The organism is Erwinia aeris, assembly GCF_041224955.1.
In the GTDB taxonomy this organism is placed as follows: Bacteria; Pseudomonadota; Gammaproteobacteria; order Enterobacterales; family Enterobacteriaceae; genus Erwinia; species Erwinia aeris.
In genome coordinates this window covers 1-57244 of record NZ_JBGFFX010000018.1, presented here as the reverse complement: position 1 = coordinate 57244, position 57244 = coordinate 1, and the positions used below count along the sequence as shown (strand labels likewise).

51 protein-coding genes and 7 tRNA genes (1 of these 58 cut by a window edge) are annotated in these 57244 nt (G+C 57.5%); 16 read left to right on the top strand and 42 right to left on the bottom strand.

What is annotated here, in order from left to right; translation table 11 throughout:
• Together recQ and pldA are read right to left on the bottom strand one after the other, a co-directional pair.
• Positions 1-1126, bottom strand: partial view of an ATP-dependent DNA helicase RecQ gene (gene recQ / locus AB6T85_RS22100; RefSeq protein WP_301731025.1) — the 5' portion only. The gene continues 701 nt to the left of window position 1, outside the view; 1126 of the gene's 1827 nt are visible here — the first part of the coding sequence; it begins with the start codon at positions 1124-1126; its stop codon lies beyond the left edge, outside the window.
• Between the two features lie 50 nt (positions 1127-1176).
• The gene (gene pldA / locus AB6T85_RS22095) at positions 1177-2055 is read right to left on the bottom strand and encodes a phospholipase A (RefSeq protein ID WP_253457259.1); all 879 of its coding nucleotides are present in this window, start codon (positions 2053-2055) and stop codon (positions 1177-1179) included.
• A gap of 161 nt (positions 2056-2216) precedes the next feature.
• Here pldA and AB6T85_RS22090 point away from each other — a divergent pair, with 161 nt between their 5' ends.
• From AB6T85_RS22090 to mdtI, 4 genes are all read left to right on the top strand, one after another.
• Positions 2217-2690, top strand: a complete 474-nt coding sequence (locus AB6T85_RS22090; protein ID WP_125290702.1) for a thioesterase family protein — start codon at positions 2217-2219, stop codon at positions 2688-2690.
• Positions 2691-2718: 28 nt separating this feature from the next.
• A complete protein-coding gene (gene rarD, locus AB6T85_RS22085; protein ID WP_253457257.1) occupies positions 2719-3618 on the top strand; it encodes an EamA family transporter RarD in 900 nt (299 codons plus the stop codon).
• 374 nt (positions 3619-3992) lie between these two features.
• Positions 3993-4343, top strand: a complete 351-nt coding sequence (gene mdtJ / locus AB6T85_RS22080) for a multidrug/spermidine efflux SMR transporter subunit MdtJ (RefSeq protein ID WP_253457255.1) — start codon at positions 3993-3995, stop codon at positions 4341-4343.
• Entirely contained in the window at positions 4330-4659 is a 330-nt protein-coding gene (gene mdtI, locus AB6T85_RS22075) for a multidrug/spermidine efflux SMR transporter subunit MdtI (RefSeq protein WP_301731022.1), read from the top strand. Before mdtJ ends, mdtI begins: the two co-directional genes overlap by 14 nt.
• A gap of 37 nt (positions 4660-4696) precedes the next feature.
• Here mdtI and corA read toward each other — a convergent pair whose 3' ends face one another.
• The 9 genes from corA to AB6T85_RS22030 all read right to left on the bottom strand — a co-directional run bounded on the left by corA (position 4697) and on the right by AB6T85_RS22030 (position 12092).
• Positions 4697-5650, bottom strand: a complete 954-nt coding sequence (gene corA / locus AB6T85_RS22070) for a magnesium/cobalt transporter CorA (protein WP_253457251.1) — start codon at positions 5648-5650, stop codon at positions 4697-4699.
• 119 nt (positions 5651-5769) lie between these two features.
• Positions 5770-5826 carry a YsgD/CorL family protein gene (gene ysgD / locus AB6T85_RS22065; RefSeq protein WP_367317867.1) on the bottom strand — a complete coding sequence of 19 codons (57 nt, stop codon included), beginning with the start codon at positions 5824-5826 and terminating at the stop codon, positions 5770-5772.
• A 194-nt stretch (positions 5827-6020) separates the two neighbouring features.
• Positions 6021-8183: a DNA helicase II gene (gene uvrD, locus AB6T85_RS22060; protein ID WP_369896718.1), complete on the bottom strand. Its 2163-nt coding sequence runs from the start codon at positions 8181-8183 to the stop codon at positions 6021-6023.
• A 54-nt stretch (positions 8184-8237) separates the two neighbouring features.
• Positions 8238-8954, bottom strand: coding sequence for a 5-amino-6-(5-phospho-D-ribitylamino)uracil phosphatase YigB (yigB, locus tag AB6T85_RS22055; protein WP_301731021.1), 717 nt, complete (start codon positions 8952-8954; stop codon positions 8238-8240).
• On the bottom strand, positions 8954-9859 hold the full coding sequence (gene xerC / locus AB6T85_RS22050; protein ID WP_253457242.1) for a tyrosine recombinase XerC: 906 nt from the start codon (positions 9857-9859) through the stop codon (positions 8954-8956). Before xerC ends, yigB begins: the two co-directional genes overlap by 1 nt.
• Positions 9856-10557, bottom strand: coding sequence for a DUF484 domain-containing protein (locus AB6T85_RS22045; protein WP_253457239.1), 702 nt, complete (start codon positions 10555-10557; stop codon positions 9856-9858). Before AB6T85_RS22045 ends, xerC begins: the two co-directional genes overlap by 4 nt.
• Positions 10554-11378: a diaminopimelate epimerase gene (gene dapF / locus AB6T85_RS22040; RefSeq protein WP_253457236.1), complete on the bottom strand. Its 825-nt coding sequence runs from the start codon at positions 11376-11378 to the stop codon at positions 10554-10556. Before dapF ends, AB6T85_RS22045 begins: the two co-directional genes overlap by 4 nt.
• A gap of 27 nt (positions 11379-11405) precedes the next feature.
• Positions 11406-11615, bottom strand: a complete 210-nt coding sequence (gene lptM / locus AB6T85_RS22035) for an LPS translocon maturation chaperone LptM (RefSeq protein WP_253461191.1) — start codon at positions 11613-11615, stop codon at positions 11406-11408.
• Positions 11616-11771: 156 nt separating this feature from the next.
• Entirely contained in the window at positions 11772-12092 is a 321-nt protein-coding gene (locus AB6T85_RS22030; RefSeq protein WP_369896716.1) for a cupin domain-containing protein, read from the bottom strand.
• A gap of 264 nt (positions 12093-12356) precedes the next feature.
• Here AB6T85_RS22030 and AB6T85_RS22025 point away from each other — a divergent pair, with 264 nt between their 5' ends.
• Positions 12357-13169 (top strand): helix-turn-helix domain-containing protein, encoded by an 813-nt coding sequence (locus tag AB6T85_RS22025; RefSeq protein ID WP_253457230.1) that lies wholly within the window; start codon positions 12357-12359, stop codon positions 13167-13169.
• Between the two features lie 11 nt (positions 13170-13180).
• On the opposite strand, the gene AB6T85_RS22020 is transcribed toward AB6T85_RS22025, so the two are convergent.
• From AB6T85_RS22020 to AB6T85_RS22010, 3 genes are all read right to left on the bottom strand, one after another.
• Positions 13181-14479, bottom strand: coding sequence for a BNR repeat-containing protein (locus AB6T85_RS22020; RefSeq protein ID WP_369896714.1), 1299 nt, complete (start codon positions 14477-14479; stop codon positions 13181-13183).
• Between the two features lie 3 nt (positions 14480-14482).
• Positions 14483-15745, bottom strand: coding sequence for an MFS transporter (locus AB6T85_RS22015; protein WP_253457226.1), 1263 nt, complete (start codon positions 15743-15745; stop codon positions 14483-14485).
• 168 nt (positions 15746-15913) lie between these two features.
• Positions 15914-18463 (bottom strand): class I adenylate cyclase, encoded by a 2550-nt coding sequence (locus AB6T85_RS22010; protein WP_253457223.1) that lies wholly within the window; start codon positions 18461-18463, stop codon positions 15914-15916.
• Positions 18464-18750: 287 nt separating this feature from the next.
• On the opposite strand from AB6T85_RS22010, the gene hemC reads away from it, so the two are divergent.
• From hemC to hemY, 4 genes are read left to right on the top strand one after another with little or no spacing between them, the layout of a single operon-like run.
• The gene (gene hemC, locus AB6T85_RS22005; RefSeq protein WP_125290718.1) at positions 18751-19692 is read left to right on the top strand and encodes a hydroxymethylbilane synthase; all 942 of its coding nucleotides are present in this window, start codon (positions 18751-18753) and stop codon (positions 19690-19692) included.
• Positions 19689-20429, top strand: a complete 741-nt coding sequence (hemD, locus tag AB6T85_RS22000; protein ID WP_253457220.1) for a uroporphyrinogen-III synthase — start codon at positions 19689-19691, stop codon at positions 20427-20429. Before hemC ends, hemD begins: the two co-directional genes overlap by 4 nt.
• 23 nt (positions 20430-20452) lie before the next feature.
• Complete coding sequence (gene hemX / locus AB6T85_RS21995; RefSeq protein WP_369896711.1) at positions 20453-21580, top strand: uroporphyrinogen-III C-methyltransferase; 1128 nt, start codon at positions 20453-20455, stop codon at positions 21578-21580.
• A 2-nt stretch (positions 21581-21582) separates the two neighbouring features.
• Positions 21583-22773, top strand: a complete 1191-nt coding sequence (gene hemY, locus AB6T85_RS21990) for a protoheme IX biogenesis protein HemY (RefSeq protein WP_253457214.1) — start codon at positions 21583-21585, stop codon at positions 22771-22773.
• 919 nt (positions 22774-23692) lie between these two features.
• Here hemY and AB6T85_RS21985 read toward each other — a convergent pair.
• The 17 genes from AB6T85_RS21985 to trxA form a co-directional block, all read right to left on the bottom strand.
• Positions 23693-23769: transfer RNA gene (locus AB6T85_RS21985), tRNA-Pro, on the bottom strand.
• A gap of 68 nt (positions 23770-23837) precedes the next feature.
• A tRNA-Pro gene (locus AB6T85_RS21980) sits at positions 23838-23914 on the bottom strand.
• A 26-nt stretch (positions 23915-23940) separates the two neighbouring features.
• A tRNA-Leu gene (locus AB6T85_RS21975) sits at positions 23941-24027 on the bottom strand.
• 10 nt (positions 24028-24037) lie between these two features.
• Positions 24038-24113: transfer RNA gene (locus AB6T85_RS21970), tRNA-His, on the bottom strand.
• A 74-nt stretch (positions 24114-24187) separates the two neighbouring features.
• A tRNA-Arg gene (locus AB6T85_RS21965) sits at positions 24188-24264 on the bottom strand.
• Between the two features lie 168 nt (positions 24265-24432).
• Positions 24433-25173: a lipopolysaccharide N-acetylmannosaminouronosyltransferase gene (gene wecG, locus AB6T85_RS21960; RefSeq protein ID WP_369896710.1), complete on the bottom strand. Its 741-nt coding sequence runs from the start codon at positions 25171-25173 to the stop codon at positions 24433-24435.
• 15 nt (positions 25174-25188) lie between these two features.
• The gene (wzyE, locus tag AB6T85_RS21955; protein WP_253457209.1) at positions 25189-26547 is read right to left on the bottom strand and encodes an ECA oligosaccharide polymerase; all 1359 of its coding nucleotides are present in this window, start codon (positions 26545-26547) and stop codon (positions 25189-25191) included.
• Positions 26544-27608, bottom strand: a complete 1065-nt coding sequence (locus AB6T85_RS21950) for a TDP-N-acetylfucosamine:lipid II N-acetylfucosaminyltransferase (RefSeq protein ID WP_369896708.1) — start codon at positions 27606-27608, stop codon at positions 26544-26546. Before AB6T85_RS21950 ends, wzyE begins: the two co-directional genes overlap by 4 nt.
• Positions 27605-28855, bottom strand: coding sequence for a lipid III flippase WzxE (gene wzxE / locus AB6T85_RS21945; protein ID WP_369896706.1), 1251 nt, complete (start codon positions 28853-28855; stop codon positions 27605-27607). The genes AB6T85_RS21950 and wzxE overlap by 4 nt, the downstream gene beginning before the upstream one ends.
• Before the next feature lies 1 nt (position 28856).
• Complete coding sequence (rffA, locus tag AB6T85_RS21940; RefSeq protein WP_301731013.1) at positions 28857-29984, bottom strand: dTDP-4-amino-4,6-dideoxygalactose transaminase; 1128 nt, start codon at positions 29982-29984, stop codon at positions 28857-28859.
• Positions 29985-29988: 4 nt separating this feature from the next.
• Complete coding sequence (gene rffC, locus AB6T85_RS21935; protein ID WP_253457197.1) at positions 29989-30693, bottom strand: dTDP-4-amino-4,6-dideoxy-D-galactose acyltransferase; 705 nt, start codon at positions 30691-30693, stop codon at positions 29989-29991.
• Positions 30690-31952, bottom strand: a complete 1263-nt coding sequence (gene wecC / locus AB6T85_RS21930) for a UDP-N-acetyl-D-mannosamine dehydrogenase (protein ID WP_253461189.1) — start codon at positions 31950-31952, stop codon at positions 30690-30692. The genes rffC and wecC overlap by 4 nt, the downstream gene beginning before the upstream one ends.
• Positions 31949-33079 carry a non-hydrolyzing UDP-N-acetylglucosamine 2-epimerase gene (gene wecB, locus AB6T85_RS21925; RefSeq protein WP_253457195.1) on the bottom strand — a complete coding sequence of 377 codons (1131 nt, stop codon included), beginning with the start codon at positions 33077-33079 and terminating at the stop codon, positions 31949-31951. Before wecB ends, wecC begins: the two co-directional genes overlap by 4 nt.
• A gap of 45 nt (positions 33080-33124) precedes the next feature.
• Positions 33125-34153, bottom strand: coding sequence for an ECA polysaccharide chain length modulation protein (wzzE, locus tag AB6T85_RS21920; protein ID WP_253457192.1), 1029 nt, complete (start codon positions 34151-34153; stop codon positions 33125-33127).
• A gap of 41 nt (positions 34154-34194) precedes the next feature.
• A complete protein-coding gene (gene wecA, locus AB6T85_RS21915) occupies positions 34195-35274 on the bottom strand; it encodes a UDP-N-acetylglucosamine--undecaprenyl-phosphate N-acetylglucosaminephosphotransferase (protein ID WP_253457189.1) in 1080 nt (359 codons plus the stop codon).
• Between the two features lie 312 nt (positions 35275-35586).
• Positions 35587-36846: a transcription termination factor Rho gene (rho, locus tag AB6T85_RS21910; protein ID WP_125290732.1), complete on the bottom strand. Its 1260-nt coding sequence runs from the start codon at positions 36844-36846 to the stop codon at positions 35587-35589.
• 410 nt (positions 36847-37256) lie between these two features.
• The gene (gene trxA, locus AB6T85_RS21905) at positions 37257-37589 is read right to left on the bottom strand and encodes a thioredoxin TrxA (protein WP_125290733.1); all 333 of its coding nucleotides are present in this window, start codon (positions 37587-37589) and stop codon (positions 37257-37259) included.
• Between the two features lie 117 nt (positions 37590-37706).
• Here trxA and rhlB point away from each other — a divergent pair, with 117 nt between their 5' ends.
• Both rhlB and gppA read left to right on the top strand, forming a co-directional pair.
• A complete protein-coding gene (gene rhlB, locus AB6T85_RS21900; RefSeq protein WP_253457186.1) occupies positions 37707-38996 on the top strand; it encodes an ATP-dependent RNA helicase RhlB in 1290 nt (429 codons plus the stop codon).
• A gap of 4 nt (positions 38997-39000) precedes the next feature.
• Positions 39001-40485: a guanosine-5'-triphosphate,3'-diphosphate diphosphatase gene (gene gppA / locus AB6T85_RS21895; protein WP_253457183.1), complete on the top strand. Its 1485-nt coding sequence runs from the start codon at positions 39001-39003 to the stop codon at positions 40483-40485.
• Between the two features lie 46 nt (positions 40486-40531).
• On the opposite strand, the gene rep is transcribed toward gppA, so the two are convergent.
• Positions 40532-42556 (bottom strand): DNA helicase Rep, encoded by a 2025-nt coding sequence (gene rep, locus AB6T85_RS21890; protein ID WP_253457181.1) that lies wholly within the window; start codon positions 42554-42556, stop codon positions 40532-40534.
• A gap of 87 nt (positions 42557-42643) precedes the next feature.
• Between rep and ppiC the strand changes: the two genes are divergently transcribed.
• Together ppiC and AB6T85_RS21880 are read left to right on the top strand one after the other, a co-directional pair.
• Positions 42644-42925 (top strand): peptidylprolyl isomerase PpiC, encoded by a 282-nt coding sequence (ppiC, locus tag AB6T85_RS21885; protein WP_125290737.1) that lies wholly within the window; start codon positions 42644-42646, stop codon positions 42923-42925.
• A gap of 212 nt (positions 42926-43137) precedes the next feature.
• The gene (locus tag AB6T85_RS21880; protein WP_369896700.1) at positions 43138-44298 is read left to right on the top strand and encodes a M20 aminoacylase family protein; all 1161 of its coding nucleotides are present in this window, start codon (positions 43138-43140) and stop codon (positions 44296-44298) included.
• A 91-nt stretch (positions 44299-44389) separates the two neighbouring features.
• On the opposite strand, the gene ilvC is transcribed toward AB6T85_RS21880, so the two are convergent.
• Positions 44390-45868, bottom strand: a complete 1479-nt coding sequence (gene ilvC, locus AB6T85_RS21875) for a ketol-acid reductoisomerase (protein ID WP_253457175.1) — start codon at positions 45866-45868, stop codon at positions 44390-44392.
• A gap of 155 nt (positions 45869-46023) precedes the next feature.
• Here ilvC and ilvY point away from each other — a divergent pair, with 155 nt between their 5' ends.
• Positions 46024-46905 carry an HTH-type transcriptional activator IlvY gene (gene ilvY, locus AB6T85_RS21870; protein WP_369896698.1) on the top strand — a complete coding sequence of 294 codons (882 nt, stop codon included), beginning with the start codon at positions 46024-46026 and terminating at the stop codon, positions 46903-46905.
• On the opposite strand, the gene ilvA is transcribed toward ilvY, so the two are convergent.
• The 6 genes from ilvA to AB6T85_RS21840 form a co-directional block, all read right to left on the bottom strand.
• Positions 46902-48446 carry a threonine ammonia-lyase, biosynthetic gene (ilvA, locus tag AB6T85_RS21865; RefSeq protein WP_253457172.1) on the bottom strand — a complete coding sequence of 515 codons (1545 nt, stop codon included), beginning with the start codon at positions 48444-48446 and terminating at the stop codon, positions 46902-46904. The genes ilvY and ilvA overlap by 4 nt on opposite strands.
• Before the next feature lie 3 nt (positions 48447-48449).
• Complete coding sequence (gene ilvD, locus AB6T85_RS21860) at positions 48450-50300, bottom strand: dihydroxy-acid dehydratase (RefSeq protein WP_253457170.1); 1851 nt, start codon at positions 50298-50300, stop codon at positions 48450-48452.
• A gap of 54 nt (positions 50301-50354) precedes the next feature.
• Positions 50355-51287 carry a branched-chain amino acid transaminase gene (locus AB6T85_RS21855; protein ID WP_253457167.1) on the bottom strand — a complete coding sequence of 311 codons (933 nt, stop codon included), beginning with the start codon at positions 51285-51287 and terminating at the stop codon, positions 50355-50357.
• A 19-nt stretch (positions 51288-51306) separates the two neighbouring features.
• Positions 51307-51564 carry an acetolactate synthase 2 small subunit gene (gene ilvM / locus AB6T85_RS21850; protein WP_125290744.1) on the bottom strand — a complete coding sequence of 86 codons (258 nt, stop codon included), beginning with the start codon at positions 51562-51564 and terminating at the stop codon, positions 51307-51309.
• Entirely contained in the window at positions 51561-53207 is a 1647-nt protein-coding gene (ilvG, locus tag AB6T85_RS21845) for an acetolactate synthase 2 catalytic subunit (RefSeq protein WP_369896695.1), read from the bottom strand. The genes ilvM and ilvG overlap by 4 nt, the downstream gene beginning before the upstream one ends.
• 149 nt (positions 53208-53356) lie before the next feature.
• Positions 53357-53455: an IlvGEDA operon leader peptide gene (locus AB6T85_RS21840; protein ID WP_125290746.1), complete on the bottom strand. Its 99-nt coding sequence runs from the start codon at positions 53453-53455 to the stop codon at positions 53357-53359.
• Between the two features lie 325 nt (positions 53456-53780).
• On the opposite strand from AB6T85_RS21840, the gene AB6T85_RS21835 reads away from it, so the two are divergent.
• Positions 53781-55298, top strand: a complete 1518-nt coding sequence (locus AB6T85_RS21835) for a YifB family Mg chelatase-like AAA ATPase (protein ID WP_369896693.1) — start codon at positions 53781-53783, stop codon at positions 55296-55298.
• Positions 55299-55359: 61 nt separating this feature from the next.
• Here AB6T85_RS21835 and AB6T85_RS21830 read toward each other — a convergent pair whose 3' ends face one another.
• Positions 55360-55698 carry a MaoP family protein gene (locus AB6T85_RS21830; protein WP_125290748.1) on the bottom strand — a complete coding sequence of 113 codons (339 nt, stop codon included), beginning with the start codon at positions 55696-55698 and terminating at the stop codon, positions 55360-55362.
• A gap of 121 nt (positions 55699-55819) precedes the next feature.
• Between AB6T85_RS21830 and hdfR the strand changes: the two genes are divergently transcribed.
• Positions 55820-56644, top strand: coding sequence for an HTH-type transcriptional regulator HdfR (hdfR, locus tag AB6T85_RS21825; protein ID WP_369896691.1), 825 nt, complete (start codon positions 55820-55822; stop codon positions 56642-56644).
• Between the two features lie 348 nt (positions 56645-56992).
• Here the strand turns inward: hdfR and AB6T85_RS21820 are convergent.
• Positions 56993-57068: transfer RNA gene (locus AB6T85_RS21820), tRNA-Trp, on the bottom strand.
• A 7-nt stretch (positions 57069-57075) separates the two neighbouring features.
• Positions 57076-57152: transfer RNA gene (locus tag AB6T85_RS21815), tRNA-Asp, on the bottom strand.
• Positions 57153-57244: the final 92 nt, after the last annotated feature.

Here is a 57244-nt window from a genome sequence, read left to right as displayed (position 1 = left end):
CCGCAAAAGCGCCCATCGCGTTCAGCTTGTGGCGTTCAATATCCTGCAACGGCCCCGGCGCTTTCTCTTCCAGGCAGCGGCGCAGCCAGGCCATATCGGCCGGATCGTACAGCATCAGCGCCTCCGCCGGCAGGCCGTCGCGCCCGGCGCGGCCCGTTTCCTGATAGTAGGATTCGATATTGCGTGGGATATCAAAGTGCACCACAAAGCGCACGTTGGGCTTGTTGATGCCCATGCCGAAGGCGACCGTGGCGACGACGATCTGGAGATCGTCACGCTGGAAGGCTTCCTGCACGCGGGCGCGATGCACGTTATCCATTCCGGCATGATAGGCGCCGACGCTCAGGCCACGGCTTTGCAAACGCGCGGCGGTGTCTTCCACCTTCGCGCGGCTGTTGCAGTAGATGATGCCGCATTTGCCGCGCTGATCCTGCACGTAGCGGATCAGCTGATCCGTCGGCTTGAATTTTTCCACCAGCGTATAGCGGATATTGGGACGGTCGAAGCTGCTGACCTGGATCAGCGGATCGTCAAGCTGGAGCAGGCGCGCGATATCGTTACGGGTGGTTTCGTCGGCGGTGGCGGTCAGCGCCATCACCGGCACGTCCGGCAGCCGCTGACGCAGCTGGCCCAGCGCGCCGTATTCCGGACGGAAATCGTGGCCCCATTGCGAAATACAGTGGGCCTCGTCTACGGCCAGCATCGCCGGATTCCAGTGCGCCAGATTATCCAGGAAGTTATCCATCATCAGGCGTTCAGGCGCGATATAAAGCAGCTTGATCCGGCCCGTGCGGCAGCCAGCGAAGACCTCATGCTGCTCTTCCCGCGTCTGCGTTGAGTTCAGACAGGCGGCGGCCACGCCGTTAGCCAGCAGCTGGTCGACCTGATCCTTCATCAACGAGATCAGCGGCGACACCACCAGCGTCAGCCCTTCGCGCACCAGCGCTGGGATCTGATAGCAAAGCGATTTGCCGCCGCCGGTCGGCATGACCACCAGACAGTCGCGCCCTTTCAGCGACGCCTGAATAATAGTTTGCTGCCCCGGACGAAATTGCTGATAGCCGAAGGTTTCCTGCAAAACCTGTTGCGTCAGCATCTCCTGATTGATCACTGCAGCCGTAGACACGTGTACTCCAACTTGATGGCGGGCGACGCGTGATGGCCGCCCGGAAAGCATTAAAACAGGTCGTTCAGAATGACGCCGACGCCGACCCTGGTCTGACGATGGTTATAGTCAATCAATGATTCACCATAGCCGCTAAAGACTTGCGTATAGAAACGGACATGTTCGGTAATCGGGTAGCTCCAGCCTGCCTGCGCGCCGCCGAAACCGCTGTTCCAGTTGTAGTTGCCCTGGAGGCTGAAGACGCTTTCGCCCAGCTGATAGCCGACCGTCATGCGATAATACCCCATGTACTTAGTGATATCAGGGTTATCGTCATCATTTTCACCTTCCGGAAGGCGATACCAGGGTTTGGCTTCCACCATCCAGTTGCCGTTCTGCGCCATCAGGCGAGCGTAAACGCGGTTCCAGCTGCGGGAGGTCGGCTCCGATCGGCCATTGGACTGGTGATTCAGGCCCAGCTCCACGTCGCGCAACGTCCAGCCGGCGAAGCTGTAGTCGGTGGCCCAGCCCAGGAAAATCTGCGGCTGATAGTCCGTTTCACGGAACGGCGACGAGGCGCCACGGTTAGAGAGCTGCCACCAGGAGGACTGAGTATAAGAGGCGGCAAGCACCGAGTTGTCACCTAAAATGCCCCGCCAGAGAGGAAAGGCCAGGCTCAGCTGGAATTTTACCTCATCGTGCTTCGCCTTATTCGACCAGTTATAGGAATCAATCGCCTCTTTGTTGATGTTGCTGGTATCGGTGTACAGCAGATAGTTGCTTTCATAAGGAAAAAGCACAAAAGGGTTGTCATGCTTTTCCAGAAGATTAGCAATAATACTGCCACGCACCGCGGGCTGGTCATGCACCTCTGTGACCTGAGCCTCTTGCGCCAGGGTCAGACAGGGAAAAAGGAGCGCTGCAGCCAGCGGGCCTTTCAGCATCGACATAAGATTCTCCAGAACTGATAAGGGTGATGGATAAAAAGCACGCCATTCTACACAGAATTGCTGGTCGGCATTAGTGCTGTTTTTGTAAAGTAAACGACCCGTTAACAACGGATAAAAATAGTCAATCTGATAAGCGACTTACGTTGTAAAGGAATTTTGCTATGACTTCATCTGCGCCGCTCGATCGGCAGGCCGCTCGCCGCCTGATTGGCGACATCTTTGTTTATGATATGCCGTTTAACCGCACGCTTGGCCTCACGCTGGATCGGCTGGAGCCGGATTATGCGGAGCTGAGCTTCGCAAACCAGCCGCAGCTGGTGGGCAACATCGCACAAAAGATTCTGCACGGCGGCGTGATTGCGGCCGTACTGGACGTGGCGGCCGGTCTGGTCTGCGTCAGCAGCTCGCTGACCCGCCAGGAAACCATTACGGAAGAAGAGCTGCGGCAGCGCCTGTCGCGCATGGGCACTATCGATCTGCGGGTCGACTACCTGCGGCCCGGCCGGGGCGAACGCTTTATCGCGACCAGTAGCCTGCTGCGCGGCGGCAATAAGGTCGCGGTGGCACGGGTTGAGCTGCATAATGACGCTGGTCTTTATATTGCCAGCACTACGGCAACCTATCTTGTAGGTTGATTTCCCAACATTAACGGAGTGATGTTACATGGATGCGCAGCAAACTCGTCAGGGCATTTTTTATGCCCTCGGCGCTTATTTTATCTGGGGCATAGCACCTGCCTATTTCAAGCTTCTTCAGCAGGTCGCACCGGGCGAAATCATCACCCATCGGGTGATCTGGTCGTTCTTTTTTATGCTGCTGTTGCTGAGCGTCAGCCGCAGCTGGGGCAACGTAAAAGCGATTTTTAAAACGCCGAAGAAGGTGCTGCTGCTGGCGGTTTCCGCCACGCTGGTGTGCAGCAACTGGCTGATCTTTATCTGGGCGGTGAATAACCAGCATATTCTCGAAGCCAGCCTGGGCTATTTTATCAACCCGCTGTTAAACGTGCTGGTAGGGATGCTGTTTCTGGGCGAACGCTTCCGGCGTCTGCAATGGCTGGCGGTGGCGCTGGCCGTCTGCGGCGTGATTATCCAACTCTGGAAATTTGGGTCGGTGCCGGTCATTGCGCTGGGTCTGGCGGTGACCTTTTCGCTGTACGGCCTGATGCGCAAAAAAATCGCCGTCGACGCGCAGACCGGTATGATGATTGAAACCAGCTGGCTGTTGCCCTTCGCCGCTATTTATCTTTTCGGCATTGCGGACAGCAGCACCAGCCATCTGACGCAGAATCCCTCGTCGTTAAACCTGCTGCTGATCGCTGCTGGCGTGATAACCACCGTGCCGCTGATGCTGTTTACCGCCGCCTGCACGCGCCTGCGCCTCTCTACCGTTGGGTTTTTCCAGTATCTTGGCCCAACGCTGATGTTCCTGCTGGCGGTGATCTTTTACGGTGAGAAAATGACGCCGGATAAAGTGGTGACGTTCAGCTTTATCTGGGCGGCGCTGGCCTTATTTATTTTCGATGCGCTTATAACGTTGAAACGCAGGCGGCCCGCCGAGGTCTGACCGTTAATTGCTTTCCCCGGTTACGGCCTGGCCGGGGAAAGTAACACTTAAGTAAAAACTTTATAACCTGACGTACCCATCGTAAATCAGTGCAAATCTTTTGGCACAGTACGTCAGGATAATGCCAGAATAGACGCGTGTTTAACTACTGAGGACAATATTCACTCCACCAGGATGAGAAGCAATAGCGTGGATGAGTTGTAAATCTATGGACAGTTTGTTCATTTCCCTGATACTTCCTGCATTTTCCCCCCTCCGGCTTGCCTGCCGTCCCGTCGCTGACCAGCACTGGCGTTTCGCGCTGTAGCGCACTCTCTACGGATTTTCTGCCGCGCATCGATTGCGCTAATTATTTCTGTTTCCGGAGAGAGAAAATGTTTTATTGGTTATTATTGGCGCTTGCCATCGTTTTTGAAATTGTTGGCACGCTGGCCATGAAATGGGCCAGCCTTAACGGCCACGCTGCCGGTTATTTTTTTATGCTGGCAATGATCGCCCTTTCTTATATTACTTTGTGTTTCGCCGTTAAAAAAATTGCGCTGGGCGTGGCCTATGCTATTTGGGAAGGCGTCGGCGTGCTGTGTATTACGCTGTTCAGCGTCATGCTGTTTGACGAGGCGCTGCCCCTGATGAAAGTGGCCGGACTGGCGACGCTGGTGACCGGTATTGCCCTGGTGAAGTCGGGGACGATAAGCCGCAAGGAGGCCAGCCATGCTGCCGCTTAACGGGACGCATATTGCCTGGCTGGCGCTCGCCGTGGTGCTGGAAATTTTAGCCAATATTTTTCTTAAATATTCGAACGGCTTTCGCCGCCCGCTGTATGGCCTGTCGTCGATTGTTGCCGTGCTGGCGGCCTTTAGCGCGCTGGCGCAGGCAGTTAAAGGTATCGATCTGTCGGTAGCCTATGCGCTGTGGGGAGGCTTCGGCATCGTCGCTACGGCGACGGCGGGCTGGATACTGTTCGGTCAGCGTCTGAACCGTCGCGGCTGGTTCGGTCTGCTCGTACTGCTGGTCGGCATGGTGTTGATCAAGCTTGCCTGAGAGTGGAGAGCGTCCTCGAACGCTCTCTTATCGTCTGCTACAGCCAGTTTTTACGCTTGAAATAGGCGTAAGGCGCCAGGCCCGCCAGGATCATCAGGCAGATAGCGCCCGGATAGCCGAAGCTCCACTTCAGCTCCGGCATAAACTCAAAGTTCATGCCGTAGCTGGAAGCCACCAGCGTTGGCGGCAGAAACACGACCGATACCACCGAAAAGATTTTGATAATGCGGTTCTGCTCGATATTGATAAAGCCCATCGCCGCCTGCATCAGGAAGTTGACCTTCTGGAACAGCGATTCGTTATGCGGCAGCAGCGATTCGATATCGCGCAGGATCTCGCGCGCCTGCTCCAGCTGATTGCCCGGCAGACGCGCCTTGCGCACCAGGAAGTTTAACGCGCGCTGGGTATCCATCAGGCACAGGCGCACCTTCCAGCCAATATCTTCCAGCTCGGCCAGCGTGGAGAGCGCGGCATCGAACTCATCGCCCTGCTGGCCTTCCATAATCACGCGGCTGAGCTTTTCCAGATCGCTGTAAATGTTTTCGATTTCGTCCGCCAGCTGTTCGATTTTGGTTTCAAACAGATCCAGCAGCAGCTCATACGCGTTGCCGTCGGTCAGAACCTGGTTACGCGCGCGCATACGGTAAAGACGGAACGCGGGCAGTTCGCGCTCGCGCAGCGTATAGAGGCGACCGTCGCGGATGGTAAAGGCTACGGTGGAGTTGCCCGCGTGATCTTCCGCATCTTCGTAGAAGAAAAAGGAGTGGATATGCAGACCGTCTTCATCTTCAAAAAAGCGTGCGGAGGCCTCGATATCTTCCAGCTCGGGACGGGTCGCCAGGCTTTGGCCCAGCTCGTTCTGCACGCGATCGCGCTCATTTTCTTCTGGTTCGATCAGATCGACCCAGACCGAACTGGACAGTTCGTCCGTGGTTTCTTCCAGCTCCAGGCGGGCAAGGCGGCTTTGATCAAGTTTAAATGCGCTCAGCATAGCTGTACTCCCAATTCGTCATAGCGTGGGACGCGCCTGAACACGGGGAATCTGACTCAGAGCGAAGCGGGATGCGGGTCGCCAACAACCACGAAGGCTATCGGCAGAGGAGGATAGCCTTAGGAGTTGTACCTGTTTTCCAGGTCAATGAGCCAGTATCTACTGGGTGTGTCCAAGGCGAATGTCCTCTGAGGGTGATAGTGCGCGCATGTTACGCTGTGCTGAAAATGGCGTCAACAGCCAGCCGGGAGAAACGAAGCGGCAGGCACGGGCATCCACGCCGACTGCCGGAGAAAGCGCGCGGGCGGCGTTGAAGCAGCGAAGGGGAAAACCGTAAAGGCGGCGCGGGGTTAGGCGCGCCGCCGCGGGATCAGACCGTTTCTAGCTTCGCGTAGGCGGCCACCAGCCATTTGATGCCCTGGCCCTGGAAAGCAACCTGTAACCGGCTGTGATCGCCGCTGCCTTCCAGATTGACGATGGTGCCCTCGCCGAATTTAGCGTGGCGCACGCGCTGGCCGAGCGCAAAACCGCTGTCGTTTTGCGTAACTGGCGTGCCCATTCGCTGATGGTTGACCGGACGGCTGACGCTGGCGCGCAGGCGCACTTCCTCTACGCACTCTTCCGGCAGCTCGCCGACAAAACGCGATGGCCGGTGATACACCTCTTTGCCATACAGCCGACGCGTTTCCGCATAGGTCAGCGTCAGCTTCTGCATGGCGCGCGTGACGCCCACATAGGCCAGGCGACGCTCTTCCTCCAGCCTGCCGCCCTCTTCCAGCGACATCTGGCTCGGAAACATGCCTTCTTCCATCCCCACGATAAAGACCTGGCGGAACTCCAGGCCTTTGGCCGCGTGCATGGTCATCAGCTGCACCGCATCCTGCCATTTATCCGCCTGACCTTCGCCCGCTTCCAGCGCCGCGTGGGAAAGAAAAGCCTGTAGCGGCATCAGGTCTTCGTCTTCATCCTGATAGCTGTACTGCCGCGTGGCGTTGACCAGTTCCTCAAGGTTTTCGATACGCGCCTGGCCCTTTTCGCCTTTTTCCTGCTCGTACATCAGCCACAGGCCGGAATCTTTGATCACCCGGTCGGTCTGCACGTGCAGCGGCATTTCGCTGGTTTCCTGCGCCAGCGAGTCCACCAGTTCGGTAAAGCGTTGCAGCGCCGAGGCGGCACGACCGGCCAGCGCTTTCTCCTGAAGCAGAACGCGGGCGGTCTGCCACAGCGTCAGCTGGCGCTCACGCGCCGTTTGCCGCACCACGTCCAGCGTGCGGTCGCCAATGCCGCGAGTCGGCGTATTGACCACGCGCTCGAAAGCGGCGTCGTCGTTACGGTTGGCGATCAGCCGCAGATAGGCCAGCGAGTCTTTGATTTCCTGACGCTCGAAGAAGCGCATTCCGCCGTAGATGCGGTAAGGCATACTGGTTTGCAGCAGCGCTTCTTCCAGCACGCGCGACTGGGCGTTGCTGCGATAGAGAATGGCGCAGTCGTTCAGCGCGCCGCCGTTTTCCATCCACACCTTGATGCGGTTCACCACGAAGCGGGCTTCGTCCAGCTCGTTGAACGCGCAGTAGATAGAGATCGGCTCGCCGTCGCTGCCGTCCGTCCACAGCTCTTTCCCCAGACGACCGTTATTGTTGGCGATCAGGGCGTTGGCCGCCTTCAGAATATTGTTGGTGGAGCGGTAGTTCTGCTCCAGGCGGATGGTCTGCGCGCCGTGAAAATCGTTAAGGAAGCGCTGGATGTTCTCAACCTGCGCGCCGCGCCAGCCGTAGATCGACTGATCGTCGTCGCCTACGATGATCACTTTTCCGCTTTCGCCCGCCAGCATCCGGATCCAGGCGTACTGGATATTGTTGGTATCCTGAAATTCGTCCACCAGGATATTGGTGAAGCGCTCGCGGTAGTGGTTAAGGATATGCGGTTTATTCAGCCACAGCTCGTGCGCGCGCAGCAGCAGCTCGGCGAAATCCACCAGCCCGGCGCGATCGCAGGCTTCCTGGTAGGCCTGATAGATGCGCAGCCACGTCTGCTCAACGGGATTGCCGTAGCTCTCAATGTGCTTTGGCCGCAGCCCTTCATCTTTTTTGCCGTTGATGTACCACATGGCCTGGCGGGCGGGCCACTGCTTCTCATCCAGATTCATCGCTTTGATCAGGCGTTTTAATAAGCGCATCTGATCTTCGCTGTCGAGGATTTGAAAATCCTGCGGCAGGTTGGCGTCCAGGTGGTGCGCGCGCAGCAGGCGGTGCGCCAGGCCGTGGAAGGTGCCGATCCACATGCCGCCCTGGCTGGTGCCGATCAGCTGCTCAATGCGGTGGCGCATCTCGGCGGCGGCCTTATTGGTAAAGGTCACGGCCATGATGGAGTAAGGCGAACAGTTTTCAACCCCCAGCAGCCAGGCGATGCGGTGAACCAGCACGCGAGTCTTGCCGCTGCCCGCCCCCGCAAGCACCAGCAAATTGCTGCGCGGCGCGGCTACGGCCTCGCGTTGTTTGTCATTCAAGCCGTCGAGAAGGTCAGAAACGTCCATAAGCACCGTCAGGTTAGGGGAAGCTGTTGCTCCACTGGATATTTAACCAGCGTATTATAACAACGCGGTCAGGGATGCCAACTGCGAAATTTCCAGCGTGGGCAGCAGGCGGCTGTCGCTGGCCTGCATCAGGTTGTGATGATGCAGGTTGATCCAGCACGCCTGCATCCCGCAGCGCACCGCGCCAGCCACGTCCGTCGTGAGATCGTCGCCCACGTGCAGAATGCTGTGTAAAGGCAGGTTAAGCTTTTCTGCCGCCAGGTGATACATATCGTGATAAGGCTTGGCGCGGCCGTGCGGCCCGGCTCGCAGAATAAATTTAAAGTATTTATCCAGCCCGAACAGGTGCGGCTCGGCGTTGCCGTTGGTGATCGCCACCAGCGGGATTTTCGCCGCCAGTGCGGCCAGCGTGCTGTGCGTTTCGGCCGGCACCTCGATCTGGCTGCGCCAGTGGGCGAAATGCGCCATCACCGCGCGCGAGCCTTTTTCCGCTTCCGACGCGCTAAGGCCGCTATTCAGCATTGCCAGCTCCACCGCGCGGCGACGCCATTCGCTGACGTCGTGATAAATGTCCGGCTCCTGCTCAAGCAGGCTGTCACGCAGCTGCTGATACTGTAAGGGACTGAACTCGTTCAGCGCCGGATGATAGGCCTGCAAAAACGCGTGGGTTTCTTTAGCGGTGCGGCTGATTACCGGCCGATTGTCGTACAGCGTATCGTCCAGATCGAAGGTCATGGCCGCGATCGGCCGCAGCGAACGGTAAAAATGCATCAGGTTTTTCCTCGTTTGGCACGGGGATGCGCGGCATCGTAAACCGAGGCCAGATGTTGAAAATCAAGGTGGGTATAGATTTGGGTCGTGGTGAGATTGGCGTGGCCCAGCAGCTCCTGTACCGCGCGCAAATCGCCGCTCGACTCCAGCATATGCGTCGCAAAGGAGTGACGCAGCTTGTGCGGATGAATATGGCTGGACAGCCCCTGCTTCACGCCCCACTCCGCAAAACGCTTTTGCACATTGCGGGTGGAAATGCGCTTGCCCTGTTTTGACAGAAACAGCGCGTTATCGGATGGCGCGAACAGCTCGCGCAGCGCCAGCCAGCGCTCCGTCCATTCCACCGCCATGCGGCCAATCGGCAGACGGCGCTCTTTGCTGCCCTTGCCGGAAACCCATACTTCGCCGGAAGCCAGATCGAGATGGGAAATATCGATGCCGACCAGTTCAGAAAGGCGCAGCCCGGCGCCGTACATGACTTCCAGCATGGCGCGATCGCGCACCGCCAGCGGATCGTTCAGATCGATATCCAGCAGGCGGTTAACCTCGTCCACATCGATATTTTTCGGCAGATGCCGGGAAGCGCGCGGCGTGGCGACGCCCTTGGCCGGATTGGCTTTCAGCTTGCCCTGGCTGATTTGCCAGTCCAGAAAGCTGCGCAGCGCGGAAAGGCGTAGCGCCAGGCTGGCGGGCTTAAGGCCGCCACGGCGGCTGCGTGCGGCCAGCGCGCGTACCTGGGCGGCGTCCAGCTTCTCCCAGGCGGCAAGCTTCATCTCATCCAGCAGGATAATACAGGCGCTCAGCTGCCGCTCGTAGCTAATCTGCGTGAGCGGGCTGAGCTGGCGCTCGACTTTCAGGTAGCGCAGGAAGCCCTCTACGGCTGGCTGTAGAGGAGACGCGTTCATGCCCTTTCCACCCAGCGCTGCAGCAGTTCCGGCAGCATATGCGAGAGGTGCTGCAACAGCACCGTGCCCATGCCGGACTGATAGTGCTGGCTGTCGCGGCTGCTGAAGATCAGCACGCCCAGCTCGCCGCGCTCGCCCAGCAGCGACATCGCCACCGAGCCGACCGCTTTGGCCTGCGGCAGCAACAGCAGCAGTTCCGGGCCGTTAAGGCTGCCCAGATAGTGCTGCTGCTTGCCCAGACGCTGAATACGTACCGGCTCGAACGCCTGCCGCGACAGCGCCAGCTGCGTGAAGTCGGACGGCGCGCCAATCCGCCACTTTTCGCTGAACAGCCGCACGTTGGCGCCCGCCAGCCCCAGCTCGCGCGCCCAGCGATGCAGGCGGTTGAGCATCTCGTGCAGGCTGTCGGCCGCCGCCAGCCGCGTCTGCAAGGTCAGCAGCTGTTCGAACAGCCGATGATTGGCGCTGGCCTGCTCCATCAGCAGCGTTATTTCCTCTTCCAGCTGCGCAATCTGGTGACGCTGGCGGCTGAGCTGCCACTCCACCAGCGAAACCGTGCCGCGTACCGGATGCGGCACAATCATTTGCTCGACCTGGCGAGCGTTGCGGATAAAGAAATCCGGGTTTTGCAGCAGGTAATCGCTCACCGCGCGATCGTCCAACAGGATATCGCTGGCGGCCTCGCTGACATGTTTCATAGATGAATAAATCCGTCGTAAACGTGAGTGGCCGGGCCGGTCATATAGAGCGGATGTCCCGGCCCTTTCCAGGCGATATGCAGGCTGCCGCCGGGCAGATCGACGCGAACCTTTTCCGCCAGCAGGGTTTGCTGAATGCCGACCGCTACCGCCGCACAGGCGCCGCTGCCGCACGCCTGCGTTTCGCCCGCGCCGCGCTCGTAGACGCGCAGGCGGATATGCTCGCGGCTGACCACTTCCATAAAGCCGACGTTAACGCGTTCGGGAAAACGCTCGTGGCTTTCCAGCACCGGCCCTAAGCTTTCCACTCGCGCCGTTTTCACGCTGTCGACCTGTAATACGCAGTGCGGATTGCCCATCGATACCACGCCGCACATCACCGTTTGCTCCGCCGCGCGCATCAGATAGAGGCTTTCCGCCTTGTTCGCGCGAAAAGGCACCTGCTGCGGCTCAAAATTGGGCTCGCCCATGTTGACGCACACCAGCTCATCCGGCGTGACGCTCAGCACCATGCGCCCGGTCTGCGTACTGACGCGGATCTCGCTTTTATTGGTCAGCCCTTTCAGACGCACAAAGCGGGCGAAGCAGCGCGCGCCGTTGCCGCACTGTGCCACTTCACTGCCGTCGGCGTTGAAAATGCGGTAGTGAAAATCCAGGTCGGGATCGTAAGGCGGTTCCACGATCAGCAGCTGATCGAAGCCGATCCCCAGATGCCGATCCGCCAGTCGCCGGATCAGTTCAGGAGAAAAATAGACGTTTTGCGTCACGGCATCGACCACCATAAAGTCATTGCCCAGACCGTGCATTTTGGAGAACTGCATGTTTGGCTCCAGCGAGTGCGTCATGAGTTACTGAGCCGATTGCTGTTCCGCATCGGTAGTCGTTGACTGCTGCTGCGCGCCGGACGCCGTACCGCTGGCGGTTTTTGGCGGTGTCGTCGCGCCGGCGTTTTTTGGCGGCTGCTCCTGCTTTGGAAAATAGAGAGGGCCTTTCAGTCCGCATCCCGCCAGGCTGACCACGGCCAGCGCCAGCGCCATCCGGCAAATCATCTTCTTCATGCTTGTTCTGCTCATCATTGCTGCCTGTTGGTAGACTATCATCGCAGGTGAAGTGCTAAAAGCAACAGGAAAAAGGCGAAGGTTGCAGAAAGGAAAGCGGTAAAAGGCACGGCATCCTGTTTGCCGTGCCGGGCAAAAAGCAGCGGCGGCGATGGGCTACAAAAAGTCTTCGCGCTGTGGCGTAAAGAGATCGATCAGCACGCCGCTTTCCAGGCAGACGCATCCATGCGGTATATTCGGCTGCTTATATAAGCTGTCGCCCGCTCTCACCTCGCGCTGTTCCTTACCGATAGTGAACAGAAAGACGCCGGAACGCACCCAGGTTAGCTGTTCATGAGGATGGCTGTGCATCGGGCCAATCGCGCCCTGCTCAAAACTGACCTGCACGCACATCAGCTTGCCGCCGTGCGCCAGCACGCGACGGGCGACGCCTTCACCCGCTCTTTCCTGCCGTGAATCTTTATAAAAGAAAAACATGCGTGTTCTCCTTACAATAAATTTGGCCGCTATTCTGCTCCGGCAGCGGCAATTTTCCAGGCAACGCAAAACCAACTGTGACGGCTATCATGCCGATTTGTACAAAAGCGCAAACGGATGAGTTGGGATGGCGTAATAGTTATTCCCGCCGCGAGGCGGGTTAATTTTTTACCATTTTGTGATGGGCGGCAATTACAGGGCGGGCAGCCTGGCTGAAGATGACTATTTATTTGCAAACGACGCCCGCGATAAGGATATAAAGCCATGACGATTACGCTTCCACGCGAGACGCATTTCCGCCATCCCGATGAAAAAGTTATTTTTCATTTCTGGCGGCCGGAAAAGAGCCTGTGTCAGGAGCACCGGCATGAGTATTGCGAACTGTTTCTGGTGGAAAAAGGCAGCGGCATCCACGTTATTAATGAAAAACCCTACTTATTAACCGCAGGCACATTGTGTTATCTCAACCGTCACGATTATCACCTTTTCGAAGAGATGAAAAATATCAGGCAGGTGAATTTACTTTATCTGGCGCCCGATCGTTTTAACGTGCTAAAAAATATTGAGCACTTATTGATTCAGCCGGGTGAAAGCCGCGTCTGGCAGATAAATATACGGGTAATAAAGCAGATCATGGCCAGATTAATGGCGCATTCGGCCACAAAGTACGAAAACAAGCTGCTTGGCGAAAGCCATAAGGAAGCTATTTTTCTGGAAACGCTGCATACGCTGAACCAGTGGCGCTATAAAACCCAGGATTTCGCCTCCAGCGACGATCGCATCAGCCAGATTATTATCTGGCTGAATAGTCATCTGGCCGAGCCGCTGGATATGGAGCGCCTCTGCCAGACGTTTGCGATTTCCCGCCGCACGCTGCAACGGGGGTTTGTCGACTATACGGGCGTCTCGCCGCAGCAATATCTGACCACCACCAGGCTGCTCCAGGCAAGATATCACCTGCAATACAGTGATATGACCATCTCCGAAGCGGGAAAGCGGGTCGGCTTTAACGAGGTCAGCTATTTTTCCCGTCTGTTTCGCAAGCAGTTTGGCCTGTCGCCCGGCCAGTGCCGTTAAGCCCAAAGCAGTTAGCCCTGCGCTTCGACCAGTTCCAGCCTGCCCGGCGCCACCGTCGCCGGATAAGGTTCGTCGCGGCAGATCGGCAGCGCCTCCCAGCGCAGCCAGTAGCGATGCTGCGGGCTATAGTCGCTGTTTTGCGCCGCCAGCAGCTGCACCTCGGCCTGCGGATGCAGCTGCTGGCGCGGCCGCAACAGCGTTTCCGGCAGCGTTACGCGGGCGGGGAGCGTTGCCGTCACGGTTAAGGATGCTTCATCAATCAGCCAGTGCCCTGCGCCGCTCCATAGCGAACGCCACGCCACTTCCAGCTGGCCTTCGGCGGTCACGCGCGGCGGCTGCAAAACCAGATCCGGCGGAATAGAACCAGGCCCGTTGAAATCCCAGCGGAAATGCCACTGGCTGAGCTGGCTTCTCTGCCAGTTTCCCGTGCCGTCCGGCCTGGCGAGATAAGCCTGAGAACAGCCGTTCTGGCCGTAGCGGTGATAAATCAGCAGCGGCCTTCCCTGACTGTCAAAACCGATTTCCTGCACCATATTAATCAGCCCTTCGCCAACCCCGGCGCTATCAACAATTTCGCCTCGTTCCCGCGAGATGGGCAGCGTCAGGTGCTGTCCGGCAGAGGTTTCCCAGCGTTGCAGGTCGCGGCTTCGCGCATAGGATAAATTGTTGTTGGTTTCACAGTACGGGGTTTCGCGCCACATCCAGACCAGATGCCACCAGCCATCCGGCCCGGCTACCGGCGGCCGCGCGTAGCCGTTGCGTAAGCCTTCGCCGTCCAGCAGCGGCGTGTCCAACAGGCGCGACCACTGCCGCCGCGCCGTATTATATACGTTATAGATATCGTCGCCGTTGCCGCTACAGCCGTCGCGATAGCGGAACAGTAAACGTCCCTGCGCGTCTTTAAAAAACAGCGGATAAGTCGTGCGCGCTTCACGTGCGCCGGTCATCGCTCTGACCACGCGCAGCGAATAAATATCCAGCGGGCGTTCGGAGCGAAAATAGATCAGCGGATCGACATGCATATTGCCGGAAAGGTGCAGGTAGCCTTCGCTGTCTATGGCCATCGTCAGGTAGTTATGTGAATCGTAATCGGTGACGTTGGCGTCACGGTTGCGCGACGCCAGCCAGAAGCCTTCCGGCTGAAAAGTTTCCCATATCGCTACGCCTGCACGACGGCATCCCACGGTGATGCGATGCGCGGCGTCGTACCAGGCGGCAAACAGCGTCCCCTCATGATGCAGCAGGCAATAGAGCACGTTAAAATCTGCGCAGGCCTCACCCACGGCAGAGACATGAACCTCTGTACTCATCTTTCATTCTCCTTGATTATTTTTACGGCGCAGGAAATAAACGGCCAGCACGATGGCACCGGCGGGATGAAGCATCGCGCCGATATAGATCGGTACGGCATAGCCAAAGGCATCAATAATGGTGCCGACAAAGCCGTTGAAGAGAATGGCGCTGATGCCGCCGAGCGCGCTCATGATACCGATAGCGGTGGCGATGGCCGCGCGCGGCACCAGCCCGCCCATCATGATGGTCACCATGCTCAGCCAGGCGGTGCACATAAAATTAATCACGGTCATAATGCCTACCGCCAGCCAGATGTTTTGTACCGTGGGCAGTAAAAAAATCAGCGGCGCCAGACAGGTTACCGTCCAGATCAGATTCAGCCGCGCCCGGGTTGGCTCGACGCCGCGCGCCACCAGCCGATCGGAGATCCGGCACACCAGCAGCACGCCAAACACCGCCGCCAGCGGCGGAAACCACATCAGCTCGCCGACGCGTGCCAGGCTCAGCCCCAGCTTTTCCTGCATAAAGCCGATCTGCCAGTATTGATAAAAGAACCAGAAAGGATCGGTCAGCAGCCGCGCGATAATCAGCGTCCAGACGGGCGCGGAAGCCAGCACCAATTTATAGCGTTGCAGCGTGGAGACGCGGTCGTCCTCTTTTTCCGGCAGCGGCTCCGCCGACGTCGGCTGGCGACGGCTGGCCAGAAACCACAGCAGGCCGACCACGATGCCCGCCGCGGCCGGAATAAAGAACGCCCAGCGCCAGCCGCCCGCCAGCGTGACCCAGGCAATAAAAGGCGGCGCAACGATCAGGCCCAGCGACTGAATAATATTGGTCAGCTGAAAAGCGAAAGCGCGCTGCTCCGCTCTAAACCAGGTAAATATCGCCAGCGTCAAGGCGGGCACGACGCCGGACTCCGCTATGCCAAGAATAAAGCGGCCAATCAGCATCCCGGTCAGCGAATGCGCCAGGCCGGTGATCAGCGTGGCTATCGACATTAGCAGCATTAAAAAGGTCAGCACGCAGCGGCTGCCGAATTTATCCACCAGCGCGCCCGAGAAAAAATACATTACGATATAGGGCAGCATAAAAGCGGTAATCAGCAGCGAATACTCTTTATTGCCCACGCCCATTTCATGCATCAGCGTGGTTTTAAGAATGGAAACGATTTGCCGATCAAAAGAGAAGAAAAACAGAATGCAGCCGAGCAAGAGCAGAAGCAGAGAAATAAAAAGGCCGAACTTATTTCCTTCCCTGGTGAGTAATGCCTGTCCTTTTTCCATATATCCCTCGCGGTAATGCCTTTAAATGAGAATACGGCGCGAGTATAAAATGGATGATATCGGGCAAGAGCGCGGGATGATTTACTCTGTGAATAGCATCATGGCGATTTGTACTTCAGCGCCAGAACGGCGGAAGAAATGGCATTTGCCCGCAGATGGCGGGCAGTATCAATGCATCTGATAACGCGGCGTGTAGTCGCTGGGATCGTTGTCTGAATCGGTCGCGCACAGCTGCGTCAGCGTCTGGCTGCGGAAAGGGATAACCTGAAAACGATCGTCCACCTGCACAATCTGATAGAACTGCGGCAGGTTAAAGTTGATAAAGCTGGAGCCGTAGGTAAAGCGATCGTGCGAGGAGGAGTAGAAGCGGCTGACGTCGCGCACCAGCTCCTCTTTGCTGCCCTCGCAGTGATGATAGATCTCCACCCGATTGGTCTCATCCAGGATGTAGATATTAAAGCCGCGATCGTCTTTCGTATCCTCAAAGAAAAACTGGATGATGCCTTCGCTGGCGTAGCCGTTGACTACCGACGGCAGCCGCGTCTGATCGGTTTCCACCTTGATCGACAGGCCGTGCAGCTTGTTGTTGGAGATGGCGCCATAAAACTCCACGGCGTTTTCCAGCTTTTGCACCGAGACGCTCAGCCGCTCAAAGAACAGTCCCCAGGTTTGTCCGGCCACGCGCACGGCTTTAAACCGACCGGGTTCCTGGCGCGTGCTGGAGAGGCGCAGCTCGATACACTCCGACACCAGCTGCTGCACGCGAGTGCGGATCAGGCCGCGTAGATGCTGGCTGTAACAAAAGACCTCGACGTTATCCGGCGGCGCCGCATCCTGATGCATTTTACCCAGGATGGTTTTCAGCGCCTCGATCATCGCCTGCTCGCCGTTGAAATGCAGCGTACGGACTTCATTCCACGAGTTGCGGTAAAGCAGATCGATGCTGCCGATCAGGCATTGTTGCTGCTGCCCAAAGCTGAACACGTCCAGCTTGCGGAAGTCAAAATGCACCACCTGATTGCGGAAGGCCGCCGTAGGATCGTGTTCCAGGTTAACGATGATTGCCAGATGGCGGATCTCGCACGGGCTGTAAAGCGCCTTTGCCGTCGGCGCGGGCAGCCGCAGCGGGAAATGGTGCGACACGTCCGTCACCAGCTCCTGTAACCTGGCCAGATCGCAAATCTCATTGCCTTTAATATGCAGTCGCGTTTTGCTGGTCAGCAGGCCGTTGAACCACGCCCACGCCACCAGCTTGTTCAGGTAGCGGTTATATTCCAGCGGCTGATGGCTGATGATGGACTGCATATCCGGCGACTGATTATAAAGATACCAGCCGGCGCGGTTGGCGCGGCCGTGCGGCACGTGAATAAAGGTCAGATGCGGCTCGGAAAGATCGGGCGAAATCTGTGGATTGACCAGCGTCACCTTGCCCGGCAGCGCCTCGAAAGCGGCGTAGAGTTTGCGCGTCAGCACGCCGATATCCTGCGGACTGGCGCTGACGCTCAGATTATTGCGGCGGGCAAAGCGGATCAGGTTGCGGTAGCTCTGCATCATCGCGTCCAGCAGCTCGTTGTGCGCTTCACGCACGCGGCCGATTTTCCACTCGGCGCGGCTGTCCAGCATTGTGAGCCGCTCTTTGTCCCAGCCCCATTCACTGACCAGCTGGCTGAGAATTTCGCGCCGCCAGCCCGGATCGCTGTCGACGGAAAGTTTTTCGCGCACCTTCAGATAGAAGCAGCGGCGTACCAAATCCAGACGCGCATGATCGTCAATGCTGGTGAGATAGTGCGTGACGCGTTCCAGCATCATGCAGTAGGGATCCAGACCATAAGAGACGATTTCGCCATCGTGCAGGCGCTGTTTGATATCCATCGCCAGCAGCCGGGTGCCCGGATACTCCCAGGAGTAGGCTTCCAGCAGCAGCGTCTTCAGCACCGCCTTATAGGGCGAGTCGATGCTTTTATAGAGCTGCCACAGGCTCGCGCCGAAATACTCCTCGGCGGAAAGCGTGCTCAGACCGCCCAAATCAAGCCACTCGTTCGGGGTCAGCACGCCTTTTTGATACAGCGACATCACGTAGTCGTCGTAATGCTCTTCTTCTTCGCCCGGCACCATATTCCACAGAATGCGTTTGCCGGCCATGCGTACCGCAGTGCGATAGAATTCGTCCAGCAGCAGGATATGCTGCGTGGAACCGCAGTCTTCGCCGCCCAGGCTGCCGCTTTCGTTATGACGGAAGCGGTTTTCATCGATCAGAAAGAAGCTGGCATCGACGCCCATACCGGCGCACCATTTTTGCAGCAGCGTACATTTCTTTTGCAGCGCCAGCCGCTCTTCGTTATCCAGCCAGGATTGATGGCAGACCCAGATATCCAGGTCGGAAGTGGCGTTCTGGCCGACGGAAGAAGTGCTGCCCATGGAGTAAACGCCGGTGATCGGCATCTCGCCCTGCGGCGTCAGCGCGGCGAGGGATCCAGATTTGCCTTCTAAATCATAAAGATAATTTTTTTGGCTTTCATCAGGCGTGTAGAAGCTGATGCCATGTGGAACGTTACCTGCAAGGTAACCCGGCATCAACGGATGATGATAATGTAATAAGGTCGGCAGCAGACTGTAAACCTGTTGAAAAGCAGGTCCCATGGCCGCCAGCGCGCGATCGACGCGTAGCTGGTTGATGGCATCCAGTCTCTGTTTCAGTGTCTCAATGTAGAGGTACAAGACGTCTCGCCTGATTATCCCAGTGCCTGCAAAAAACCCCGTTCCCGACATCCGCCGCTTGCTTTAAAAATAGTCGTGCGAATAATTGCTGGAAACGTGATCAATCTAACACCTGGTCGGTTGACCGTAAAGAAAGTTGCGCTACCAAACAGTTTAGCACGTTTTACCATCACCCCGACCGAAAAAGCCCGCATACCGCCCGCGCCTGCCGTTTCAGGCGGCGGAAACTGTCAGCCTTCCCGTATCAATGATAGGATAATCAGTGAACGATAAAAACGGTAACCAGCATGTCAGACAAAATTTTAAGAATAGCTACCCGCCAGAGTCCACTTGCGCTGTGGCAGGCGCACTATGTTCAGCAGCGCCTGATGGCCTGTCATCCGGGGCTGAGCGTTGAGCTGGTGCCCATGGTCACCAAAGGCGACATCATTTTAGATACGCCGCTGGCCAAGGTCGGCGGCAAGGGCCTGTTCGTGAAAGAGCTGGAACAGGCGCTGCTGGACGGCCGTGCGGATATTGCCGTTCACTCCATGAAGGATGTGCCGGTCGAGTTTCCCCAGGGCCTGGGGCTGGTCACGATTTGCGAGCGCGAAGATCCGCTGGACGCCTTTGTTTCTCATCGCTTTGATTCCGTGGACGCGCTGCCTCAGGGCGCGGTGGTCGGCACCAGCAGCCTGCGCCGCCAGTGTCAGCTGAGCGCGCGCCGTCCGGATCTGGTTATCCGCTCGCTGCGCGGTAACGTCGGCACCCGCTTAAGCAAGCTGGATGCGGGCGAATACGACGCCATTATCCTTGCTGTCGCCGGACTGAAGCGTCTGGGCATGGGCGATCGCATTCGCCATGCCATGCCTGCGGAAGAGTCGCTGCCTGCGGTCGGCCAGGGCGCGGTCGGGATCGAATGCCGTCTTGACGACGCGCAGACCATCACGCTGCTCGCCGCGCTGAATGATGAAGACACCGCGGTGCGCGTCAAGGCCGAGCGGGCGATGAATACCCGGCTGGAAGGCGGCTGTCAGGTGCCGATCGGCAGCTTTGCCGAGCTGGAAGGCGACGAGCTGTGGCTGCGCGGCCTGGTCGGCTCGCCGGACGGGCGCGCTATGATCCGTGGCGAGCGCCGTGGCCCGCGCGAAGACGCCGAAAAGATGGGCATCTCGCTGGCGGAAGAGCTGCTGAATAATGGCGCGCGCGAAATTCTGGCGGAAGTGTATAAAGGAAATCCGCCCAGATGAGCATCCTGGTAACCCGTCCGACACCGGCGGCCGAAGAGTTGGTCAGCCGTTTACGTACCGCTGGCCGGGTTGCCTGGGCGATGCCGCTGATTGAATTTACGCCGGGCACCGGTCTGGACGATCTCCCGAACCAGCTGACGTCGTTGCAAAGCGGCGATCTGGTTTTTCTTCTGTCGCAGCATGCGATCCATTACGCTCATCCCGCCTTAGTGCGAGCCGGCGTGTCGTGGCCCGCTTCACTGCACTACTATGCTATAGGCCGCACTACCGCGCTCGCCTTGCATACCGTCAGCGGACACGATGTCGTCTGGCCGCACGAGCGGGAAACCAGTGAGATCTTAATCCAGCTTCCTGCCTTACAGCAGGTAGCCGGCAAACGCGCGCTGATCCTGCGCGGCAACGGCGGGCGGGAATTACTGGCGGAAACCTTGCAACAGCGCGGCGCTGATGTACAGTTTGTTGAATGCTATCAACGCTGTGCGAAAATTTATCAGGGCGCCATTGAAGGCCGCCGCTGGCGTGACCGGCAGGTGGATACGCTGGTGGTTACCAGCGGCGAAATGCTACAGCAGCTTTATTCGCTGTTCCCGGAGATCGATCGCGAGGAATGGCTTCTGCACTGTCGGCTGATTGTCGTCAGTGAACGCCTGGCTACCCGTGCCGCAGAACTGGGCTGGCGCGATATCAGGGTGGCCGAGGGTGCCGATAACGACGCCTTACTGCGCGCGTTACAATAAACTTAAATATGGGATGTGCCACAATGACGGAACAAAAAGAGTCCTCTGCCATGGTTGAAGCAACCACCCCGGAGGAAGCGACCTTAACGCCAAAGCAACAGCCCGACCGTAAGCCGCGCAATGCCGCTACGGCGCTGGCCGTGCTGGCGATTGCGATTGCGCTGGCTACGGGCGCAGGCCTCTATTTCCACGCCCGCACTCAGGCTCAGCAGCAGGCCGCGACCAACAAGGCGCTGGCTGACCAGCTTGCCAGTTTGCAGCAGGACGCCGCTGGCGAAAAACAGAATCTGGTGCGTCAGCTGGCCACGCAGAGCAGCGCGCTGGATACCGCACGCGCTCAGCAGGCGGCCACGAGCAAGCAGCTGGAAGAGCTGAAAGAGAAAGTGGCGACTATCTCCGGCAATGACGCGCACACCTGGCTGCTGGCGCAGGCGGATTACCTGGTCAAGCTGGCCGGGCGCAAACTGTGGAGCGATCAGGATGTGACCACGGCCGCCGCGCTGCTGAAAAGCGCCGATGCCAGCCTGGCCGATATGAACGATCCCAGCCTGATCGACGCGCGTCGCGCGTTAACCCAGGATATCAGTTCGCTCTCCGCCGTCAGTCAGGTCGACTACGACGGCATTATCCTCAAGCTGAACCAGCTCTCCAACGGCGTGGATAATCTGCGCCTGGCCGATAACGACAGCGACGACGCGCCGATGGACGCCGACAGCGGCGAGCTTTCCTCTTCGCTGCGCGAGTGGCGACAGAACCTGGTGAAAAGCTGGCATAACTTTATGGATGATTTCATCACCATCCGCCGCCGCGACACCACCGCTGAGCCGCTGCTGGCCCCTAATCAGGATATTTACCTGCGGGAAAACATCCGTTCGCGCCTGCTGATTGCCGCTCAGGCCGTACCGCGTCATCAGGATCAGGTTTATAAGCAGTCTATTGATACGGTCTCTGCCTGGGTACGCGCCTGGTTCGACACTAACGATGCGGCCACCAAAGCCTTCCTGAGCCAGCTGGACGAGCTGAGCCAGCAGAGCGTGTCGATGGACGTGCCGGATACGCTGCAAAGCCAGCCGATGCTGGATAAGCTGATGCAAACGCGCGTGCGCAACCTGCTGGCCCAGCCGGGTGTCCAACAGCAGCAGGGAGAATGAGCATGCTTAAAGTACTGATTATTTTTGTCTTGCTGATGGTCGGCGTCGTGCTTGGCCCGATGCTGGCGGGCCATCAGGGTTACGTGCTGATCCAGACCGACAACTGGAATATTGAAACCAGCGTCACAGGGCTGGCGATCGTGCTGATCCTTTCGCTGCTGGTGATCCTGTTCGTCGAGTGGATCCTGCGCCGTTTATTCCGCACCGGCGCCAAAACCCGCGGCTGGTTTAAGGGACGCAAGCGCAGCCGGGCGCGTAAGCAGACTAACGCCGCGCTGATCAAACTGGCGGAAGGCGATCATCGTCAGGTTGAAAAGCTGCTGTCGCGCAATGCGGATCACGCTGAACAGCCGATGGTTAACTATTTGCTGGCGGCGGAAGCCGCTCAGCAGCGTAACGATGAGGCGCGCGCTAATCAGCATCTGGAACGCGCTACCGAGCTGGCCGGCAACGATCAGCTGCCGGTGGAAATTACGCGCGTGCGTTTACAGCTGGCGCGTAATGAAGATCATGCCGCGCGTAACGGCGTTGATCGCCTGCTGGAGGTCGCGCCTCGCCATCCGGAAGTGCTGCGTCTGGCCGAGCAGGCCTACGTTCGCACCGGCGCATGGAGCGCCTTGCTGGATATCCTGCCCGCTATGGAAAAAGCGCACGTTGCCGATGAAACGCACCGTCTGGCGCTACAGCAGCAGGCCTGGCTGGGCCTGATGAATCAGGCGATGGCCGATCAGGGCAGCGAAGGCCTGAAGCGCTGGTGGCATGACCAGAGTCGTAAAACGCGTCAGGAAACGGCATTGCAGGTGGCGATGGCGGATCATCTGATCGTTTGTGACGATCATGACAGCGCGCAGACCATCGTGCTGGACGGCCTGAAGCGCGGTTACGATGAGCGACTGGTGCTGCTGATGCCGCGCCTGAAAACCGGCAATCCTGAACAGCTTGAAAAAGCGCTCCGCCAGCAGATCAAGCAGCACGGCGCTACGCCGCTGCTGCACAGTACGCTGGGTCAGCTGTTGATGAAGCACGGCGAGTGGGAGCAGGCGAGCGAAGCTTTCCGTGAGGCGCTGAAGCAGCGTCCTGACGCGTTTGACTACGCCTGGCTGGCCGACACGCTGGATCGTCAGCACAAGCCGGAAGAAGCCGCGCAAATGCGTCGCGACGGTTTGCTGCTAACGCTGAAAAACAATCCCTGATCCAGGCTGGATTAACGAGCCGGGCGCCCTGCCCGGCTTTTTTTTACCTGTAGCCCGATAAAAAAACACCCGCCGATTTGGCGGGTGTAAATAAACAGGCCGAAAGACCGGCTGGTACCTGACTCAACGTTTTGCCCTGAACCTCCGTTAAGGCCTGACGGCGATAGCGGCAGATGGACAACAGGTACCCTAATGGCTCTGCATCATTCCCGGGTTTATGAAGCTTACGCGAACATAAGAGATGGAATGAGCATTCTACAGGGGGATTGTAGCATATACCGTGCCAGGTCTTCAGCTACGCCTGTGAACAATGCTTATTTCTATTAAATTCAGCCTGTTATCCTGAAAATATTCTTATATTACTTTTCAGGGGCCGTCGCTAAAAAACAACAGAGGCCGTTTACAGCGTCGTCAGTCAGCGACAGCTTATGTACAGGCGGGTAAACCTTTTAAATAACAATGAGATGAATGTCGTCTTTCAGAGACAAAGCAGAGAAGCCCTCGCCGGAAGCGCTGTTTACTGTAAAACGCACGAAAGCCGGGACGTTATGAAGGCGGGAAGCAACGTTGTCTCGCTGCGCTCGGCGCAAACCTCCTTCGGAGGTTCCAGACCGCTGACAAAGTTGTAGAGAGTTCGTGTGAACAGGATTTTTTTGCAGCGAAACGGCAGCTTCGCAGCAGCAGAGGCTGAGCGGATAAACGGACCGTTTTCGCGCATGGACGCGCGAAACGAGCCTCCATGGACGGATCCACGGCGTGTCCGTGTTCCGATCTGCCTCTGCTGCTTTTCGCCAGCCCGAACGCGACTTGATGACAGAGGATGGGTTTGTCAGCAACCTCAAACCTCCTTCGGAGGTTCTCATCCTCTGGAAACTACAGAGACAAAAAGGCCAGCTCGAGAGCTGGCCTTTTCTTAAAGTGGTCGGCGAGAGAGGATTCGAACCTCCGACCCACTGGTCCCAAACCAGTTGCGCTACCAAGCTGCGCTACTCGCCGAATACTGCTTTTACTGCGGCTTAAATCGCTTTAAGCGAAAACCCTGCCTCGGCAAGGTTTCAGGAATATGGTCGGCGAGAGAGGATTCGAACCTCCGACCCACTGGTCCCAAACCAGTTGCGCTACCAAGCTGCGCTACTCGCCGAAAACTGCGTACTGCTAAAGATTTTGTGGTGCGAAGAGAGGGACTTGAACCCTCACGTCCGTAAGAACACTAACACCTGAAGCTAGCGCGTCTACCAATTCCGCCACCTTCGCATACAAAATCTGGGGTGGCTAATGGGACTCGAACCCACGACAACTGGAATCACAATCCAGGGCTCTACCAACTGAGCTATAGCCACCACACCTGTTACTCGTACTGCTTTACTACCTAACGCGGTAATACTACCACCGCAGCTCTTGCGCACAAACTTAATGGCGCGCCCGACAGGATTCGAACCTGAGACCTCTGCCTCCGGAGGGCAGCGCTCTATCCAGCTGAGCTACGGGCGCGTAGCGCCGTTGCGGATGGGCATACTACGGATTCGAGCCGATCCTGTCCAGTGCTTTTTGCACAAAAAATTCCGTTTGCTTACGCTTTGTGCGTTCTGTCTAAACTACAGGCGTTTTAGCGCGTTAATGCTTGTCTTTTAACCGATGAGGCCGTTTAAAAGCCGTTAATTAGAGATCGCCGCGCAGGTGATAACGCAGGTATTTTAGCAGGCTGAGTTGCCTTCCAATCCGCGAAGGCTGCACGATCAGCCGATAAAGCCACTCAAAGCCCGTTCTCTGCCATATTTTCGGCGCGCGCTTCAGGTTGCCCGTGAAAACATCGTAGGTGCCGCCTACGCCCATATAGAGCGCATCAGGGTAGAGAGCCTTGCAGTCGCGCATCAGGATCTCCTGACGCGGCGATCCCATCGCCACGGTGACAATCTTTGCGCCGCTGGCGGCGATGCGGGCAAACAGCGCTTCCCGATCGGCAGGCGCGAAATAGCCGTCCTGCGAGCCAACGATATTGACGTTCCACTGGCGCTTCAGCTTCTCTTCGGTCTGGGACAAAATGCCCGGCTTGCCGCCGACCAGGAAAACCGGCGTGCCTTCGCGGCCGGCACGCTCCATCAGTCCTTCCCACAGATCGGCTCCGGCAATACGCGCAACCTTAGCCTGCGGATACTTTTTGCGGATGGAGCGGACGATACTGATGCCGTCGGCGTACTTATATTCCGCCTCGTCGATCAGACGATGAATTTCCGGGCGGCTTTCCGCCGTCAGCACCTTTTCCGCATTGATAGCCACCAGCGTGCCGCTTTTCAGGCGTTCCCCCAGCCAGAGATAATCAAGGAATTCGGCCATATCGCGAAAGCCCAACAGCGTAATGCCGCGGATCGGGTAGTGCGGCGGCGTAAAAGCGGAGTCCATGACAGGTCCTTAAAGTTACTGGCTAACAGGTTTTGTTTTTGCGCCCGGATGGCGCACCGGCCGCGCACGGATTACGCCCGCGCTGTCGAACAACCAGTAGAGCAGCTTGGCTGCCACCACCGCCGCCGCAAAAATCAGGCAGAAGAACACCACGCGGGAGGCGAAGGCGTCCAGCCCTTCTCTGGCGAGCACGATCATATTAAAAACCGCGCCGAAGCAGAAGCTTTGCAGAATGGCGGCCTTGTAGCGATTATCCTCATGACGTCCTTTGGCATACAGCCAGTCGAACCATTTGATAATCATGCCTACCGCCACCGCGCCCAGCGGAATAAACCAGACGCCGCCCATTACCACCAGCGAGCCTAACAGCGTCGGCGAGATCGCCAGCCCGGAATGGTTGTTCAGCACTTCCCAGGTAAAGTAGTTGGCGCTGTTCAGTACCACCGAAGGCCTGTCCGGCCACAGCCAGCCCGGAATAAAGACGTAGAAATCCCGGACGATGGGCGCCAGCCCCTGGAATTCGATTTTGTCGTAATTTTGCAGCAGAAGACCCAAATTTTCCCAGGGCGAAAAGGTATCGCGCGTCAGGTAAAGGAAGGTGTAAAACGCCTCGCTGCCGCTGACGTCGAGGTTATAACGGCGCAGCGCCAGCCAGAACATGCCAACGATGCCCGCAACGCCAGCGGCGGCCAGCATCCACAGCGTGATCCAGCCCTGGATGATGCCGATAAAAAGAAACAGCGCAAAGGCGATGATGATGTTGGCGCGCGTGCCGCCGACAATCGCATAGGTCAGCAGCCCAAAAGCGACGGTAGCCACCAGGAACAGCAGCCAGCTTTTCAGGCCGGGACGCAGGAAGTAGACCACCAGCATCGCCGGGATAAAGAAGTAGAAGAAGCGCTTCAGCGCCACGCCCGACACTTCTGCCGAGAAAATCTGGCTGTAGCTGTGCAGCTTAAACAGCAGAAAACCGTTATGCAGAAAGAACACCAGCACCGTGCCCAGCGCAATCAGCGCCAGGATGCTCCACGTCAGGTGCGCCTCAACGCGGTTGATGGTGAACACCTGGCGAGCGGGCCTTTCCGTCGCCTGCCTGAGCCGGGTTTTATAGCTGACATAATAGATAGCGTAGAAGCAGGTTGCGGCAAGCATCGCCTGCAGCAAATACTCCGCAGGCACCACCTGCACATTGAAGCCAAACACCAGCACGCAGGTCAGCGGGAAGCCAAAGTAAAAGGTCAGCAGAAAAAGCAGCGAGAAGAAGACGTTGAAGTTAAACCGCACGCGCCGAAACTCTCGCCAGGTCAGCGTCAAAATCAGCCCCAGCGACAGCAGCCAGACCGACAGCAGGCCTGCAAACTGTGAAAACATCATGCCGTTGCTCCTTCCGCCAGCGCCAGCGCCTGCTGCCAGCCCGCCACAAAGGCCGGGTCGAAAAAGGCGATGGCGGCTTTATCCATGCCGGCCATCTGCCGCTTTGTTTCGGCGATCAGCTCCGGTGTTAGTTTATCACCGGCAAAAAGCACCGGCACCTGCTGCCCGGTCAGATCCTGCCAGAAAGGATTTTTACGGTTGATAACAAACGGAATGTTGGCCTGGATCAGCAGACACAGCGTGCCAATGCCCTGCTGGCGCTCGAAGATAAAGTAGCCCAAATCGCAACGGGCAAGTAGCGCCAGGTAAGCCGTAAAATCAAGCTTTTCGGTCAGCACGTTCAGCCTGGCGCCAAACAGCGCCGCGCCGGCTTCCCGCACGCGCTGGATATAAGCGTCGTTATTTGCCGGGTAGCCCATGGGCACAATGACGTTCACCCGCTCGCCGAACTGCTGATGGATTTCCTGCAACGCCTGAAGGTGACGGTTGCTGGCATCGCCGGAGTTGCCGACCAGAATGGTCAGCTCGCTGTTTTCTGGCGCGTCAGGCAGCGCGATCTGCGCCATGCGCGTCGGGAAATAGAGCAGCGAAGCGGGCACGGCAGGCTGACGCTGCTGGAAAAAGGCGATATCGCCGCGCGTGGCGAAGACATGACCGATGCGCTTTTGCGCCAGGCGACGCATGGCGTAAAACAGGCGGAACTTCAGGCCGCCAGCCTGCTCGTAGAGATCGGCGCCCCAGATATGCCAGTACGCCTGGTCAGGCCGGATTTTGCGTAGCAGCAGCGCCAGCCACAGCGTCGGATTGAACTGGCCATGAAAGAAAAAGCGCGTCTGTCGATCGGCCTGTGCGCGGGCAGTTACTGCCTCAGCAATGCTTTTTTTATCCTTAAACCAGCGAATAGCCAGTGAGGAAAACGCCGTCGCAGGTTCGCCCACGACCCAAAACTGGCGCTGTTCATTGCACGGCGCGGCCTGGGTCATGACGTCATTAAAAAACCGCAGAACGGTCTGGTTGTGGTGCTCAATCGGCGAGCCAAGAACGTGGATCAGTATTGTCATACTTGTCTTTGATAAAGAAAAAATACGCCAGCGCAAAGCGCAAAATAGACGATGTAGGTTGCCATATAGGCCTGCGCCGCGCCGACAGCGCCGTGCAGTGGGATCAGCCACCAGGCAAACAGCGTCAGCAGCAGAAACTGGCTGACTTCCGTCAGCAGGTAAAAACGCAGCGAGGCTTTGGCAATCACCAGATAGCCGAACACATAAGCGCCTACCTTAAAAACGTCGCCGGTCAGCTGCCAGATAAAGAGGTCGCGCATCCCGGTGAACCTGCTGGAAAACAGCAGCCAGATCGCCACGTCGCGCAGCAGCCAGACGGTAAGGCTGACCGCCATCACCGCAGGCAGCACAAAGCTCAGCGACCGCCGGATCTCGCGCGAGATCGCTTTTTTATCGGTCAGCTTTGCCAGCGTCGGCAGCAGATAGACGCTGAAAGAGGCGGTGATAAATTGCAGATAAGCGTCCGAGATGCTGGTTACGCCCTGCCACAGACCGACCTGCTCCCAGCCGTCGTGCGCCGCCAGCAGATTACGCATCATCACCCAGGCGACCGGCAGCGTTACGGCGGTCATCAGCGCCATCAGCGTGAATTTACCCAGATTACGCGCGATGTCGCCGTGCCACTGCGGCTTAAGGAAATGCAGCGGCAGATGGTCGCGCTTTGCCAGCAGCAGCGCCGCCGGCACCACTACCAGCGCCGGAACCAGCGCCATGCCGATCAGCGCGCCGCTGTAGCCGCCCAGCCAGTAGCAGACAAACCACGCCGCCACGCCGATCAGGCTGCCTGCGATCAGCGACAGCGCGTTGCCCATCGCATCGCGAAAGCCTTTGATCACCGCCAGCGCCAGGTTGGCCCAGGCGATGCCGACCTGCACAAAAGCCAGCATCCGCACCACGTTCGCATAGCCGCCGTGACCAAACAGGCCGACGCTGACCGGTTCGGCAAACAGCAGGAAAACCATCGCCAGCAGCGTAGAGAAGCCCAGCACCATTGCCGACGCCGTGCCGGTTACGGCGCGCAGCCGGGCAGGCTGCTGCTGATATTCCGCCACGTATTTGGTGACGCCGTTGAAGATGCCTGCGCCAGCCAGCACGCCCAGCACGGTGATTAGCTGGCGAAAGTTGCCCGCCTGCCCCACGCCCGCCGGGCCAAAGGACACGGCCAGCATCTTGACCACCAGCAGACCGGCAGCGATTTTTACCAGCGTGGACGCTGCCGTCCACACCGAAGCTTTAGCCAGCGACATATCAGAACCAGCTCAGCAGCGAGTTGATAACCGTTTTCTGGTTATTGTCGGAAAGGTTGTAAAACAGCGGCAGCCGCAGCAGGCGTTCGCTTTCCGCCGTGGTGTAGCGGTCCGTCCCGTGAAAACGGCCAAAACGCTGCCCGGCCGGTGACGAATGCAGCGGGATATAGTGGAATACGGCCAGGATTTCCGCTTCTTTTAACCAGTTAATCAGCGCGTTGCGGTCGTCGTTATCGCGCAGCTTGATATAGAACATATGCGCGTTGTGCTGGCAATCTGCCGCAAGGGTCGGCAGCGTAATTCGTCCGCTGGCGGCGACGGGCAGCAGCGCGTCGTAGTAGTTCTGCCACAGGCGCAGGCGCTGCTCGTTGATGCGTTTGGCCTCTTCCAGCTGCGCCCAGAGATAAGCGGCCTGCAAATCGGCCATCAGGTAGCTGGAGCCGATATCCCGCCAGGTGTATTTATCCACCTGGCCGCGAAAGAACTGGCTGCGGTTGGTGCCTTTTTCACGGATGATTTCTGCTCTTTCCACCAGCGCCGAATCGTTGATCAGCGTCGCGCCGCCCTCGCCGCCCGCTGTATAGTTCTTGGTTTCGTGAAAGCTGAAGCAGCCGATATGGCCAATCGTGCCCAGCGCTTTGCCTTTGTAGGTAGCCATTACGCCCTGCGCCGCGTCTTCAATCACGTAGAGTTTATGCTTTTCCGCCAGCGCCATGATCGTATCCATCTCACAGGCGACGCCCGCGTAATGCACAGGAACGATCGCGCGAGTTTTCTCGGTGATGGCCGCTTCGATCAGCTTTTCGTCGATGTTGAGCGTATCGGGACGGATATCGACAAACACGATAGTCGCGCCGCGCAGCACAAAGGCGTTGGCGGTAGAGACGAAGGTGTAGCTCGGCATAATCACTTCATCGCCGGGCTGAATGTCGATCAGGATGGCGGCCATCTCCAGCGAGGCGGTGCAGGACGGCGTCAGCAGCACTTTACGACTGCCGAACCGGTTTTCCATCCACTGCTGGCAGCGACGGGTAAAGCCGCCGTCGCCGCACAGCTTGCCGCTGCCCATCGCGGACTGCATATACTCAAGTTCGGTTCCCACCACCGGTGGGGCATTAAACGGGATCATAAAATTACCTGTAGAGCCACCAGGCGGTGCGTTCAATTACGCCGCCGCAGCGATGATAAAGTCGGAGTGCCGGCAGATTGCCAAGCTGAGTGGCAACATGCAGACGCGTCAGGCGTCGCGCGCGACACCAGTCAATGGCGGCCTCGATCATGCGCTGACCGACGCCCAGTCCCTGCGCCTCAGGCAGCGTCGCCAGCAGGCCGATCCTGCCGCTGCCGTCGGCCAGCTCGCGCAGTGAGACGAAACCCTGTAGTTCGCCCTGGTCGTTGACGGCAATCAGGCACTGATGGTCGAAAGTCCCCAGTACAGCGTTTTCCACCCACTGCGCATAGAATCGCCCGCTGTCTTCCGCTTTATACCAGGGCGCGCGAAAGCGGCTGAAGGCAAAAGCGCTGCTGGCTACCTCGCGCAGCGCCGGAATATGTTCCTTACGGGCAATGCGAATGCCTTCCGGCCTGCCGCCCACGCCGATACCCAGCACGAAATCCGCTTCGCCTTCTACAAAGCGAAACCCCAGCGCGCTTAACGCATCCAGCTCCGCCGTCTGCTGCGACAGGATTTTCGCCTGGACGAGGTCATATTGCCGTAGCGACGCTTCATCGATCGGCGCCTCGTGCAGATCGACGGTCAGCAGGGCGCTGTTGATAGCGAAGAACGCGTTTTCCCACGTCAGCGGTTCGACGCGTCCCGGCAAAGCGGTGGCGTTCATCGCCAGAGGCCTTTGGTATCCACCAGCCAGCGCGAGCGCAGGCCTTCGACGTCGATGGTTTTGAACTGCTGATGATCCACCAGCATAACCAGCACGTCCGCCTGGCGTAACGCCTCTTCCTGCGTAACCAGCACGCTTCTCTCCGGCATCCCCTTCGGCAGCTCGTGAATATTCGGCTCCACCAGCTGAGTGACGCCCTGATGCCAGTCGGCGATCATCTGCGCCACTTCCATTGCCGGACTTTCCCGCAGGTCGTCGATATTGGGCTTAAAGGCCAGGCCAAAGCAGGCGATGGTCAGCTCGCTGGGGCGTTTGTCGCTGGCGACCAGGCACTCGGCCAGCTTTTTCTTCACCTGCTCCAGCACCCAGTGCGGCTTGCTGTCGTTAACTTCGCGCGCGGTGCGGATCAGGCGAGCCTGTACCGGATTCTGCGCCACGATAAACCACGGATCCACGGCGATGCAGTGGCCGCCGACGCCAGGGCCGGGCTGTAAAATATTGACGCGGGGATGGCGGTTGGCCAGCGCGATCAGCTCCCAGACGCTGATGCCCTGATCGGCACAGATCAGCGACAGCTCGTTGGCGAAGGCGATATTGACGTCGCGGAAGCTGTTTTCCGTCAGCTTGCACATCTCAGCGGTGCGCGAGTTAGTGACCACACACTCGCCCTCAAGGAATATTTTGTAGAGATCGCACGCTCTCTGCGAGCAAAGCGACGTCATGCCGCCGATCACGCGGTCGTTTTTAATCAGCTCGACCATCACCTGGCCGGGCAGTACGCGCTCCGGGCAATAGGCGATCTGCACGTCGGCTTTTTCGCCCGCGTGCTGAGGAAAAGCCAGATCGCTGCGCGCCATCGCCAGCCACTCGGCCATCTGCTCCGTCGCGCCCACGGGCGAGGTCGATTCCAGGATAACCAGATCGCCTTTTTTCAGCACCGGCGCGATGGACTCGGCCGCCGCTTTGACCCAGGCGAGATCCGGCTGGTGTCCGTCTTTGAACGGCGTCGGCACCGCAATCAGAAAAGCGTCCGCCGGCTCTGGCCGGGTGGTCGCCCGCAGATAGCCCTGCTCCACGGCCGTTTTCACCACCACGTCCAGGTCCGGCTCCACGATATGAATGTCGCCGCGATTAATCGTCTCGACCGCCCGCGTGTTGATATCCACGCCGATCACTTTTTTCTGGCGGGAGGCGAAAGCCGCAGCGGTAGGCAGGCCAATATAGCCCAGCCCGATAACAGAAATGGTATTGAACATTATAAAGAAATCCGATTGTTTTTAAGGGCCTGCACAATACGTTCGCAGGCCAGGCCGTCGCCATAGGGATTATGGGCGCGGCTCATGGATTGGTAAGCCTCTTCGTCCGTCAGCAGGCGCGTAACCTCGCGAACGATTTTTTGTGTGTCAGTGCCTACCAGCCTGACGGTGCCTGCGTCTACCGCTTCCGGGCGTTCGGTGGTATCACGCATCACCAGCACCGGCTTGCCCAGCGAAGGCGCTTCTTCCTGGATGCCGCCGGAATCGGTCAGGATCAGCCAGGCACGATCCATCAGCCAGACAAACGGCAGGTATTCCTGCGGCTCGATCAGCACTACGTTGTCGATATCGCTGAGAATACGATTGACCGGCTCGCTGACGTTAGGATTCAGGTGCACCGGATAAACGATCTGCGCCTCGGGATGGCGGCGGGCGATATCGGCCAGCGCGCTGCAAATGCGCTCAAAGCCGTCGCCGAAGCTTTCCCGACGGTGCCCCGTCACAAGGATCAGCTTCTTATCGGCCTCAAGGAAGGGATAGCGAGTCGCCAGGCCGTTACGCAGCTGCTCGTCGCTTAACACGCGATCGCGTACCCAAAACAGCGCGTCGATCACCGTGTTGCCGGTAACAAACATACGCGCGGCGGGCAGATTTTCGCGCAGCAGATTTTGCCGCGCCGTTTCCGTCGGCGGGAAGTGCCAGGTCGCCAGATGCCCGGTCAGCGTGCGGTTGGCCTCTTCCGGCCACGGCGAATACAGATCGCCCGTACGCAGTCCGGCCTCCACATGCCCCACCGGAATGCGGTGATAAAAAGCCGCCAGGCTGGCTGCGAACGTCGTGGTGGTATCGCCGTGCACCAGCACGACATCCGGCCTGAACTCCGTAAACACGCCTTTCAGCCCTTCCAGAATACGGCTGGTGATCTCCGTCAGCCCCTGGCCTGGCCGCATAATATTCAAATCGTAATCGGGGACGATAGCAAACAGCTGCAGCACCTGATCCAGCATCTCACGATGCTGCGCGGTAACGCACAGACGCGCGTCTATCTCGCCATCCTGGGCAAGTGCATGAACCAGCGGAGCCATTTTTATCGCTTCCGGGCGCGTGCCAAAAACAGTTAATACTTTCACTGTTGTTCTCTTTCCTTCGTCTGTCAGGTAACTATAAATCGGCGCTTAACCGCGACGTCGGCGTAGCAAAGCGGTACCCGCGCCAACCAGCGCGCCTACGGCACCCCACATGATCATCATAAACAGGCGACGTGGGCTGTCGCGCTTCACCGGCTCTTCCGGCGTGCGCAGATAGCGCCAGGTCTGGAAAGCATTATCCGGCTTCGGCCCGGCATTCAGCGTGCTCAGCATGGCTCTGTTTTGATCATAGTCCAGATCGTAGGTCGGCCCGCTGGCCTGCAGGTTTTCCAGGCGGGCCTGCAACAGCGAGCGGCCCAGCAGAAACAGCTCGGAATCGGGCAGCTGTTCTGAAGGCGTGCTGGTTTTCGCCTGCTCGAAGCCCTGCTGCTGCGCGATTTTCAGCGCCTGCTGCACGCTGTTGATCTGGCGGTCATAGATGGCTTTCGCTACCGCTTCCTGCCGCTGCACCTGCGCCTTCAGCTGCTGAGCGCGGGCGGCCCAGCCGCCTGCCAGCTCGGCGTTAAGATGCTGCGCGGCGCGCTGGCCGGCAAAAGCAACATACTGGCGCAGCAGCGTGTTGGCCGCCGGCGCGGTTTCCGCGATCAGCTTGACGCTGTCATTCAGGCTTTTTGCCGCATCGCCGGGCTGATACTGAATATTGGCGATCAGCTCGTCGAGCAGCGCGGCATCGTCGCGAGCCTGCCCGCTCTGCCGCTGTTTGTAGTAGTCGCTTTGCAGCCAGAACTCGCGGCGGGTGTCATAAGACGCCAGCTGCATCACGAACTCCTGATAGGCTTCGTCCGCAATGGCGGGCGCAACGATGGGCGTGCTGCTGCTGCGGCTGTCCAGATTGTTCAGAAACAGCTGCTGCGAGTAGTAATTGCCCAACATATTGACGGTGGGACGATCGGTGACCGCCGTGGTGCTCCATTTTGGCGTGATCAGCAGCGAGCAGAGCCAGGCCAGCAGGGCAAAAAGCAGCGCGCTGCCGATAATCCACCGCTTTCCTCGCCATAGCGCGCAGCACAGCCCGCGAATATCCAGCTCGTTCTCTGCAACGTCAGGATGCGTCATACATGATATTCCTTGTCCAGGGTAAAGAGGTCCGAAACGGTCTAGCGGGCTTTGCGCAGCCTTCTTTTGACTCTTTTCAGCATTCGCGCCACGCGCCAGGCGCGTTTAATACAGTAGCCGTAGAGCATAAACGCCAGTAAAAACAGCACCAGCATCAGCCACTCCGGCACAAAGCTCAGCGATTCGCCCAGCACGCCGACGCCGGCCAGCAGCGCGGCCGCCAGCGTGATCAGAAAGCAGGCCTGCCGCGAGGTAAACCCGGCGCGCATAATCAAATGGTGAATGTGCTGGCGATCGGCGGAAAACGGGCTCATGCCCTTGCTGAGGCGGCGATACATAATGGCGATCATATCCATCAGCGGAATGGCGATCAGCCACAGCGCCGTGACGGGCGTGACGGGATGGCTTTGTCCCTGGGTCGCCTCCAGCAGGATCCAGATAATGGTAAAGCCAATCAGCGTGCTGCCCGCATCGCCCATAAAAACCTTGTAGCGACGGCCGAAAACGCCAAGATTAAGCAGGATATAGGGGATAATGGCGGCGATCATCGCAAAACACCACATCGCCAGGCTTTGCTGTCCGTCCACGAACAGAATAATGCCCATCGCCAGGAAGGTGACGCAGGACAGGCCGCCCAGCAGACCGTCGATACCGTCCACCATATTAAAAGCGTTGATGGCCGCCCAGACCGCAAACAGCGTCAGCACGTAGCCGAAAGGCCCGACGATCAGCTCCCAGGGGCCAAAAATAAAGCCCAGGCTGAGCAGATAGAGTTTGGCCATGGTCATCATCACCACGGCGATGCCTGCCTGAACGCAGGCGCGTATCTTTACGCTGATATCAAAGCGGTCATCAAGCGCTCCGACCAGCACCAGCACGCCAGCGCAGCTCAGGTAAAGCAGACTATGGGGAATGTAGTAATCGGTCACCGCGAAGCTAAAACAGATGCCGGCGAAAACAGAGATGCCGCCAACCAGAGGAATAACGCCCTGGTGACGTTTGCGATAGTTGGGCTTGTCCACAAGACCCACTTTCTTGGCTGCTTTACGGGCGAAAAAGAGAAACACCAGCGAAAACAAAAATATTAAAGCAAGCTCAGTACTCATATTGAGTAAATTCACATTAACCAGCTCTCTGCTAAGAATCCCAGTGTTATAGCAATTTCTGTGCCACAAACCGCTGTCTGATTCTGATGTCCATTGTGCCACGGGAAAAATCCAGCCTCACCGCCCGATTTCCTGCCCGCCGCACCTTTAATTTAATTCTCCAGTGGCAACATCGTATAGCCCATAAACGAAAAACGCCACGTCTGAGCGCGGCGTTCCCCGAGTTTTCTTCTTTTTCCGGCTTCTGCGGTGAATTCGCACAAAAACAGGCCAAAAAAAGAGAGGGTTGATCGCTCAACCCTCTTTTTTTCCAGCAGACCAGCCGACTTACGAACGCTTCATCATGTCAAAGAATTCGTCGTTGGTTTTGGTCATCGCCAGCTTGTTGATGAGGAATTCCATCGCATCGATCTCACCCATTGGATGGATGATTTTGCGCAGGATCCACATCTTCTGCAGCTCTTCAGAGCTGGTAAGCAGCTCTTCTTTACGCGTACCGGAACGGTTGTAATCGATAGCAGGGAACACGCGCTTCTCGGCGATTTTACGCGCCAGATGCAGTTCCATGTTGCCCGTACCCTTAAATTCTTCGTAGATGACTTCATCCATCTTCGAACCGGTATCGACCAGCGCGGTAGCGATGATGGTCAGGCTGCCGCCCTCTTCCACGTTACGCGCGGCGCCGAAGAAGCGTTTTGGACGGTGCAGGGCGTTGGCATCCACACCACCGGTCAGCACTTTACCGGAAGCCGGCACCACGGTGTTGTAGGCGCGAGCCAGACGCGTGATGGAGTCGAGCAGGATGATAACGTCCTTTTTATGCTCGACCAGACGCTTGGCCTTCTCGATAACCATTTCAGCGACCTGCACGTGGCGGGAAGCTGGCTCATCGAAGGTAGAGGCGATCACTTCGCCCTTCACCAGACGCTGCATCTCGGTTACTTCTTCCGGACGTTCGTCAATCAGCAGCACCATCAGCACGCAGTCAGGATGGTTATAGGCGATGCTCTGCGCGATGTTCTGCAGCAGCATGGTTTTACCCGCTTTTGGCGGCGCCACGATCAGACCACGCTGGCCACGACCAATTGGCGAAGCCAAATCCAGTACGCGTGCGGTTAAGTCTTCGGTAGACCCGTTGCCGCGCTCCATGCGCAGACGCGAATTAGCGTGCAGCGGCGTTAAGTTTTCAAACAGGATTTTGTTACGGGCATTTTCCGGCTTGTCAAAGTTAACTTCATTAACCTTCAGCAGGGCAAAATAGCGCTCGCCTTCTTTCGGCGGACGGATCTTGCCGGAGATGGTGTCACCAGTGCGGAGGTTAAAGCGGCGAATTTGGCTGGGGGATACGTAGATGTCGTCAGGGCCGGCGAGGTAGGAGCTGTCTCCAGAGCGGAGGAAACCAAATCCATCCTGCAATATCTCCAGTACGCCGTCGCCGAAGATATCTTCGCCGCTTTTCGCGTGTTGTTTAAGGATGGCGAAGATAATGTCCTGTTTGCGCATGCGCGCCAGGTTTTCCAGCCCCATATTTTCGCCGAGTGTTATCAGGTCAGAAACCGGCGTATTTTTTAATTCGGTAAGATTCATAATGGTGGGTTCTTAAACTCGGGGTAAATCTCGAAATGTTTGTCGTCAATGGTATGGCGAAAAATCCATGCCTGTTAATGGCTGTCTTGTCAGACTCCCGATCATCGCGTGCAGGAATACGCGGATCCGATACGGGGAGACGGTAAGGACAAGGTGCCGGAAATTCTGGATACTAACCGTCAGATTGCTGAACATTTGTTACATTCAGAGGAAAACAGTGTTCAACAAGGAGTAAATATTAGATTCAAACTACAGGTAAGTGCGTAATGCAGTAAAAGTAAGTTAGCACGCTCTATGGCAAACGTCTAGCGATGAGCTAAAAATATGAACGAGGCAAAAAGAAAACCGAAGCGGGAAGCAGACTCGCGCCTGCGGTGAGCGCATATGGCCCACCGCAGCAGCAGAGCTGGTTAGCCCAGGTTCGCGTTCAGGAACTCTTTCAGCTGTCCTTTAGAAAGTGCGCCCACTTTCGTTGCCGCGACTTCGCCGTCTTTAAACAGCAGCAAAGTAGGAATACCGCGGATCCCGTATTTTGGCGCGGTGCCTGGGTTTTCGTCGATATTCAGTTTGGCGATAGTCAGTTTGCCGTCGTATTCTTCGGCGACTTCGTCAAGGATCGGGGCGATCATTTTGCACGGACCGCACCATTCTGCCCAGAAGTCGACCAGCGTCAAGCCTTCTGCTTTCAGGACGTCGGTTTCAAAGCTGTCATCGGTCAGGTGGACAATTTTATCGCTGCTCATGTCTTACTCCAAAAGATTATGCCTGGCTGCCTGGCGTAAAATCTGCCAACTTAGGTTGACTTTATTTCACCGGATACGCTTTCGTAAAGCAATAGTAAGCTGATATTCTACCACACTATGAGCAAAACACACTTAACCGAACAGAAGTTTTCCGACTTCGCCCTGCACCCTCAGGTCATTGAAGCCCTTGAAAATAAAGGCTTTCATAACTGCACGCCTATTCAGGCGCTGGCATTGCCTTTCACCCTTAACGGGCGTGATGTAGCGGGACAGGCGCAAACCGGTACCGGGAAAACGATGGCGTTTTTAACGTCAACGTTCCATCATCTTCTTTCTCACCCCGCGCCGGAAGGCCGTCAGGTCAATCAGCCGCGCGCGCTGATCCTGGCGCCAACCCGCGAACTGGCCGTGCAAATCCACGCCGATGCGGAACCGCTGGCGCAGGTGACCGGCCTGAAGCTGGGGCTGGCCTACGGCGGCGACGGCTACGATAAGCAGCTGAAAGTGCTGGAGAGCGGCGTCGATATTCTGATCGGCACCACCGGCAGGCTGATCGATTACGCTAAACAGAACCACGTGAATCTGGGCGCGATCCAGGTCGTGGTGCTGGATGAAGCCGACCGGATGTTCGATCTGGGCTTTATCAAAGATATCCGCTGGCTGTTCCGTCGGATGCCTGCGGCGAACCAGCGTCTGAATATGCTCTTCTCCGCTACCCTTTCCTTCCGCGTGCGCGAGCTGGCGTTCGAAAACATGAACAATGCCGAATATGTGGAAGTCGAGCCGGAGCAGAAAACCGGGCATCGCATTAAGGAAGAACTTTTTTATCCTTCTAATGAAGAAAAAATGCGTCTTCTGCAAACCCTGCTGGAAGAAGAGTGGCCGGATCGCGCCATTATCTTTGCCAACACCAAACACCGTTGTGAAGATATCTGGGGTCACCTGGCCGCGGACGGCCATCGCGTTGGCCTGCTGACCGGCGACGTGGCGCAGAAAAAACGCCTGCGTATCCTGGACGACTTTACCAAAGGCGACGTGGATATCCTGGTGGCCACTGACGTGGCGGCGCGCGGCCTGCATATTCCTGCGGTGACGCACGTCTTTAACTACGATTTGCCTGACGATCGCGAAGACTACGTGCATCGCATCGGCCGTACCGGCCGCGCGGGTGCCAACGGGCACTCAATCAGCCTGGCCTGTGAAGAATATGCGCTGAACTTGCCGGCGATTGAAGAATATATCGGCCACAGCATCACCGTAAGCCGCTACAACAGCGATGCGCTGATGACCGATCTGCCGCCGCCGAAGCGCCTGACACGCAGCCGTTCCGGTACCGGCCCGCGTCGCAGTAGCGGCCCGCGCCGCAGCGGCCCGCCGCGCAATAATAACCGCAAACGTTCAGGTTAATGCCATGCCCAGCGCCTCATCGCTTTATGCTGCAATAGATTTAGGATCTAACAGCTTTCATATGCTGGTGGTGCGCGAGGTGGCGGGCAGTATCCAGACCGTTGCGCGTATCAAACGCAAAGTCCGCCTGGCGGCCGGTCTGGACAGCGACAGCCGCCTCTCTGACGAGGCAATGGCGCGCGGCTGGCAGTGCCTGGCGCTGTTTTCGGAACAGCTACAGGATATTCCCACGGACCAAATCCGCGTGGTCGCTACGGCGACGCTGCGGCTGGCCGCCAACGCAGAGGCTTTTCTTTCCAGGGCGCAGAACATTCTGGGCTGCGCCATCAATGTGATCAGCGGCGAGGAAGAAGCCTGTCTGATCTATCAGGGCGTGGCGCACACCACCGGCGGCTCCGATAAGCGGCTGGTGGTCGATATTGGCGGCGGCAGCACCGAGCTGGTTACCGGCAGCGGTGCACAGCCCGGCGCTCTGTTCAGCCTGTCGATGGGCTGCGTCACCTGGCTGGAGCGTTATTTCGGCGACCGCCACCTCGGTAAAGATAATTTTGCCGCGGCGGAACAGGCAGCAAGCGACATGATCCGACCGGTTGCCTCAAAACTGCGCGAGCAGGGCTGGGAAATTTGCGTCGGCGCCTCCGGCACCGTGCAGGCGCTACAGGAAATCATGATGGCGCAGGGCATGGACGAACGCATTACGCTTGCCAAGCTCCAGCAGCTGAAACAGCGCGCCATTCAGTGCGGCAAGCTGGAAGAGCTGGAAATCGAAGGACTGACGCTGGAGCGCGCGCTGGTTTTCCCCAGCGGCCTCTCTATTCTGATCGCCATCTTCACCGAGCTGAACATCAGCAGCATGACGCTGGCCGGTGGCGCGCTGCGCGAAGGGCTGGTATACGGAATGCTCGGGCTGCCGGTCGATCGGGATATCCGTAGCCGTACCCTGCATAACATTCAGCGTCGTTTCGTGATTGATGCCGAACAGGCGGAACGCGTGCGCGCCCTGGCGGAGAGCTTTGGCCGTCAGGTCAGCCACAGCTGGAAGCTGGATGAACGCTGTCGGGAGCTGCTCAACAGCGCCTGCCTGATCCATGAAATCGGCCTCAGCGTCGATTTTAAACAGGCGCCGCAGCACGCTGCCTATCTGGTTCGCCATCTCGATCTGCCGGGCTTTACTCCGGCGCAGAAAAAGCTGCTGGCCACGCTGCTGCAAAACCAGGTCAACGGAATCGACCTGGCGCTGCTCAGCCAGCAAAACGCCGTACCGCCGCGCATGGCGGAAAGAATGTGCCGGCTGCTGCGGCTGGCGATTATTTTCGCCAGCCGTCGCCGTGACGATACGCTGCCTGCCGTGCGGCTCCATGCCGATGACGACGCGCTACAGCTGACGTTGCCGAACGGCTGGCTGGAAGCGCATCCGCTGCGGGCAGAACTGCTGGAGCAGGAAAGCCGCTGGCAGAGCTATGTGCACTGGCCGCTGACCGTCAGCTAAAGAATAAGGGGACAGCTTGCGTCCCCTTGCTTCACCCGCCAAAAGCCTATCCGGTGTTTTTTGCCTTATCCAGCATCGCCCGCAGTCCCGCTACGCGGCTTTGCCCGGTCTGCATCCGCTGTTCCGGGCTGACCACCTTGCGTTCCGTTTCCCAGTTGAGATCGTCCTGCGGCAGCTCCAGCAGAAAGCGGCTTGGCTCCGGACGGATCACTTCGCCATACTGACGGCGCTCGCGACACAGCGTAAAGGTCAGCTCTTTTTGCGCACGCGTGATGCCGACGTAGGCCAGCCGACGCTCCTCTTCCACATTGTTTTCATCAATGCTGCTCTGATGGGGCAACAGCCCTTCCTCCATGCCGACCAGATAAACATAGGGAAACTCCAGCCCTTTGGAAGCGTGCAGCGTCATCAGCTGTACCTGGTCCGCCTCTTCTTCGCTTTCGCCGCGCTCCATCATGTCGCGTAACGTAAAGCGGGTCACCACCTGCGTCAGCGTCATCGGCTCGTCGATATCGCTGCCTTCCAGCATTTCGGTCATCCACTGGAACAGCGTATTGACGTTTTTCATGCGCATTTCGGCGGCTTTTGGACTGGCGGAGGTTTCAAACAGCCAGCTTTCATAATCAATGCCGCGGATCAAATCCCGCACGGCGGCCACCGGCTCCCGCTCCGCCAGCTGCGCGACTTCCTGCAGCCAGAAAGTGAAGCGCTGTAGCGATTCCAGCCCGCGCCCGGCCAGCGTCTGGCCCAGCCCCATATCAAAACTGGCGGTGAACAGGCTTTTATTACGCTGCATCGCCCATTCGCCCAGCTTGCGCAGCGTGGTGGGGCCAATTTCACGCCGTGGCGTATTAACGATGCGCATAAAGGCGCTGTCGTCGTCAGGATTGGTCAACACGCGCAGATAGGCGAGCAGATCTTTGATTTCCGGCCGCGAAAAGAACGAGGTGCCGCCGGAGATGCGATAAGGAATGCGGTTCTGCATCAGCATTTTTTCAAAAACGCGCGACTGATGATTGCCGCGATAGAGAATGGCGTAATCTTTGTACTGCGTCCTGTTGATAAAATGGTGCGCTATCAGCTCGCCCGTCACGCGCTCGGCCTCGTGATCCTCGTGATTGGCCGTCACCACTTTCAGCTCCGCGCCATAGCCCAGCTCTGAGAACAGGCGTTTTTCAAACACGTGCGGGTTATTGGCGATCAAAATATTGGCCGCTTTCAGGATACGTTCGGAAGAACGGTAGTTCTGCTCCAGCTTGATAACCTGTAACGCCGGAAAATCCTCTTTCAGCAGCACCAGGTTCTGCGGTCTTGCGCCTCGCCAGGAGTAGATTGACTGATCGTCGTCGCCTACCACCGTGAAACGCGCGCGCGCACCGACCAACAGTTTCACCAGCTCGTACTGGCTGGTGTTGGTATCCTGATACTCATCCACTAGCAGGTAGCGGATACGCTGCTGCCAGCGCTCGCGCACTTCCAGATTGCGCTGGAACAACAGCGTCGGCAGCAGGATCAGGTCATCAAAATCCAGCACGTTGCAGGCTTTCAGATGCCGATCGTAAAGGCTGTAACAGTGAGCGAAAATTTTGTCGCGCTCGGATTGCGCCGCCGCCGCCGCGCGCGCAGGATCCAGCAGATCGTTTTTCCAGTTCGAGATCGTAGAGATCAGCTGTTGCAGCAGATTTTTATCGTTTTCCAGCCACTCTTCGGTCAGCTCTTTCAGCAGCGCCAGCTGATCCTGATCGTCAAACAGCGAGAAGTTGGACTTCATGCCCAATGCGGCGTATTCGCGTTTGATAATTTCCAGACCCAGCGTATGGAAAGTGGAAATCATCAGGCCACGCGCCTCTTTGCGGCCCAGCGTTTGCGCCACGCGTTCTTTCATCTCGCGCGAGGCTTTATTGGTAAAAGTCACCGCCGCAATATGGCGAGCCTGATAGCCGCATTCGCGGATCAGATGGGCAATTTTGTTGGTGATCACGCGCGTTTTGCCCGAGCCGGCGCCGGCCAGCACCAGACAGGGCCCGGTGACGAATTCGACGGCGTGTTGCTGACCAGGATTAAGACGCATAGGGGTTTACTCGATGAAATGACAGAGGGAAAGAAATCACAGCGTGGTAGTATAGCCAGCAGCATCCATACGACTCAAGGTACGATCATGGCAAAAACCGCAGCAGCACTCCATATCCTTGTAAAGGAAGAGAAACTGGCTCAGGACCTTCTGGCACAGCTGGAACAGGGCGCAGATTTTGAAAAACTGGCGAAAAAGCACTCTATCTGCCCGTCTGGCAAAAAAGGCGGCCACTTAGGCGAGTTCAAACAGGGCGCGATGGTGCCGGCTTTCGATAAAGTGGTGTTCTCCTGCCCGCTTATCACGCCTTACGGCCCGCTGCACACGCAGTTCGGCTATCACATCATCAAGGTGCTGTACCGCAACTAAGCGGCCCTGCCTGTGCAACAGCTTCCGCTGGCCGTCGTGCTTGCGGAAGCTGTTTTTGCTTCCTCTTCTTTCCGCGTTCCCCTTCTTTCCCGCGCTTGCTTACTCTCGCGGCACTAATAGCGGCCAGCTCACGATAAACCAGGCCGGACTCACAGACTCCGTTGCGCCAGTCATGGCAGGATAAGCCGGATAATTAACTCATGGAGAGAGATATGCATTCGTTATTGCAGGCTTTAAAGACAAGGGAAGCTTTCTGGACGCAGTTCCGTCGCGATTTGCACCAGCACCCGGAAACGGGTTTCGAAGAGCTGCGCACCAGCGAGCGGGTGGCGGCAAAGCTGCGGGAGTTTGGCTACAGCGTGCATCAGGGAATGGCAAAAACCGGCGTGGTCGCCACGTTAAAAGCAGGCAGCGGCACAAAAACGCTGGGGCTGCGCGCCGATATGGATGCTCTGCCGATGCAGGAAATCAGCGGCAAAAGCTGGTGCAGCAAAACCGCCGGAAAGTTTCACGGCTGCGGCCATGACGGCCATACCGCTATTCTGCTCTGCGCGGCGGAATATCTGGCCCGTCACCGAAACTTTAACGGTACGCTCCGGCTGATTTTTCAGCCTGCGGAGGAGTTGTCCGCCGGGGGAAAAGCGATGCTTCGCGACGGCCTGCTGGAAAAATCCCCCTGCGATGCGCTGTTTGGCCTGCATAATATGCCTGGTCTGCCCTGCGGATCCTTCTACTTTAAAAAACATGCCGTGATGGCTTCTTCCGACAGGCTGAATATTATCGTTTCTGGCGCAGGCGCCCATGCCGCTATGCCGGAAAAAGGCGTGGATGCCACTCTGGTCGCCTGCCATATCGCTATAGCCCTCCAGACAATAGTTTCCCGGAACGTGTCGCCTTTCGCCCAGGCAGTGGTCACTATCGGCAGTATCCAGTCCGGCGAAGCGTTCAATATCATCAATGAAAAGGCGGTGCTGAAGCTGAGCGTCAGAGCGCTCGATCCTCAGGTGCGCCAGCTATTGCTGCAACGTATTCAGGATATTGCCCGTTTGCAGGCGGAAAGTTTTAACGCCAGCGCGGAGGTGGTGCACGTCAGCGGCAGCCCGGTATTGATTAACAGCGAACAGGAAACCGATTTTGCTATCGGCGTGGCGCGTGAGCTGGTCGACGAGTCGCTGATTTGTACCGATATGCCGCCGCTAATGGGCAGCGAAGATTTTGCTTTTCTGCTGGAGGCCCATCCCCACGGCGCTTACCTGATGGTGGGCGCTGGCGATGGCCCGATGGTGCATAACCCCGGCTACGATTTTAATGACGACATTATCGTGACTGCCGCCGCATTCTGGTGTTTGCTGACGCAGCGCTATCTGCAATAACGGCAGCAGCCACCAGTGGGAGGATAAGATAAGGCGGTAAAAATGCCAAAGGCGCGGCAAATTACCACGCCTTTGGTTATCAGCAGCGCGGTTAGCCCGCTACCGCGATACGTTTCATATCGGTCATATAGCCACGCAGCTTGCGGCCAACGGATTCGATAGGATGGTTGCGGATAGCTTCGTTAACGTCACGCAGCTGCGCGTTATCCACCGTAGTCGTGGTTGCCGTCGCCTTGCCCAGATCGCCCGTTTGTAACGTGCTCATAAACTCTTTCAGCAGCGGAACAGCCGCGTAAGAGAACAGATAGTTACCGTATTCGGCAGTGTCGGAGATCACCACGTTCATCTCGTACAGACGCTTACGAGCGATAGTGTTGGCGATCAGCGGCAGCTCGTGCAGCGATTCGTAGTAGGCAGACTCTTCGATAATGCCGGAAGCGACCATGGTTTCAAACGCCAGCTCAACGCCCGCTTTCACCATCGCAATCATCACCACGCCTTCGTCAAAATAATCCTGCTCGGCGATTTTACCTTCAAACTGCGGCGCGGTTTCAAAAGCGGTTTTACCGGTCTCTTCACGCCAGCCCAGCAGTTTTTTGTCGTCGTTGGCCCAGTCGGCCATCATGCCGGAAGAGAATTCGCCGGAGATGATGTCGTCCATATGCTTCTGGAACAGCGGCGCCATGATGGTTTTCAGCTGTTCAGACAGCTCGAAAGCGCGCAGCTTAGCCGGGTTAGAGAGGCGATCCATCATCAGCGTGATGCCGCCCTGCTTCAGCGCTTCGGTCACGGTTTCCCAGCCGAACTGGATTAATTTTTCCGCGTAGGCCGGATCGGTGCCTTCCGCCACCAGCTTGTCGAAGCACAGCAGCGAACCAGCCTGTAACATGCCGCACAGGATGGTCTGCTCGCCCATCAGGTCGGACTTCACTTCCGCCACGAAGGACGATTCCAGCACGCCCGCGCGATGGCCGCCGGTTGCGGCTGCCCAGGCTTTGGCAATCGCCATGCCTTCGCCTTTTGGATCGTTTTCCGGGTGAACGGCGATGAGCGTAGGCACGCCGAAGCCACGCTTATACTCTTCACGCACTTCCGTACCCGGACATTTTGGCGCAACCATCACGACGGTAATGTCTTTACGGATCTGCTCGCCAACTTCTACGATATTAAAACCGTGCGAGTAGCCCAGCGCCGCGCCGTCTTTCATCAGCGGCTGTACGGCACGCACTACCGAGGTATGCTGTTTGTCCGGCGTCAGGTTTACCACCAGATCCGCCTGTGGGATCAGCTCTTCATAGGTGCCGACTTTAAAACCGTTTTCCGTCGCTTTACGCCAGGAAGCGCGTTTCTCCGCGATGGCTTCCGCGCGCAGCGCATAGGCGATATCCAGCCCGGAATCACGCATATTCAGGCCCTGGTTCAGACCCTGAGCACCACAGCCAACAATCACGACCTTTTTGCCTTTCAGGTAGCTTGCTTCGTCCGCAAATTCATCGCGCGCCATAAAGCGGCATTTACCTAATTGCGCCAGCTGATTGCGCAGGTTCAACGTGTTGAAATAGTTAGCCATGGGAACTCCTGAGGTTGTGTTCGTCTTTTATTTTATCGGTGATGCCGTATCACCCTCTTAATCCCCATCATATGACAGGAAATGTATTGCTTAAATTGATATATTAACAACGTCATATTGCAAATACTGCAACGCTAAAATGAGGCCGCAAGCGCATGGATTTACGCGATCTGAAACTCTTCCTGCATCTGGCCGAAAGCCGCCATTTTGGCCGCAGCGCGCGGGCGATGCACGTCAGCCCTTCTACGCTTTCCCGCCAGATCCAGCGGCTGGAGGAAGACCTGGGCCAGACGCTGTTTCTGCGCGACAACCGCACCGTTACGCTGACCGACGCCGGAGAACAGCTGCGCCAGTTTGCCCAGCAAACGCTGTTGCAATATCAGCAGCTGCGTCACGCCATTGGCCAGCACGGCCCGTCGCTGAGCGGCGAGCTGCGTCTGTTTTGCTCGGTAACGGCGGCCTATAGCCATCTGCCGCCGATCCTCGATCGCTTTCGCGCTGAACACCCGCTGGTGGAGATCAAACTGACCACCGGCGATCCTGCCGACGCAGTGGATAAGGTGCAGAGCGCCGAAGCCGATATCGCCATCGCCGGACGGCCGGAAACGCTGCCCGCCAGCATTGGCTTTACGACCTTAGGCCCGATCCCGCTGGTGCTGATCGCGCCCGCGCTGCCTTGTCCGGTTCGTAGCCAGGCCAGCCAGCCGGAACCGGACTGGCCGCAGATCCCGTTTATCCTGCCCGACCAGGGGCCAACCCGACAGCGTATCGATCTCTGGTTCCGTCGCCGCCGCATCGCCAGTCCGTTGATTTACGCCACCGTGGCGGGGCATGAGGCTATCGTCTCGATGGTGGCGCTGGGCTGCGGCGTGGCGCTGATCCCGGACGTGGTGCTGGAGAACAGCCCGGAGCCGATCCGTAACCGTATTCTGGAACTGGAAAATATTGATATTGTCGCGCCGCTGGAGCTGGGCGTCTGCGTACAGAAAAAGCGGCTCAACGAGCCGCTGATTGATGCGTTCTGGAGCCTGCTTTAGCCCGCCAGGAAGAAGCTGAAGGCCGGGTTATGGGTTTCGTCATGACAATCATAGCCCAGAGCCGCCAGATGTTCTTCAAACTGCGGTTCGTTCTCGCCCAGCTCGAATCCCGCCAGCACGCGTCCATAGTCCGTACCGTGGCTGCGATAGTGAAACAGCGAAATATTCCAGTGGGTGCCCAGGGTCTGCAAAAAGCGCAGCAGCGCGCCGGGCGCTTCCGGGAACTCAAAGCTGTAAAGCCGTTCTTTAAGCGGCTTTGACGGGCGACCACCGACCATATAGCGCACGTGCAGCTTCGCCATTTCATCGTCGGAGAGATCCACCACCTTATAACCGCCTTCGTTCAGCAGCTGCAGGATTTCATGTCGCTCTTCCAGACCGCGCGTCAGCCGCACGCCGACAAAAATGCAGGCGTTGTCCGGGTCCGCGAAGCGGTAGTTAAACTCGGTAACGGCGCGTCCGCCCAGCAGCTGGCAGAACTTCAAAAAACTGCCCTTTTGCTCGGGGATCGTAACCGCCAGCAGCGCCTCACGCTGTTCCCCCAGCTCGCAGCGTTCGGAAACGTAGCGCAGGCCGTGAAAATTGACGTTGGCGCCGGAAAGAACATGCGCCAGCCGCTCGCCTTTGATCTGATGCTGCTGGATATATTTTTTCATGCCCGCCAGCGCCAGCGCGCCGGAAGGCTCCGCGACGGCACGCACGTCTTCAAACAGATCCTTCATCGCCGCGCAGATAGCATCGCTGTCCACGGTGATAATGTCGTCAAGATATTCCTGGCACAGCCGAAAGGTTTCGCTGCCGATCCGCTTCACCGCCACGCCTTCGGCAAACAGCCCGACGCGCGGCAGATCGACCGGCTCGCCCGCTTCCAGCGCCGCTTTCAGACAGGCGGAGTCTTCCGCTTCCACCGCAATGACCTTGATCTGCGGCATCAGCTGTTTGATCAGCACCGCCACCCCAGCCGCCAGGCCGCCGCCGCCAACGGGCACAAAAATACGGTCGAGATGCGCATCCTGTTGCAGCAGCTCCATCGCCAGCGTGCCCTGTCCGGCAATCACCATCGGATGGTCGAACGGCGGCACAAAGGTGTAGCCCTTTTGTGCCGCCAGCTCCAGCGCCTTCGCTTTCGCTTCGTCAAAATTCGCGCCAAACAGGTAAGCCTCACCGCCAAACGCCCGCACGGCCTCTACTTTGATATCAGCCGTCGCTACCGGCATGACGATCAGAGATTTAATCCCCAACCGGGTCGCCGACAGCGCTACGCCCTGGGCATGATTGCCCGCCGAAGCGGTCACCACGCCGCTGGCCTTTTGCTCCTCGTTAAGCGAAGCGATCATCGCGTAGGCGCCGCGCACTTTGAAGCTGTGCACCGGCTGACGATCTTCGCGTTTAACCAGTACCGTATTACCAAGACGAGAGGAGATTTTCTCCATCTTTTGTAGGGGCGTGACCTGCGCAACTTCGTAAACCGGCGCACGGAGTACCGCTCGCAGATACTCCGCGCCGCAAGGCTCGGCGGATAACGGTTGAGACTCAGCCATGTTTTAGCCTCCCAGCTTGCTTTTGTCGCGTACTGCGCCTTTGTCCGCACTGGTCGCCAGTAAAGCGTAGGCGCGCAGAGCAAAGGAAACCTGACGTTCGCGGTTATGAGGCGTATAGGCCGCGTCGCCGCGCGCCTCTTCCTCTTCACGACGCGCGTGCAGTTCGTTGTCCGGCACATCCAGTTTGATGCCGCGATTCGGAATATCGATATCAATCATGTCGCCGTCTTTCACCAGCGCGATGGTGCCGCCGCTGGCTGCTTCCGGCGAAGCGTGACCGATAGAAAGCCCTGAGGTGCCGCCGGAGAAACGGCCATCGGTGATCAGCGCGCAGCTTTTGCCCAGCCCCATCGATTTCAGGTAGGTGGTCGGATAAAGCATTTCCTGCATTCCCGGCCCGCCTTTCGGCCCTTCGTAGCGGATCACCACCACGTCGCCCGCCACGACTTTGCCGCCGAGGATGGCCGCTACCGCATCGTCCTGACTTTCGTAGACTTTGGCCGGGCCGCGGAAGGTGTGGCTCTCTTTTTCTACGCCAGCGGTTTTCACGATACAGCCATCTTCTGCCAGATTGCCATACAGCACGGCAAGGCCGCCGTCCTGGCTGAAGGCATGTTCACGGGAGCGGATGCAGCCTTCCTGACGGTCATCGTCCAGCGTTTCCCAGCGCGTATCCTGTGAGAACGCCTGGGTGGTGCGGATCCCGGCCGGGCCGGCGCGGAACATTTTTTTCACCGCCTCGTCTTTGGTCAGCATGATGTCGTACTGTTGCAGCGTTTCCTGCAGGCTCAGGCCCAGCACGTTGCGCACGCTGTTATCCATCAGGCCCGCCCGATCCAGCTCGCCCAGAATGCCGATGACGCCACCAGCGCGGTGTACGTCTTCCATATGGTATTTCGGGGTGCTTGGCGCAACCTTACAGAGATGCGGCACCTTGCGGGAAAGCCGATCGATATCGGAGATATTAAAATCGATTTCGCCTTCCTGCGCGGCGGCCAGCAGGTGCAGAACGGTATTGGTCGAGCCGCCCATCGCGATATCCAGCGTCATCGCGTTTTCAAAGGCGGCCTTGCTGGCGATATTACGCGGCAGCACGCTTTCGTCATCCTGCTCGTAGTAGCGTTTCGCCAGGCCAACGATGCGTTCGCCTGCCTTCAGGAACAGCGCCTTACGATCGGCATGGGTTGCCAGCAGCGAGCCGTTGCCCGGCTGCGACAGGCCCAGCGCCTCCGTCAGACAGTTCATTGAGTTAGCGGTAAACATGCCGGAGCAGGAACCGCAGGTCGGACAGGCTGACCGTTCGATTTTATCGCTGTCTTCGTCGCTGACGTTCGGGTTGGCGCCCTGGATCATCGCATCGACCAGATCCAGCTTGATGATCTTATCGGAAAGTTTGGTTTTCCCGGCTTCCATCGGGCCGCCGGAAACAAAGATCACCGGAATATTCAGCCGCAGGGAAGCCATCAGCATTCCCGGCGTGATTTTGTCGCAGTTAGAGATACAGACCATGGCGTCCGCGCAGTGGGCGTTGACCATGTATTCGACCGAGTCGGCGATCAGCTCGCGCGAAGGCAGAGAGTAAAGCATACCGCCGTGCCCCATCGCGATGCCATCATCGACAGCGATAGTGTTGAACTCTTTGGCGACGCCGCCGGAAGCTTCAATCTGTTCGGCAACCAGTTTGCCCAGGTCGCGTAAATGTACGTGTCCCGGTACGAACTGCGTAAAGGAGTTGACCACGGCAATGATAGGCTTGCCAAAATCGTCGTCGGTCATACCCGTGGCGCGCCACAGCGCGCGGGCACCGGCCATATTACGGCCATGAGTGGTGGTGGCGGAACGGTACTTAGGCATGCTCATACTCCAGAATCAGATGATACACGGGCGTCAAACGACGCCCGTAAAATGTCATTGTTGTGGGTTGACCGGATCCAGCCAGCCCCACTTGTCTTCGGTTTCGCCGGTAAACAGCCCAAAGAAAGCGGACTGGATGCGGGTCGTGATCGGGCCGCGTTTGCCTTCGCCAACCTGAATGCCGTCCACGCTGCGTACCGGGGTGATTTCCGCCGCCGTACCGGACATAAAGATTTCGTCGGCCAGATAGAGCGATTCGCGGGAAAGCACCTGCTCGCGTACCTCAATGCCCATCTCTTTCGCCAGTTTGATGATGGCGTCGCGCGTAATGCCCGGCAGCGCGGAGGAGGTAAACGGCGGCGTAAACAGGATGCCGTCTTTCACTTCAAACAGGTTCTCGCCGGCGCCTTCAGAGATATAGCCCTGGGTATCCAGCGCGATGCCTTCCTGATAGCCGTGACGGCGCGCTTCACTGCCCACCAGCAGAGAGGAAAGGTAGTTGCCGCCCGCTTTCGCTGCGGTTGGCAGCGTGTTTGGCGCCACGCGGTTCCAGGAGGAAACCATCGCATCAATACCCTGCTCCAGCGCTTCCGGGCCCAGGTAAGCGCCCCACGGGAAGGCGGCAATGATCACATCGGTGCTGTAGCCGTCCGGCGGGTTCACGCCCAGGCCCACGTCGCCGACGAAAACCAGCGGGCGAATATAAGCGCTGGTCAGCTTGTTGACGCGCAGCACTTCGCGGCAGGCTTCCATGAGCTCATCAACGCTCTGGCTGACCGGAAAGCGATAGATCTTTGCAGAGTCGTGCAGACGCTGCATATGTTCACGATGGCGGAAGACTACCGGGCCTTTGTGCGAGTCATAGCAGCGGACGCCTTCAAATACGGAGGTGCCGTAGTGCAGCGCGTGGGACATGACGCTAACTTTCGCCTCTTCCCACTTCACCATCTCGCCATTGAACCAGATAAAGTCAGCTTTCTTCGTCATTCTTCTTTCCTTTTCGCGCTCAGGCGCGGATTTGTTGTGTTGTCTGGTGTTGGATGTGAACGGTGGCAACATCCATCAACTTGCTTAACTGTGTTGACAGTAAATCGACCGGGCGCTGGCTGGCAACGGTCATGGCAATATTTATGCTGTCGCTATTTTCGCCGGAAGACATATTCATTGCGCAAACCTGAAAGCCGCGATGGCGAACAACGCGCAGGATGCGTTCCAGGATTTCAGGGCGCAGGCGCGCCTCTATGGATAACTGATGCTGCATCATGAGGTTTTCTCCATCATATTTTCGTTGCTGGCACCCGGCGGCACCAGCGGCCAGACGTTTTCAAGTTCATCAATGGCGACATGCAGCATGTAAGGCCCTTCGCTGTTCAGCAAAGCGTCTACCGCGGCAGCCACCTGGTCTTTACGGGTAATGCGCTGGCCGGGAATGTCGAAAGCGCGGGCCAGCATCAGGAAATCGGGGTTGTCGGAGAGATTGGTTTCGCTGTAGCGCTCCGAGAAAAACAGCTGCTGCCACTGGCGCACCATGCCCAGACGCTGGTTATCCAGCAAAACGATTTTTACCGGCAGCTGCTTGCGCTTAATGGTGCCCAGCTCCTGTACATTCATCATAAAAGAGCCGTCGCCCGACACGCAGATCACGGTATCTTCCGGTCGGGCGACCTGCGCGCCCACGGCGGCCGGCAGTCCGAAGCCCATCGTGCCGAGACCGCTGGAAGTAATAAAATCTTCCGGCTGGTTAAAGCTCATATGCTGCGCTGTCCACATCTGGTGCTGGCCGACATCGGTGGTAACAACCGCGCTTGCCGGTTTACGATCGGAGAGCTGTTTCAGAAACAGCGGCGCATAGATAGCCTGGCCCGGATGATCGTAACGCCAGCCGTGATCGGCCTTCAGCGCCTGCACGTGCTCGCGCCATGCGCTGATTTCCGTCGGATGATATAAGTCCGGCAGCAGCTTATTGAGGTCGCCTCGCAATCCCACATGCGCCTGGCGCAATTTGTTCAGCTCGGCGGGATCGATATCCATATGGATAACGCTGGCATGAGGAGCAAACGTATCCAGCTTGCCGGTTACGCGATCGTCAAAACGGGCGCCGACGGCAATCAGCAGGTCACATTGCTGGACGGCAAAGTTGGCGGCCTTGGTGCCGTGCATACCCAACATTCCCAGATAACAGGCATCCTGAGGATCCGGCGCGCCCAGGCCTTTCAGCGTGGCGACGGTAGGAATGCCCGTTTCGCGAGCGAACGCACGCAGGGCCTCTACGGCACCGGCCATGCCAACACCGCCGCCCACGTACAAAACCGGTTTCTTAGCCTGAGCCAGCATGGCGCGCGCCTGCGCCAACGCCTGATGAGGATGCGCCGCTTCGTCTTCAACCGCCGCCAGATGGGCTGTCAGCTCGCCGCTGGCTAACTGGATATCTTTAGGGATGTCGATCAGCACTGGGCCGGGACGACCGGAGCGGGCGATGGCGAAAGCTTCGGCCATGATTTCCGGCAGCTCTTCCAGCGAGCCGACCAGGAAGCTGTGTTTGGTACAGGCCAACGACAGGCCGAGCACGTCAATTTCCTGAAAAGCGTCGGTGCCGATCAGGCTGCCGGCAACCTGGCCGGTAATCGCCACCACCGGCACGGAATCCATCATTGCATCAGCCAGCCCGGTGATAAGGTTGGTCGCGCCGGGGCCGGACGTGGCGATGCAAACGCCGACTTTTCCGGTAGAACGGGCATAACCGATGGCGGCCATGGCAGCACCCTGCTCATGTCGGCACAGTAGATGTTCGACGCCGCCATCATAGAGCGCATCATAGACGGGCATAATCGCACCACCCGGATAGCCGAAAACAGTCTCGACTCCCTGCCCACGCAACGCCTGAACCACCCACTGAGCACCATTCATAGTTATTTCCCCGCCTCTCGCTGGGAACAACAGCATTTTATTCTACTGTTCATCTTCTGTTCCTCTGTCGTTGATAGCCTGTCAGCCCTGCCAAAAAAAAACCCCCGGACCTTTCGGTGCGGGGGTTCTTCTGAATTCAGGCTTGATTTTTAAGCCTTTCTTCCTCCGAGCGTAGCCCCGCACGGCGTGATAATAATCACGACGACGTTGATAATGACAAGGCTTAGGACTCGTAGAAGGGCTTTCATTTAGATTCGATAAATTCACTTGTTCGAAGTAATGCCTACAGAGTTATCACAGTTAGCGCGATGCATTCAACTTTTTTCATCACTTTATTTTATGATGGCCGCCGCGATTAATAAAAAACCAACCGTTAATCAAGGAATAAGCTAAATCCTGAAAATTATTCATTACGTACCAGACGCAATGGCTTTGCCCTGTTTTTATGGGTCGCGTCGAATTTTTATAAAGGCTCCGGGAAGCGATATTTTTTGCGAGCCGCTTCGATAAGCGGAATATCGGCTCTCGTCACCCGTCAGGAAGCAGGACAGAATACGACCATAAGGAGTTTTTATGTCGCTATCTGTTACCTATACGCGTGCGGCTATCGGCGTGGAAGCGCCTCTGGTAACCGTTGAAGTGCATTTAAGTAATGGCCTGCCTGCTTTGACGCTGGTCGGCCTGCCGGAAACCACGGTTAAGGAAGCGCGTGAACGTGTCCGGAGCGCGCTGATAAACTGCGGCTTCACCTTTCCCGCGCGACGCATTACCGTGAATCTTGCGCCAGCCGATCTGCCCAAAGAAGGCGGCCGATACGATCTCCCTATCGCCATAGCGATTTTGGCGGCCTCAGAGCAAATTTGCGGAGAAAAACTGGGGCAGCATGAGTTACTGGGAGAATTAGCATTGACGGGTGCTCTGCGAGGCGTACAGGCTGCTATTCCTGCTGCCATGGCGGCGGCAGAGGCGAAGCGGACGCTGATCCTCTCCACGGACAACGGCCATGAGGCCAGCCTTGTAAAACATGCGCATAGCCGTCTTGCGAATAGCCTGCTTGACGTATGCGCTTATTTAAATGGGCAGGCGGATCTCCAGCAGGCCAGCTATGCTCCCACCGACATCATTATGCCCGCCGAGGATTTAAGCGAGGTCATCGGCCAGCAGCAGGCTAAAAGAGCGCTGGAGATCGCCGCTGCCGGTGGTCATAACCTGCTGCTGATTGGCCCGCCCGGCACGGGCAAGACGATGCTGGCGACCCGTCTTGCAGGTTTGCTGCCGCCGCTGAGCGATCGGGAAGCGCTGGAGAGCGCCGCTATCGCCAGCGTGGCGGGTTCGTCGCTGGCTGACCACCCATGGCGTCAGCGACCTTTCCGGGCGCCGCATCATACCTCTTCGCGCTATGCGCTGGTTGGCGGCGGCACCTTGCCTAAACCCGGTGAGATCTCCCTGGCGCATAACGGCGTACTGTTTCTTGATGAGCTGCCGGAGTTTGAACGCAGGACGCTGGATGCCCTGCGAGAGCCTGTCGAGTCGGGAAGTATTTCCCTGTCGCGCGCTAAAGCAAAGGTCATCTATCCGGCGCGATTTCAGCTGGTGGCTGCCATGAATCCCAGCCCTACCGGTCAGCATGGCGTAAAGCACAACCGCAGCACCCCTCAACAGACGCTGCGCTATCTCAGCCGTCTTTCCGGTCCGTTCCTCGATCGTTTCGACCTCTCGCTGGAAGTCCCCCTCCTGCCGCCCGGCACATTAAGCCAGGCTTCCGTCAGCGAATCCAGCGCAACGGTGCGTCAGCGGGTTCTGGCCGCCAGAAACGTTCAGCTAACGCGGGCCAGAGCGATTAACGGGAAGTTAACGCCAGGCGATATACGGCGATTTTGTGAAATAAGCAAAGAGGATGCGAGCTGGCTGGAAGAGGTGCTTAATCAGCTGGGACTTTCCGTTCGCGCCTGGCAGCGCATTTTGAAAGTAGCCCGAACCATTGCTGATTTAGCGGAAAAAGAGAGTATTAAACGGGAGCATTTACTTGAAGCATTAAGCTATCGGGCAATGGACAGATTGCTGGTTCATCTGCTTAACAGTCTGGAATAGGTTTTTATCTTGCAAAAAAGCGTTTATCGCTGACAATAAAGGGGCCGAAGCCCCTTTATCATTAATCATCGCTGTCCGAATAGTCTTCCACGCCTTCCATCTGCGGCTTGCCGCCGGAAAGCGTATGAAAACGCTTTGGACGTTTGATACGCGTCATATACTTTGACCATACCCGTTCTGCTTCGGACTGAGGTTCGCGTACACCACGGCATACCTCAATAAACAGACGCTCTTCTTCCGTTGCGGGTTCACGCTTTGCCAAATCCAGCTCGTTAAAAGCGTAACCATAACGCTCAAGAAGTTGAGCTTCTTTGATAGTGAAATCACCGTGGCGCGAGAAACCGCGTGGGTAATGTTTGTTATCGAAAAAACGATTCGTTGTTGCGAAGCTTTCCGCCATTTTACACGCTCCTAACTCTTTTATGGCCGTGCTATTTATGGCGCGGAGTATTAGATACGCTTGACAGAGTGTAAAACAAAACATTTAAATCATGACGACAAATGATTTTCAGGAGACGGATGTGGATACGGAATTATTAAAGACCTTTCTTGAAGTGAGCAGAACCCGCCACTTTGGACGTGCCGCTGAAGCGCTCTATCTCACGCAATCTGCCGTAAGTTTTCGCATCAGGCAGCTGGAAAATCAGCTGGGCGTTAACCTTTTTACGCGTCACCGTAACAATATCCGTCTGACGTCAGCGGGCGAAAGGCTGCTTCCTTATGCCGAAAGCCTGATGAGCACCTGGATGATGGCCAAAAAAGAGGTCGCGCATACCCAGCAGCATCATGAACTTTCTATCGGTGCCAGCGCTTCTCTTTGGGAAGCTTATCTGACGCCCTGGCTACAAAAGCTGTATGAAAATCGGGAAGATTTGCACCTGGAGGCAAGAGTGGCTCAGCGTCATTTGCTGGTTAAACAGCTGCATGAGCGCCAGTTGGATCTGCTAATCACTACGGAAGCGCCTAAAATGGACGAACTGACCAGCCAGCAGATCGGTCATATTTCGCTAACGCTTTATCGATCGCGGCAATCGGAGAAGCGTGAAAAGTATGATTACATCAAGCTGGAATGGGGCGCTGATTTTCATCAGCATGAAAGCTATCTGGCGGGCGCGGACGATGTCCCCGTGCTGACAACAACGTCAGCCCATCTGACGCGTCAGCTACTGCATACCACCGGTGCCTGTGCTTTCTTACCGGATATCTGGCACAGCGAGTATCCCGATTTATCCGTTATCCCGGATACGCCCGTCGCCGTACGCCCGCTTTACGCCGTCTGGCTGCAAAACAGCGATCAGCAGTCACACATCAGACAGTTGCTCAAGTTTCCGGTTAATACGCCTTAGTTTAAGTTTCCGGTCATACGCCCTGATTTAAGTTTCCGGTCATATGCCCTTATTTCAGGGCCTTCAGGACAGAATGGTCAGCTGCTGGCCATTTCCTGACTTTAATATCAAGAGGTAAGGTCGTTTGATATGCAGGGATAAAGGTTAGAATCCGGTGAGAAACAGTACAGACAAGCAGGACAAGCAGGACAAGCAGAACAAGCAGAACAAGCAGAACAAGCAGAACAAGCAGAACAAGCAGAACAAGCAGAACAAGCAGAACAAGCAGAACAAGCAGAACAAGCAGAACAGAATAGCCGTTTTTCAGACAAAAAAAATCCTTTGCCGGAGCAAAGGATTATTTTTAAATGGCAGGGGCGGAGAGACTCGAACTCCCAACACCCGGTTTTGGAGACCGGTGCTCTACCAATTGAACTACGCCCCTAAAAGGGTGGCGGAACGGACGGGGCTCGAACCCGCGACCCCCTGCGTGACAGGCAGGTATTCTAACCAACTGAACTACCGCTCCACCGATTCTGTACTGAACTCAGAATGTTGCCTCTGATATCAGGTATTTCGCCTTTTCCGCGTCACGGGAAAAGTCATGACCATAAATGGTCT

Excerpts from the sequence above, each read along its gene's own strand:
- ilvY (WP_369896698.1), top strand. The coding sequence starts at position 46,024 with ATGGATTTACGCGATCTGAAACTCTTCCTGCATCTGGCCGAAAGCCGC.
- AB6T85_RS22030 (WP_369896716.1), bottom strand. The coding sequence starts at position 12,092 with ATGTTTTTCTTTTATAAAGATTCACGGCAGGAAAGAGCGGGTGAAGGC.
- dapF (WP_253457236.1), bottom strand. The coding sequence starts at position 11,378 with ATGCAGTTCTCCAAAATGCACGGTCTGGGCAATGACTTTATGGTGGTC.
- rep (WP_253457181.1), bottom strand. The coding sequence starts at position 42,556 with ATGCGTCTTAATCCTGGTCAGCAACACGCCGTCGAATTCGTCACCGGG.
- AB6T85_RS21835 (WP_369896693.1), top strand. The coding sequence starts at position 53,781 with ATGTCGCTATCTGTTACCTATACGCGTGCGGCTATCGGCGTGGAAGCG.
- AB6T85_RS22045 (WP_253457239.1), bottom strand. The coding sequence starts at position 10,557 with ATGAAACATGTCAGCGAGGCCGCCAGCGATATCCTGTTGGACGATCGC.
- gppA (WP_253457183.1), top strand. The coding sequence starts at position 39,001 with ATGCCCAGCGCCTCATCGCTTTATGCTGCAATAGATTTAGGATCTAAC.
- yigB (WP_301731021.1), bottom strand. The coding sequence starts at position 8,954 with ATGCATTTTTACCGTTCGCTGCGGCCGATCGCGGCCATGACCTTCGAT.
- hemX (WP_369896711.1), top strand. The coding sequence starts at position 20,453 with ATGACGGAACAAAAAGAGTCCTCTGCCATGGTTGAAGCAACCACCCCG.
- ilvD (WP_253457170.1), bottom strand. The coding sequence starts at position 50,300 with ATGCCTAAGTACCGTTCCGCCACCACCACTCATGGCCGTAATATGGCC.
- mdtJ (WP_253457255.1), top strand. The coding sequence starts at position 3,993 with ATGTTTTATTGGTTATTATTGGCGCTTGCCATCGTTTTTGAAATTGTT.
- AB6T85_RS21950 (WP_369896708.1), bottom strand. The coding sequence starts at position 27,608 with ATGACAATACTGATCCACGTTCTTGGCTCGCCGATTGAGCACCACAAC.
- rhlB (WP_253457186.1), top strand. The coding sequence starts at position 37,707 with ATGAGCAAAACACACTTAACCGAACAGAAGTTTTCCGACTTCGCCCTG.
- pldA (WP_253457259.1), bottom strand. The coding sequence starts at position 2,055 with ATGTCGATGCTGAAAGGCCCGCTGGCTGCAGCGCTCCTTTTTCCCTGT.
- AB6T85_RS22025 (WP_253457230.1), top strand. The coding sequence starts at position 12,357 with ATGACGATTACGCTTCCACGCGAGACGCATTTCCGCCATCCCGATGAA.
- corA (WP_253457251.1), bottom strand. The coding sequence starts at position 5,650 with ATGCTGAGCGCATTTAAACTTGATCAAAGCCGCCTTGCCCGCCTGGAG.
- wzzE (WP_253457192.1), bottom strand. The coding sequence starts at position 34,153 with ATGACGCATCCTGACGTTGCAGAGAACGAGCTGGATATTCGCGGGCTG.
- AB6T85_RS21855 (WP_253457167.1), bottom strand. The coding sequence starts at position 51,287 with ATGACGAAGAAAGCTGACTTTATCTGGTTCAATGGCGAGATGGTGAAG.
- wzxE (WP_369896706.1), bottom strand. The coding sequence starts at position 28,855 with ATGTCGCTGGCTAAAGCTTCGGTGTGGACGGCAGCGTCCACGCTGGTA.
- rffC (WP_253457197.1), bottom strand. The coding sequence starts at position 30,693 with ATGAACGCCACCGCTTTGCCGGGACGCGTCGAACCGCTGACGTGGGAA.
- trxA (WP_125290733.1), bottom strand. The coding sequence starts at position 37,589 with ATGAGCAGCGATAAAATTGTCCACCTGACCGATGACAGCTTTGAAACC.
- uvrD (WP_369896718.1), bottom strand. The coding sequence starts at position 8,183 with ATGGACGTTTCTGACCTTCTCGACGGCTTGAATGACAAACAACGCGAG.
- ilvG (WP_369896695.1), bottom strand. The coding sequence starts at position 53,207 with ATGAATGGTGCTCAGTGGGTGGTTCAGGCGTTGCGTGGGCAGGGAGTC.
- AB6T85_RS22090 (WP_125290702.1), top strand. The coding sequence starts at position 2,217 with ATGACTTCATCTGCGCCGCTCGATCGGCAGGCCGCTCGCCGCCTGATT.
- AB6T85_RS21840 (WP_125290746.1), bottom strand. The coding sequence starts at position 53,455 with ATGAAAGCCCTTCTACGAGTCCTAAGCCTTGTCATTATCAACGTCGTC.
- ilvA (WP_253457172.1), bottom strand. The coding sequence starts at position 48,446 with ATGGCTGAGTCTCAACCGTTATCCGCCGAGCCTTGCGGCGCGGAGTAT.
- mdtI (WP_301731022.1), top strand. The coding sequence starts at position 4,330 with ATGCTGCCGCTTAACGGGACGCATATTGCCTGGCTGGCGCTCGCCGTG.
- lptM (WP_253461191.1), bottom strand. The coding sequence starts at position 11,615 with ATGAAGAAGATGATTTGCCGGATGGCGCTGGCGCTGGCCGTGGTCAGC.
- AB6T85_RS22015 (WP_253457226.1), bottom strand. The coding sequence starts at position 15,745 with ATGGAAAAAGGACAGGCATTACTCACCAGGGAAGGAAATAAGTTCGGC.
- AB6T85_RS21880 (WP_369896700.1), top strand. The coding sequence starts at position 43,138 with ATGCATTCGTTATTGCAGGCTTTAAAGACAAGGGAAGCTTTCTGGACG.
- hemY (WP_253457214.1), top strand. The coding sequence starts at position 21,583 with ATGCTTAAAGTACTGATTATTTTTGTCTTGCTGATGGTCGGCGTCGTG.
- hemC (WP_125290718.1), top strand. The coding sequence starts at position 18,751 with ATGTCAGACAAAATTTTAAGAATAGCTACCCGCCAGAGTCCACTTGCG.
- wecG (WP_369896710.1), bottom strand. The coding sequence starts at position 25,173 with ATGGACTCCGCTTTTACGCCGCCGCACTACCCGATCCGCGGCATTACG.
- hemD (WP_253457220.1), top strand. The coding sequence starts at position 19,689 with ATGAGCATCCTGGTAACCCGTCCGACACCGGCGGCCGAAGAGTTGGTC.
- rffA (WP_301731013.1), bottom strand. The coding sequence starts at position 29,984 with ATGATCCCGTTTAATGCCCCACCGGTGGTGGGAACCGAACTTGAGTAT.
- rarD (WP_253457257.1), top strand. The coding sequence starts at position 2,719 with ATGGATGCGCAGCAAACTCGTCAGGGCATTTTTTATGCCCTCGGCGCT.
- AB6T85_RS22020 (WP_369896714.1), bottom strand. The coding sequence starts at position 14,479 with ATGAGTACAGAGGTTCATGTCTCTGCCGTGGGTGAGGCCTGCGCAGAT.
- ilvM (WP_125290744.1), bottom strand. The coding sequence starts at position 51,564 with ATGATGCAGCATCAGTTATCCATAGAGGCGCGCCTGCGCCCTGAAATC.
- AB6T85_RS21830 (WP_125290748.1), bottom strand. The coding sequence starts at position 55,698 with ATGGCGGAAAGCTTCGCAACAACGAATCGTTTTTTCGATAACAAACAT.
- wzyE (WP_253457209.1), bottom strand. The coding sequence starts at position 26,547 with ATGATGTTTTCACAGTTTGCAGGCCTGCTGTCGGTCTGGCTGCTGTCG.
- ilvC (WP_253457175.1), bottom strand. The coding sequence starts at position 45,868 with ATGGCTAACTATTTCAACACGTTGAACCTGCGCAATCAGCTGGCGCAA.
- rho (WP_125290732.1), bottom strand. The coding sequence starts at position 36,846 with ATGAATCTTACCGAATTAAAAAATACGCCGGTTTCTGACCTGATAACA.
- ppiC (WP_125290737.1), top strand. The coding sequence starts at position 42,644 with ATGGCAAAAACCGCAGCAGCACTCCATATCCTTGTAAAGGAAGAGAAA.
- xerC (WP_253457242.1), bottom strand. The coding sequence starts at position 9,859 with ATGAACGCGTCTCCTCTACAGCCAGCCGTAGAGGGCTTCCTGCGCTAC.